This window comes from Streptomyces sp. NPDC093064, assembly GCF_044754605.1.
Lineage (GTDB): Bacteria > Actinomycetota > Actinomycetes > Streptomycetales > Streptomycetaceae > Streptomyces.
Genome location: NZ_JBIVPK010000040.1, coordinates 1 through 56,578, shown reverse-complemented (window position 1 = coordinate 56,578; position 56,578 = coordinate 1). Strand labels below are relative to the sequence as shown.

The following is a 56,578-nucleotide window of genomic DNA, read 5'->3' as shown; positions in this document are numbered from 1 at the left end:
TGCGAGAGCGGACACCGCATGGAGCACCTTCTGACCATTACCGGCGACATACAGTTGGGCGACTGCGGCGGCGTCTACTTCTTCCATTGCCGCCAGTGCCCTGGCCTCCCGTGGGACTGGCGCTTCGACTGCCACTGACAGTTGAGGTCGGTGGAGTCTCAATGGGCGAGTCAAGCTCCATCGAGCACGATCAGTAACCGAAGAAGTGGCAGGCCGGGTCTCTGACCTACGGCCGTGTAATCGATCAACGCTGCGACCTGCGACTTAGCTGTCGGTGGTTGTCAGCTTTGGTTGTCGTTGAGCACCCCCGCACGGCCCAGAGACGGCCCGGGCGGGGGTGTCGCGGTGTGCCCTTCGATGCGAACTACGGGCGCCAAGGTTGCCATCAGCGACGCCAGTCGTCCGGTAGCTTCATACGCCTGTCGACGAGCCCGTCCTGTCCCTCTGGCCACTGGGGGAAGACGAACCGTCGCCAGGCCCGGGGGGTGATGGCGAGGAGGATGCTGCCGCCCGCCACTACCAAGCCGACTGAGACGCCCATGATGCACGCGCGGCTCAGCCAGATGTGATGGTGGTCGTCGGCCCAGGCACCGAGCAGGGCTGCGCCGAAGAAGAGTGCGATGCCGGGGGCGGCAGCGAGGGCGTAGAGGAGGCGCTGGCGCATGGGTGAATCATGACACTGGTCAAGTTTTGAGCTGTGGCCTCATCCTTATCAGGTCCATCGCTCTGTCAATGTTGGTCCGCCTCGGACGGCCCAGACACGGCCCGGGGCTAGGTCAGTGTGGTGGCTCGGGCCAGCGGTGCCGCCCCTCGGGCGGGGGCACACGGCCCGGGGGGAACATCGTCCGTCGCAGCCGCCCGGGCAGTATGGCGCGCCCCAACATCACCAGGCCGATGCCAGACGCGATGCCGCCGACGATGAAGCAGCCGGAGGACAACCAGTCCACATGCTGCTCGTCGGCCCAGTTACCAACGATCGCAGCGATGTAGAACACCAGCAGGCATCCAGCGCTGATCAAGGCGTACCACCATCGGGAAAGCACACCCCACTGTCGCATGCGGTCGGTTCGCAGGAATTGGAAGACACCCGCCGAAGCCCTCAACGACCATCTACTGTCGATCAAATAAGCCGGTGTTGCATCCACTGGTTGAACCTGGTCTGGGCGCCGTGGTCGGTGTGTATGACCGCCCCGGCGAGGCTGCCGCGGCATCGCTCGGCGGCGGCCAATGCGTCGGTGACAAGCTCGGTGCGCATGTGATCCGCGATCGCCCACCCGGCCAGGCGGCGTGAGGCGAGGTCGATGACGGTGGCCAGATAGAGGAACTTCCCGCGCTCCACAGGGAGATAAGTGATGTCGCCGACGTACTTCGTGTTCGGTTCGCTCGCGGTGAAGTCGCGGCCGATCAGGTCGGGGGCTTTGGCCGCGGCCGGGTCCGTAACCGTGGTGCGGTGCCTGCGACGCAGCCGCACTCCTGCCAGATTGATGCTCCGCATCACACGCGCGATCCGCTTGTGGTTAACGCGCTCGCCCTCCTCGCGGAGCTCGGCAGTGATCCTCGGGACCCCGTAGGTGCCGTCCGATTCACGGTGCACGGCCCGTATCCGGTTGGCCAGCCTGGCGTCGGCCGCCTGCCGGGCTGCTCGGTCCGCGGCCGTCCGGCGCCAGTAGTAGAAGCTCGAGCGGGCGATTCCAAGGATGGAACACAGCCGCTTCACGCCGAAACGGCGCTGGTGATCGGCGACGAACTGGAAGCGGTTCACCAGCGCGTCTCCCCGGCGAAATACTTCGCTGCCTTCCGCAGGATCTCGCGCTCCTCCTCCAGCTCGCGGACCTTCTTGCGCAGGGCGGCGTTCTCCGCCTCCAGCGGTGTGGGCGGCTCCGCCAGCACCTCCGCCCGGCGCCCCCGGGGCCGGCTTGCTCCGGCCGCCCGGACCCAGTTCCGCAGCGTCTCCGGATTGACCCCCAGATCAGCGGCGACCGATCTGATCGTCGCTTCGGGCCGCGACTCGTACAGCGCGACCGCGTCCGCCTTGAACTCCGGCGGATAGTGCTTCATGACCACAAGATGTCCGTTCTCAGATCCTCAAGATCCACGATCTCAAGTGTCCAAGATCCGGGGTGAAGGCTCCCCTGCGACCTGCGGTTTCCCTGGCAGCTAGCGCCGCCGGGGGACGCCTGGGAGAACAGGAGTCGGTGGGCAGTCAGAGACCTTCTGATCCGGAGGATCGGGCAACCCGTTGAGCGGGGGCTCCGCCTTCTTCCGGACTGATCGCTGACGCTCGTGATCGTCGGTCTCTGTGTGCCGTCGTTGCCGTCAACGTTGCCGTCATCTCATCGGGTCCTCGTCGCCCCGCGATCGGTACGCTTCCCGCGGAGGTGAGGATGTTCGATGCGGTGATCATCAGCGTCGGTAGTGTCATCTGCATGGCGTTTGGCGTGTGGTTCGTCGGGCGGCAGCACCACCGGCGCGCGGGCACCCGTGCGGGCTGGGGCGTCATAGCGATCGGACTGGGGCAGTTGTTTCACGCAGCCAGCTCCTTGGCCGGAAGTCGCCAGCCCCTTGGCTTCATCCTGGCTGCCTGTTGTGCAGCATTCAGCATTACTGGCTTCATTCTGGTGGTGCGCGACCGCGACATCCTCCGAAACGGCCGCGGCGGCCGGAAGCGCCGGAAGCTGCCTCCACTGCACCCGTGATGGGCAGGACTGGGCCTGCGCCACGCGCATCCACACGATCAAGCGTCGTCTTAATCGAGAAGACGCCTGCCTGGCATGTACCGCGCGCTGCCCACGCTCGTCGTCCTGCGAGACATTGAGCCCTGTTCAGATTCAGGACGTCGGCATCGCCCTGTGGTGTCACTCCGCGTGCGTGCCCACGTGCCCTCCCCGGCCCGGCGTGCCGAGTTCTGAAACCGTGCTGACCGACACTATTGCCTCGGTGTAGCCGCGCCGACTACCTTCTGAACATGTTCACTGAACGCGTTCAGGCAACTCGCGCCGAACGAAAACGGCGGACCACCACCCGCATCATCGAGGCCGCCGAAAGACTCTTCCAGGAGCGTGGCTTCCAGGGCACAACGGTGCGGCAGATCGCGGCGGAGGCGGGTGTTTCCGTGGGTGCCGTCATGGCAGTGGGGGACAAGGAGTCTCTGTTGAGCCTTGTCTACGACCAGGCCATCGCCGCCCGCATCCCCGCGCCACCGGCGGCGGAGTCCGCAGCCTCCGCAGTCGACTACCTGGCCCATTACTTCGACCCGTTCCTCGATTTGTTCGCCGAGAACGACGAACTCGCGCGCGCGTACTTCCGGACCCTGACCCGAGGTCAACCCGAGAACGCGGCCCTCGGCGCGCTGCGCACGCTGACCGAAGACAACCTCACCGCCGCGATGGTGAAGGCGGGAATACCCAACCCCCGCGCCCGGCACGGTGCGCAGGTGATGTTCACCAGCTACCTGGGGGAGCTGATGCTGCTTGCCGCGGGATCCACCGACCGGCAGCAGACGGCAACCGGGATCCGGCGCACCGCCGAATTCGTCACGGTATACGAAGAGGATGACCGATGACCCTCTCTGAACTCCCGTCTCCCGTCTGGCCAATCCTGATCCTGCTCGGGATACAGGCGGGCGACGCCGCAATGATGCTCCGTCCACCGAGATTCATCGTCGACTGCCTGGACGGCGTACGGTTCCCGCGCGACTGGTGGTGGGCGCTGATCACCCTCAAGGCGGCCTCCGTAGTGGGGCTCATCGTCGGGCTCTGGGTGTCCGGCGTCGCCATGACGACCACTGCTGCGATCGTTGTCTACTTCCTGGCGGCCGCCGCATCCCACATTCGCGCGCGAGCCTTGAACTCCGCGTTCTGGGTCAACTGCCTGGGCATGCTACTGCTGTCCCTGGCTGTGCTCATAGTGAGCTTCGTGCGGCTGTAACTCACCACGGGCGCTGTCGTTGCGACAGTGTCGGGATCGCCCTCAGGCACAAAGTCACAGGGATCCTCCATCAGTGGTTTTCGCGTTTGTCGCAGGCCTGGGGTCGGTAGGACTCGGTGCCGGTCTGGAGCAGAGTGCCGCGGAAGGTGAGGCGGTCAGCGATGGCCGCGCAGAGCCGGCGGTCGCCGAACGTCTTCTCCCTGCGGGCGGCCCTCGCGGACCCAGGAGGTCGCCTTCAGGTCGGCGACGACCTCGGCCAGGACATTACCCGTCCCTCCGCGTGCCATACCGGTCCCCGACACGATCAGCGGACGTCTGGCCACCCTCGGACGGCCCGGAGCACAGCCAGCCCACTTCCAGCGGGCTGGCTGTGCTTCCACTGACCTGGCCCGGGCACCAGGCGGTGAACGTACTGCATCCTGACGGGCTCTACGTCACCATCATGGAGTGGCAGGTTCGTGGGCTCCCGCCACGGGGTCGGCCCATCTTCGGCGCGTCAGTTGACGGGCAGCGGCTGCTCGGTCCAGATGGTCTTACCGCGGTGGGTGTAGCGGCTGCCCCAGCGTTGCGACAACTGGGCGATCAGGAACAGCCCGCGGCCGCCCTCGTCGGTCAGCCGGGCCCGGCGCAGCCGTGGCTGAGTCTGGCTCGGGTCGGAGACCTCGCAGATCAGCACCTGGTCCCTGATCAGCCTCAGGCCCACGGGGCCGCCCGCGTACCGGATGGAGTTGGTCACCAGCTCACTGGCGATCAGCTCGGTGGTGAACGCCAGCTCCTCCAGGTCCCAAGCGCTCAGCTGCGCCGTCACCATCTCCCGGGCCCGGCCCGCCGCCTCCGGATCGGCCGGGAGCTCCCAGACGGCGGTGGAGTCCGGGGGCAGGACGTGCAGCCGGGCCATCAGCAGCGCGACGTCATGGTCGGGCGCCTCGGGCAGCAGATGACGGAGCACGGTGCGTCCGGTCTCCGCCGGCGTCCGGTCCTCCTGCACGGCGGCGTCCACCTGCTCGCGGAGCTGCCGCAGCCGCTGTTTGGCGCCGTCCTCACCGTGGGCCAGCAGCTTGCCGGTGCAGAAGGCGAGCAGCGCCCCCGGTTCCATCGCCAGCTCCGCCGGCTCGAAGGGCAGACCGCCCATCCCGAGCGGCGGCCCCGGCCTGACCGCCGCGAAGCCGGCCCCCGGCCGCCCGGGGACGGACAGCACCGGCGGCGGGTGGCCCGCACTGGCGATCGTGCACACCCCGGTGATCGGGTCGTACACGGCGTAGACACATGTGGAGCCCAGGACGGTGCCCTGCCCGCGATTTGGTCCCGGCGCGGCGGCCTCCGCCGCCGACAGCCGGACGACCAGGTCGTCGAGGTGGGTCAGCAGTTCCTCGGGAGGCAGGTCCATGTCGGAGAGGGTCTGCACCGCCGTCCGCAGCCGTCCCATCGCGGCGGCGGCCTCCACGCCGTGCCCCGCCACGTCGCCCACGACGAAGGCGACCCGGCAGGAGGACAGCGGGATCACGTCGAACCACGTTCCGCCGATCCCCGTCGTGATGCCGGCCGGTAGGTAGGAGCCGGCCGTGTCCGCCGCGCTCACCCGGACGACCGCCTGCGGCAGCAGGCTGCGCTGCAGGGCCTCCGCGGTGCGGTGCTCGCGGGCGTATCGCCGTGCGTTGTCCAGGCTGATCGCGGCCCGGGAGCCGATCCGCGCCCCCAGCTCCGCGTCGTCCGGGTCGAAACGGGGCCGGTCGCCGAAGCGCCACAACACCGCCGCTCCCAGCAGCAGCCCGCGGGCCTGCAACGGCATCATCAGCAGAGATGCCGCAGCGTCGGGTAGCACCTGGCGGCGCCCCTCGACGTCGCCGGCGAGCGCGATCCGCAGTTCGGACAGGTCCGGAACGGCCAGCGCGGAGCGCCGGTAGACGAACTCCTTCTCCGGATCCCGGACTCGCAGCGAGGCCCCGACCGTGAGCAGCTCGGCCGGCCAGACGCCGCTCCTGGCAGCCACCGCTACCCGCCGTAGCGGAGCCCCGAGGGAGAAGTCACCGGGCTCCTCACCCACCAGCGCCGCCTCCGCGAGATCCACCGCCGCCAGATCGGCGTACTCGGGCACCAGCACCCCGGCCAGGCCCTCAGCGGTGCGGACGATATCCAGCGAACCCAGCAGCAGCTTCTCCGCCCCGCTGACCAGAGCCAGTCCGTGCTCCGCCTGCTTCCGCTCGGTGATGTCGCTGAAGACGACCGCCACCCCGGTACATCGGCCCTCCCGGTCCTCCAGCCGGAGCGCCGACAGGGAGACGATGCGCTCCTGCTCGGGCACGTCCCGGCGGTGCACCCGGACCACCTGGTTGGTTACCGGCTTCCCGGTCTCCGCGACCCGGCGCAGCCGCTCCGCGACGGCCTGGGCGTCCGCCGCTACCAGCACCTCGTCGAGGGCCACCCCGCCCGGCCCGGCCCCGGTACCGGCCAGCAGACCGATGGCATCCGACGGCTGGTTGGTCCGCACGATCCGCAGATCGGCGTTGTGCAGCACCAGCCCGATCTCGGTCTGCCCGAACAGCGCGCGCACCAAGGCGTCGTCCTGCTCCCGGTCCGTGGCCGTCGTCACCGGCACCGCCCGCACCAGGCACTGGGCCTCGGAACCGCCGTTCAGCGGCAGCACCTCCAGCCGGACCTGCACGGTCCGGCCGCGGCGGTGGCGCAGCGTCGCCGGGCCGCCGGGCGGGAGCAGCCCCTCGCCCGGCTCGGCAAGCAGGTCGGCGAACGGCTTGCCGATCAGCTCCCCGCCCCCTATGCCGAGCAACTCCTTGACCGCGGGCGTGCACGCCAGCATGGTCCCGCGGTTGTCCAGCACCATGACCGCTCCGTCGCTCGGCAGTCGCCCGACGACGTCGGACACAGGGTCCGCACTCGTCTGTCTCACCCCCGGACGTAGTGGTGTACTGCTTTCCATTCAACTCGCCTGCACGGGTCACCGGCATCCCGGAACGGCTGCTCGGCCGCCGGCGAGCAGAGAGCGCAAGCCCGAGTGCCTGCACCGTGTGGCGGCCGTGCACTGGTGGTGGGAGCCGGACACCGACGGGCATCCCCCTTGGCGACCTGCGCGGCGGGCGAACAAGCTCAGCCCCGCAGATAGCGCGGCTCGCTGTCAAAGGCGGACAGCCCGATCGGCGAACGGCCGAACAGCCCGTCCAGAACGGTGCGGGACACCCGCACCTCCAGCACCGCGGAAACATCCACGAGGAACGCGAGCACGCCGCCGTCGCCACCGGGCGGTTCCGGGACCGTGGTGCACCCCGCGAGCTCCACCAGGTGCCCGTCCCGGTTCCGCGCCGTGCACGGCCCCGTCGTGGCACGGCCGGCGGCGATCCGCTCCAGCAGCGACCGGGCCCCGGAGCGGACCTCCGCCGGGACGAGCAGCTCCCCCGGCTGCCTCCAGACACCGCCATCTGGTTGGAAATAGTGCTGCCCTGGTGAGCGCCGGGATCAGACATACGCTCACATCGCCGAGTCGGGTGCGTGGTCGGTTTCCATATCGAGCCGAGAAGGTGGGCGGTCAGCTGCCTCAGTAGGCGCTGGCCGACGACTGCGCTGGACGGCAATCAAGGCGGCGTCGTCGGCCAGGTGACCGCCCGCATAGGCGAGCAGGTCGGTGCGCAGGTGGTGGACCAGCGCGGAGGGGCTGTGGTGGCCCCAGTGGGCAGCGCGTTCGGCCAGTGGGTAGAAGACGCCCCGGGCGTCCCGGGCTTCGATGACCCCGTCGGTGTGCAGCAGCAGCATGTCCCCGGGCTCGAGCGCGAAGGTGTCGACGTGGTAGGCGGCGGCGGTCAGCTCGCCCAGGCCCAACGGTGGGGCGGGGCAGGCGGCGAGCAATGCGGAGACCTTCGTGCCGCGCAGTAGCAACGGGGGCGGATGTCCACAGCTGACCACGTGGATGAGCGACGACACGTCGGGAATGTCGAGGAGCGCAGCCGTGATGAAGCACTCCCCGGCCTTCTCCGCCTCGGCGGGATCGGCCAGATTCCAGCACACGCTGTGGTCCAGGTAGGCCGCGAGGTCGGGCAGCGTGGCCTGGCGGTGCGCGCCTTCCCGGAAGGCGCCCAACAGCAGGGCGGCGTCACTGATCGCGGTCAGCCCCTTGCCCATCACATCGCCAATGATCAGCCGGGTACCCGTGGGAGTGCGGACGGCCGCGTACAGGTCGCCGCCGATCAAGGACTCCTCCTGCGCCGCCAGATACACCGATCCCACCCGCAGCGGACCGATCCGCCGCGGCAGCGGCCGCAGCACCACCCGCTGCGTCGCCTCCGACACCGTCCGCACCAGAGCCAGCTCGCGGGCATGCCGCTCCCGCAGATAGCGGAAGACCGTCACGATCACCGACACCACCAGCAGGGCGATGAGCTGCGAGCCGAACGACATCGTGCCGCCCAGCAGGTGGCCGCTTTGAAGACCGATGACGACCATGCCCACCACCGCCAGGGCAGCCACCGCCCCGGTCATGAGGGTGGAGGCGAAGGACGCGGTGAGCGCGGGCGCCACGATCAGCAGCGACGGGCCCAGCGGCAGACCGTCCGGGGTCAGCACGTCGACCAGCACGATCGCCACGATCAAACCCAGCGGGAGTGCCAGCAGAGCATCACCGGCCTGCCGTGAGCGAGGGCGGTGTCCAAACCGCTGTCGCAGACGCATATTCTCTACTTACACCCTCCCGATCGGTACCGCAGGCGCAGGAACACGACGAGAGCGCGGGCCAGCGAGGCCCGATGCCACCGCGAGCAGCAGCACCCTGACGGCACACACCCGGTGACCGGTCCGCAGACGGCTGCAGACTTCTGGCGCTCTCACGCACCACGCCTGACCTGGTCCGTCGGGGCTCGGAAAACCGCTGGGTATCAGAAACAGCCGCCAAGGGCCCCAGATGTCGAAGCGGTCGACGGCGGCGGCATTCTCACCAAAAGCCTCCGAAGGATGCCGCGGCCTTCAGGCGGGGGAGGAATTCGGTCGCACCGTGGAGCGGGACAGGGAAAGCCGTTTCGCCGAGAGGCGAACCGGCGTCGACTGTCGTACGACGCCGATAGGTTGGCGTGCGTGGTGACGCAGCAGGAGGAGACGGTGGACGCCGGGTGTGCCCGGTACGTCTACCGGCTGCGTGTGTCCGTCACCGCCGAGAGGTTGCTGATTGGCGAGTGGAGGCGCTGCCGCTGGATCTGGAACGAGTGCGTCGCCCGGTCCAAGAAGGCGTTCGCCGACGGCGAGACGTGCGGCCCGGCGCGGCTGGACAAGATGCTGACCGAGGCCCGCGCCGGCAACGCCTGGCTGCGGGAGGGCTCCTCGGTTCCGCAGCAGCAGATCATCCGGGACTTCGGCAGGTCCCGCGAGAAGGCGTTGAAGGACATCAAGGCGGGGCTGCCGATGCGGCAGCGCGTGGGGATGCCCGGGCGCAAGAAGCTCAAGGACTCCCGGCCGAGCCTGAACTACACGCGGCGCGGCTTCCGGCTCAAGGAGGGGCGGCTGCACCTGGCGGGCGGCATCCGCCTGACGGTGGTGTGGTCGCGGCAGCTTCCGGCCGAGGCGTCGTCGGTGCGCGTGTACCGCGACAGCGTCGGCCACTGGTACGCGAGCTTTGTCCTTCCGGCCGAGGTGCAGCCGCTGCCGCGCACCGGGGCGGTGATCGGTATCGACTGGGGTGTGAAGGAGCTCGCGACCACCACGTCCGATGCCCACGATCTTCCGCATCCGCAGCACGGGAGGAAGGCCGCGGGGAAGCTGGCCCGCTACCAGCGGATGATGTCCCGCCGGAAGCCGCACAGGGGCCAGGCCGCCTCGACGGGCTACCGCAAGGCGCAGCGGCAGGCCGCGAAGCTGCACCGGAAGATCGCCCGGCGGCGGCAGGACACCGGCCGCAAGTGGGCCAAGGCAGTGGTCCGCGACCACGATGCCATCGCGGTGGAGGATTTCCGTCCGACGTTCCTCGCCAAGTCCTCGATGGCCCGCAAGGCGGCTGACGCGGCGATCGGCGCCACGAAGAAGGCCCTGGTCGAGATGGGCCGCAAGCACGGCCGTGCCGTGCACTTGGTCAACTCCGCGCACACCACCATGGACTGCGCACGGTGCGGTGCGAGAGCCAAGCACGCACTCCTCCTTTCGGAACGTACCTACACGTGCACCGCGTGCGGAGCCGTCTCGCCGAGAGACAAGAACTCCGCATCCGTGATGCTCGTCCGGGCTGGTCTGACCCCGGCTGGTGCTGAGGGCGTAAGACCTTCTGGAGCGCTGCTCCAGGGGGCTGCCTGAGCCAGGAATCCCCCGCCTTCAGGCGAGGGAGCAGTCAAATAGCGCGCAGGCCGTGATCGGCGAAGGCGATCAGCCACTCGAAGCTCGCGTCGATGTCGGCGCTCCACTGGAAGGCGTTGTCCGCCTGCAGCGTGGCGAAGCCGTGGCAGAGGCTGCGGAGCGTGCGCAGGGCGTGGTCCACGTCGGGCTCTGCGATCTCGTAGCCGCGCAGGACCGCCGTGAACGTGCCGAGCAGCCGCTGACTCGCGGTGGCCAGCGGATCGTCCGGGCCGGACGGTTCCATGCCGATCGTTGCGGCGTACCGGCCGGGGTGCTCCAGGACGAAGGCGCGGAAGGCGCGCGCCGCGGCCGCCAGGGCGTCGCGGCCCGCGTACCCCTGGACCGCGCCGCCGACGGAGTCGGCGGCCTCGTTCAATGCCAGGACCGCGATGCGCCGGTTGAGGTCTTCCTGGCCGCCCACGTGCTTGTACAGGGACGGGGTGCGCACGCCCACCCGCTCGGCCAGCAAACCCATCGTCAGGTTGGCGAGCCCCACCTCGTCGGCGAGGGCGGCGCCGGCCGCGACCACGGCCGCCGGGTCCAGGCCGGCCCTAGGCACGGGCGGCGTCCGATCGGAGGAAGGCGAGCATGAGCGAAACCACCTGGTCGGGGAACTGGTCGTGCGGGTAGTGCCCGGCGCCCTCGATCATCTCAAGGTGGCCGAGGCCGGACGGCAGGGCATCCACGATCGCCGACCCCTCGGCGTGCGGGTCGGCCCAGTCGGGGTCGAGCGTGCCCATCACGACCAGGACCGGGCAGCGGACGTTGCCGAGCTGCGCGCCGGCGTCGGTCGGGGTGCTGCGGCCCATGCCCTGCAGGGCCTTCATCCGGCCCGGCTCGCGCAGCAGGGAGTCGATACGGCCGAGCCGCTCTGCCCAGTCGGCCGGCTTCACGCCGGGGTAGGCCACGTCGAGGTACGAGCGCCAGAGCGGCACGCTGCCGAACGCACCCGTGCCGAGCAGCCGCAGCATGCCCTGCCGGAAGCGCTTCACCCGCAGGTCGCCGAGGCGGATTGACTGCTTGCGGGTGAACGGCGCCAACTCGACAACCGCGGTGATCAGCGAGGGCTCCTGCGCCGCGGCGATGGTGGCGGCGGCGCCGGAGATCGAGTGGCCGACGAGCATGGCCGGGCCGCCCAGGTGGCGGATCACGGCGAGCAGGTCGCCGGCGATAGCGGTGCGGCTCCAGGCCGGCCAGCCGGCGCTGGACTCGCCGCAGCCGCGCAGGTCGACCGCGGCGACCCGATGACCCGCCGCCACCAGCGGCGGGATCACAGCACGGTACGCAGCGCGGCTGTCGCCCATGCCGTGTGCGAGAACGATCAGCGGGCCGGACCCCGCCACCTCGTAAGCGATCGTGCCGCCGTCGACGGCAAGGTACTCGGTCATGACATCCCTCAGATCCTGGCTAACGTTGTTAGCTAAAAGCTAACTTTATTAGCCAACCCTGTCAATGGCGAAATCCTGTGCCGCTCGAAAAGTCGTTGCCGCAGGTCACGCGGCGTATCTGTACTCGCTGATGGGGCCGCCGAGGATCTGGGTGCGCAGCAACTTGTGGGTGCCGCCGTCCATCACGGTGGGCTGTTTCTGGGCATCGGCTGGTTGCTGGTTGCGCGCCTGGTGGGGCCGATGCTCGTTGTTGCCTCTGGTAGGCCGCAAGCACCTGCCGGGCATGCGCGCGAGGCCGGCGTTGAGGCCCCCGACCGGACGAAAGGTACATCTCCTACGCAGAAGGTATCCTCGCCTGCTGCACCGTCCACTCCCGTGTCGGATGGGCAGTGACGCCGGTGATGTGCGGGCGCCGGGTGCCGTGCTCGAGGAAGGCCAGCGCATAGAGCCGCCTGCCGTTGGTGCCGTTGCCGTTGGCCTCGTAGGCGGTCTCGCATGCACCCGCGACGGAGTCGGTCGTCTTCGTGGCCATGCCACGGGGTTCGGCCGTGTGGTCGTAGGTGTAGGTGACCGTCGAGGGGACGGAGTCGGATGTCTGGGTGATCCGGTTGAGCAGGTCGTAGCGGATTTGGGTCGCTCCGCCGTCCGCGCCGAGCAAGCAGAGACTCTCAGACTCCTCACCCGCACCCCCGGCAGCGTGGGCCATAGGGGCATCAAACTCGCGGTCAGCTACGAAGCCACCGTGTTGATCGCAGCTATCAACGAGCGGCTGTAACCGGCACAGTCGTACCACTGATTACAGAATGATCCAGTAGCGGCGCTTGATGCCCGCGTTGGTTGTGCGGATGTCTTCCAGGACACCACCGTTGCCTTCGATGCTGCGTGCCGACCCGATGTTGTCGTCGTCGCAAGTGACGAGGACTCGATCCAGGCCGAGTGCACGGGCCTCGGGTAGAACCGCCCCGAGAGCCCACGTTGCCAGGCCGCGCCTCCGGAAGGAGGGGCGGATGCTGTACCCGATGTGCCCGCCGACGTCGAGCAGAAAGGCGTTCAGGTAGTGCCGCAGATCAATGGCTCCCAGGTAGTTGTCGCCCTCGACGATCCACCAATGGGTGGCGTGGACGCGCTCTTCTCCCACGGCAGCTGACCTGTCCGACTGCTGTTGCAGTCGTTCGACCCACTCCGAGAAAACCCCGGGGCTGTCGAGGTCGGCATCAGGCGCGAGACGCAGGCCTGTCCCGTCCTGGTGGGCACCTGGAGGCCACTCGTCACGCGCTGCGAGCCATGAGCATTGCAACTGGCTTGTGGGTGCGATCAGTTCAGGCATGCGGCCGACGCTAGCACTGCCGTTAGGGCCTGTTCGGGGTTCGGATCATGGGAGGGCTGGCAGGCTGCGTAACCAGAGGACGGATCCGCGCAGGTGGAGTCCTGCGGCGTAGCTCTCGGGTGTCTTGTCGTAGCGGGTGGCCAGCCCCCGCCATTCCTTGAACTTGTTGATGGCGCGCTCGACGGTGTTGCGGTCTTTGTAGAGCGTGGTGTCGTGGCTGACCGGGCGGCCGCCGGAGCGTCCCTTCTTCTTGCGGTTGGCGGCCTGGTCGGCCTTTTCCGTGATCACCGCCTTGATCTTGTGTCTGCGCAGGTGGGCGCGGTTGGCGCGGGAGGAGTACGCCTTGTCGCCGGCGACTGCGTCCGGCCGGGTCCTTGGGCGGCCGACCGGGACACGCACCTTGACCTTCTCCAGGACGGGGATGAAGCGCGGGCTGTCCGCGGCCTGCCCGGGGGTGAGGATGATGGCCAGCGGGCGGCAGCGCCGCTCGACGGCGAGGTGGACCTTGCTGGTGAGCCCGCCCCGGGAGCGGCCCAGTTCGGCGGCCCGCAGTCGGGCCTTGTGGCGTCGGCGCACGGCGCGGCGCTGTTCCCGCTCGAGGTCCCCGCTGTCCGCGGATCCGTCGCCTAGGGGGTCGTTTTGCCCCTTTGCTGCAGCCCCTTTTCCTCCGTCACAGCCTTCTCCAGGTCCTCAAGGAGCTCCGGGTCGACCACCATGCCCGCAGCGTGGTGATGCGCACGGGCAACGGTCGAGTCCACGCTGACCAGGCTGAGATCGACGTCGTCGCGGGCCGCCGCCTCGGCGATCATCCCGTCCATGAGTGCCTGGAAGACCCCGTCACGCGCCCACATCCGGAACCGGTCGTAGACCGTCGACCAGGAGCCGTAGCTTTCCGGCACATCCCGCCAGGGGCTGCCGGTACGGAACCGCCACATCACCGCGTTGAAGTAGCTGCGCAGGTCAGGGATCGGCCCGGACACCCCCAGCGGGAGGTATGGCTCGACCAACTCCCATTCACCATCGGTCAGATCACCACGAGTCATGTGACCGGTCTACCGGACTCAACCGGCCACCGGGGCCACGTTGACTCATCCGTGATCCGGACTCAGAACAGGCCCTAGGGCCTGTCGCGAAAGTGGATCAAGGTTTGTGGATGGTCACGTCCCACGCTGTATGACGGCGAGCAGCCGTGGGTCCAGACCAGCGCAAAAATCGTGATCACGGAAAGGACGACCCCGTCGCCCGCTCCCAGGAGGAGATCGCCCAGGCCCGCCGGAACTGGATGGAGGGCACCCGGTTCGGCGGGGTGAAGGGGTACGACGGCGCTCCGTCATCGGCCTCCGAGCTGCCGCCGGTTCCGCTGAAACCGCGTGGAAGGGTGCGTTGACCTGTGGAAGTCCCTTGCCCCCGACCGCCCGGGAAACGTCTACGGATGAAGGGTCCGACCACTCCATTCCGTCCCGCGAGTCAGAGCATCGGGACGCTGGACCACGGTCGGGCGGCCTCGATCGCTGCCGCCACGCGGAACACCGTGATGTCGTCGTAGGTGCGCCCGACCACCTGCACCCCCGTCGGCACTCCGGTCGAGGCGAAACCGGACGGCACGCTCAGCACCGGGCAGCGGCTGGCGATGTTGAACGCCGTGGTCATCGCGGCTTCCAGGTAGAAGTCCAGCTCGACGCCATTGATCACGACCTTGGTCGAGAGGTGGTCGTCGTCCGCCTTGAGCGCCGGGATGGCCGTGGTCGGGCACAGCAGCACGTCGTAGCGGTCCAGCAGGGTACCGAGCGTCGTCTGCACCGCGGCCTCGATCTCAAGGCCCAGCAGGAAGCTGCCGGGCTCGCGGACGGCCTCGGCGGCCCGCCTGGCGAAGTCGAGCGCGTACGTGGTGAGTTGGTCGCCGTGCTCGGCGGCCACCGATCCGATGTAGGGGCCGAAGATGGAACCAAAGTGGATCATCGCTGCCCGCATCACGTCCGCCCGCATGATGGGAACCTCGACCTCCTCGACGACGGCCCCGGCCGCGCGCAGCGCCTCCGCGACCGCGCGGGTGTTGGCCTCGACCTCGGGATCGACCGGCCAGTCCCCGAGGGTGACCGAAAGCGCCACCCGCAGGCCTTCGGCGCCCTCGAACCGCTCGGGCAGGACGAGTTTGGGCCGTAGCGAGACCGCGTCGAGCGGGTGGGGCCCCGCGATGACGTTCTCCAGCAGGGCGCAGTCGGCGACGCTGCGCGCCATCGGACCGTCGTGGCAGTACGTGTCGAGGTTGAACGGCGTCATCGCCGGCACACGCCCGTACGGCGGCTTGAAGCCGACCGTGCCCGTGTACGAGGCGGGGATGCGGATCGAGCCGCCGATGTCGGAGCCGGTCGCGAGCGTCGTCTCACCCGCCGCGAGCGCGGCGCCCGCGCCGCCCGAGGAGCCGCCCGGAGTGAATTCCAGGTTCCACGGGTTGCGGGTGACGCCCCACAGCCGTGACTGTGTGAACCCGGCGCAGCTGAACTCGGGGGTCGTGGTCCGGGCGTGCACGATGCCGCCGGCGGCCTGGATCCGCTCGATGACCGGGTGCGTCTGCTCGGCGATCTCGTGCTGGAACGCCAGGGATCCGTCCGTGCTGCGGCGGCCGGCTATGGGCTGCTCCTCCTTCGTTGCGACGGCGAGACCCTCCAGGGCGCGGGGCGTCTCGCCCTTGCCCGCGTATCGTGCCTCGGCTTCGCGGGCGGCGGCGAGCGCCTCCTCGAAGGTCCGCTCGGCGAGGGCGTTGACCTTCGGCTCGACGGCTTCGGCGCGCGCGATGACGGCGGTCATCAGCTCGACCGGTGACAGGGAGCGGTCGCGGAACCGGCGCAGGGCCTCGGTGGCCGGCAGATGGGCGAGGTCGGTGAGGTCGGTCATGTGATGGTCCTTCGGGAAGAGTCGGAAGGGTCAGGCAAGCGCGCGGCGGCCTGCGGAGATGCGGGCCGGATCCCATCCGGGCCGCGGTACGGAGTCGAGCAGGAGGCGGGTGTAGGGATGCCGTGGGCCGGTCAGGACGGAGGTCGTGGGACCGGACTCGACGATTTTTCCGTCCCTGAGCACGACCACCTCGTCGGTGATGTGCCGGACGACCGCGAGGTCGTGGCTGACGAAGAGGAAGCCGATGCCTTCGTCACGGCGGATGTCGGCGAGCAGGTCGAGGATCTGCGCCTGGATGGAGACGTCGAGTGCGGCGACCGCCTCGTCGAGGATGAGCACCTGCGGCCGGGCCGCCAGCGCCCGGGCGATGGCCACGCGCTGACGCTGCCCGCCGGACAGCCGGCGGGGCAGGGCCGTGGCCTCGCGCTCTCCCAGCCCCACCTGGTCGAGGAGTTCGGCGACCCGCTTGCGCCGCGCCGGCGCGTCCAGCGGGAAGTGCAGGCGCAGGACCTCCTCGAGGCACGCCCTCACGCTGATGCGCGGGTCGAGGGAGAGGTACGGGTCCTGGAACACCATCTGGATCTCGCGGGCGCGGGCCAGACGCTCGGCGCGGCCGCGGGCACGCGCGAAACGGTCGCGTCCGTTCAGCTGGATGTTGCCGGCATCGGGTGTCTCGAGGCCGACGAGCATGCGCGCCGTGGTGGTCTTGCCGCATCCGGACTCGCCGACGATGCCGAGTGAGCCGCCCGGTCGCAGGGTGAAGGAGACGCCGTCGACCGCAGTGTGGCCGCCGAACTCCTTCCGTAGTCCGTCCACCACGAGACCGGACGTGCCGGTCTTCTCCGTCGTGGTACTCACAGCAGGATCCCTTCTTCGGCGCGCAGGCAGGCGGCCAGGCCCTCGTCGCCGTACTGCCGCAGGACGGGTTTGTCGACCGAGCAGCGCTCCTGCACGTGCGCGCAGCGCGCGGCGAATGCGCATCCGGCCGGCGACTCGGCGAGCGAGACCGGGCGGCCGGGGATGGGCCGTGGTGGAGCGGCGTCGGGTTCGATGCGGGGTGTGCACGCGAGGAGGCCGGCCGTGTACGGGTGGCGCGGGCGCTCGAACAGGTCACCGGCGGCCTGCGTCTCGACGATGCGCCCCGCGTACATGACGTAGACGCGGTCGCAGAGGGCCGAGGCCAGTTCCAGGTCGTGGGTGACGAAGAGCAGCCCCGTGCCGCGCTCGGCCTGCAGGCGGGTGAGGATCGCGATGACCTCGGCCTGGGTCGTGACGTCCAGTGCGGTCGTCGGCTCGTCGGCGACGAGCAGTGAGGGCCGGCTTGCCAGTGCCGCCGCGATGACGACGCGCTGGAGCATGCCGCCGGAGAACTGGTGCGGGTAGCGCCGCAGCGCGCCGCGCGGGTCGCGGATGCCCACGGCAGCGAGAAGTTCCTCGGCCTGGTTCGTCGCCGCTGCCGCGGGTACGTCTGCGGCACGCATTTGCTCGGTGAGGAAGTCGCCGACGCGTCGCATCGGGTTGACCGAGGCACGTGGGTCCTGGAAGATCATCGAGACCTGACGGGTCCTCAGTTCCGTCAGTCCGTTCCGGTCCAGCGTCAGTACGTCGCGGCCCGCCACTCGGACCTCGCCGTCCGTCCGCGCGGTTTCGGGCAGCAGCCCGAGCACGCTGCGGCAGGCGACCGATTTGCCGGAACCGGATTCACCGACCAGGCCGACGGTCTCACCCGCCTTTACGTGCAGGGACACGCCGTCCAGGATCGGCCGGGCCGCGCGCCCCTCGGGCAGTCGCACGGAGAGGTTGTCGATCTCCAGAAGTGACTGATGCACAGTCATCCGCCTCACCACTCCCGCTTCGCGACCCGGTCGGCGATGCCTTCGCCGACGATGCTGAACGCCACGACGGCGAGCACGATGCACACGGACGGCGCGAGTGCGGGAAGCATCGCGCCCTGCAGCAGCGCACCTTCACCCTCGTTGATCATCGCGCCCCAGTCGGCGGTCGGGGGTTGCACCCCGAAGCCGAGGAAGGAGAGCGCCGCGAGGTCCATCAGGGCGTAGCCGAAGTTGATCGCCGACTGGGCGAGCACCGTCGGCGCGATGTTGGGCAGCAGGTGCCGGACGCAGATCGTCCAGCCCGACCAGCCCTGCACGAGATAGGACTCGATGTAGGGACGTGCCTTCTCCTGCCGGGCGATGCTGCGCACCAGGCGCCCCACGTACGGCGTGTACGCGACGGCCATGGCGACGACGGGCGCGGTCATGCCCGGGCCGGTGACCGCCACGAACATGATCGCCACAAGCAGTCCGGGGAAGGAGAACACCAGGTCCATCGAGCGTGAGAGGACCGCGTCGACCCAACCGCCGCGCCAGGCGGCCGCGACGCCCACCAGGATGCCCAGCAGGGTCGACACCCCGACGACCAGGAGCGGTCCGAGCAGCCCGGAGCGCGCGCCGTACAGCAGGCGCGACAGCACGTCGCGGCCCGACTGGTCGGCGCCCAGGAGGTGGTCGACGCTGCTCCCGGCCAGGGTGGCCGGCAGGTCGAGGGCGTCGGGGTCGTACGGCGCGAGCAACGGTGCGAACACGGCGACGGCCACCAGCACACCCAGCAGCAGGACGGCCGCGGTGAACAGCGGTCCCTGCCCGAGCACCCGCAGGCGGCGCAGACCGGGCCGCCTGCGCAGTTCGGTGACGGGGACAGCGGTGGTCATGAGGCACCTCGCCGGGTCAGTGTCAGCCGGGGGTCGATGAGCGGCGCGAGGAGGTCCACGACCAGGTTCACCAGGACGAACGCCGCCACGGTGATCAGCGTGATCGCCTGTACGACGGGGAAGTCCTTGACCGTCACCGACTGCACGAGCAGTGAGCCGATGCCGGACACGTTGAAGGCGGTCTCCACGATCGAGGTGCTCACCAGGAGTCCGGCGAGCGTCGTGCCGCCGACGGTGACGATCGGGCCCAGCGCGTTGCGCAGCACGTGTCGCCGCACCACGGTGCCCTCGGCGACGCCGCGGGAGCGCGCCACCTCCACGTGCTCGCGCCTCAGCTCGTCGAGCATCGAAGAGCGGGTCACCCGGGCCAGCAGCCCGGCGAGGGTGACCGCGAGGGCGAAGGCGGGCAGGGTCAGGTGGTAGAGCCGGTCCGCGAAACCGGTGCCGGCGGCGCCGGGCCCGGGGAACCAGCCCAGCTGCACCGAGAACAGCGAGACCAGCACGATGGCGCTGACGAACGGCGGGGTCGCCGTGGCCACGCCGGTGCACACGAGCACCACGCGGTCGACCACGCCGGGGCGCAGCGCGGCGAGGATGCCTGCGAGCACGCCGCCGAGGCAGGCCAGCACGGCCGAGTACCCGATGAGGAGGGCCGTGCTCGGCAGGCGCGAGCCGATCAGGGATCCGACGTCGTGCCGGAACTGGACGGAGCGCCCGAAGTCGCCGTGCAGCACATTGCCGACCCACTTCAGGTACTGGGTGAAGAACGGGTCGTCGAGGTGGTACTGGGCGCGGATCGCGGCCTTGGTCTCCGGCGAGACGGGGTGGCCCTTGAGGAGGAAGGACACCGGGTCCCCCGGGGCCAGGTGCACCGCGCTGAAGACCAGGAAGGAGGTGATCAGCAGCACGGTCACCAGCCCCAGGAGCCGGCCGAGGAGGTAACGGGCCATCAGTTGGCCGAGCCGATCTTCGCGGCCCACGGGTAGTACAGCTGGGCGATGCCGGCCGGGGCACCGGTGATCCGGCTGCCCAGGAACACCGAGTGGGGAGCTTCGTACAGCGGGATGGCGGGCAGATCGCGCAGCGCGATCTTCTGCAGCTCGGCCGTCAGGTCGGCACGTGCGGCCGGGTCGGCGACCGCCGTCGCCCGGTCGTAGAGCGCATCGAACTCGGGGTTCGAGTACTTGCCGTAGTTGCCGAAGTCACCGGTGCGGAACGACTGGTAGAACTCGAGCGGGTCGGGTGAGTTGATGTAACCGTTGGTGAACACCAGGTCGATGCCGGCACTGGCGTGCGGGTCGGTGAAGAGCGCGGTGTACGCGTCGGGCGCGATCGGCTTGATCTGCACGTCGAGACCGATCTGCTTGCCGGCCGCCTGTACGGCGTTGGCGACGACGGTTATCTCCGGAGTGAGCGTGCTGCTCGCGATGACGACCTTTTTGCCGGTCGCACCGGCCTCCTCGATCAGCTTCTTGGCGCCGTCGATGTCGTACACCAGGTCGGGAAGGGCGGAGAAGTAGCCGGCCGTCCGGTCCGGGGCGGTGAGCCAGGCGCCCCGCGCGGCCGGGGCCTTGGCCGGTACGGCCACTCCGGCGACGGCGGCCTTGATGATGCTCTGCCGGTCCAGCGCCAGGGACAGGGCCTTACGCACCTTCAGATCGCCGAGCGTGCCCTTGAGGTTGAACACGGCGAGGTCGGAGGCGGCGGTGTTCGGGCCGAAGTACAGCTTGCCCCGCGAGGTCGACTTGAGCTGCCCGATCGAGGTGGCCGGCACCAGGTACCCGCCGTCGACCGATCCGGAGAGCCAGGCGTTGGTGCGCGCGGCCGGGTCCTGGATGAAGACGAACTTGACGCTTTGCGCCTTGGGAGTCAGCGTGCGATCCCAGTACGCGGGGTTCTTCTTCAGGGTGATGCTGTCGCCCTGGGCCCAGGTGTCGAGCGCGTAGGGGCCCGTGCAGTCGACGCCGGCCTTCGGGTTGCCGTAGTCCCGGCCGGCCCTGGCCAGGAACGCGGCGCTCTCGATGGTGCCGGGGGAGGCCGCCATCAGTTCGTTGAGCAGGACGTCGGGCTTGTTGAGCTTGATCGTCACTTCGAGCGGGCCGGTCTTGGTGATCGAGGCGACGTTCTTGAACGCGCTGCCCCACGCCGAGCCCACGGCCGGGTCGAGATGGCGCTTGAGGGAGGCGACGACGTCGTCCGCGGTCATGGTCGAACCGGAGTGGAACTTCACGCCGCTGCGGAGGGTGTACACCCAGGTCAGCGGGTTGGGATGGGCTGACTTCAGGGCCAGGCCCGGCGCGACCTTCATGTCGGGTGTGATGCGGAACAGTTGCTCGCAGACGTTCGCCAGGACGGTGTTGGGCGGGTAGTCCCAGGCCTGCGTGTAGTCGAGGGAGTAGGGCTCGGCGTAGAGCGACCAGGAGAACGACGGGATCGAGCCCTTGGCCGCGGGTGTGTCCGCGGAGACCTGGTAGGTGGTGCTGCCCTGGGCGGATCTGGCGCCGGTGGACGAGGCGCCGGAGCAGCCGGAGACGGTCGCAGCCAGGGCGACCGCTCCGGCGAGCAGGGCGGTGGGTCTGGAGGCACGCAAGGAACCCACCCCTTTCGAGGGTAGTGGGGGTGCTGTGGATGGCAGCGAGTATTGATGCGGGAACGTTCCTTCACAAGGGTTTGCGGGAACGGTTTTTTTGAGGTCAGAGGCGGGTGACGACGGCACGCGGGGCTGGCACCATTCAGGGCATGACCGAAACTCCGCGCCGCAGCGGACACGGCGTCCCGGCCGCCGTGCCCCGGGTCCGCCTCGTCGACGTCGCCCGCGAGGCGGGCCTGTCCAAGACCACCGTCTCCGCCGCGCTCAACGGCACCGGACGCCTTTCGCCGGCCGTACGCGAACGCGCCCGCGAGACCGCACGGCGCCTCGGCTACCGGCCCAACGCGACCGCGCGGCTGCTGCGCGCCGGGCACGCCAGGCTGATCGGCTACGCCGTCGGGGAGTACCCGACAACCCCCGGGTCCTACATGGACTCCCCCTACTTCGCCCAGTTGACCAGCGCCATCGCGACCGCAGCCCTGCACCACGGCTACGCCCTGGTGCTGCTGCCCACCAGTTCTTCGCCCAGCGAGTGGGCCGATCTGCCGCTGGACGCCGCGATCGTCGCGGACCCGCTCGAGGACGATCCTCTGATCGAGGACTTCGTCGCCGCCCGAATCCCGCTGTCCACCGACCGCTCGGTCGAGGGTCGTCCCGGCACGCACTGGGTGGACATCGACATCGACGCCGCCATGCGCGAGGTGCTGGACCACCTGCACGCCCAGGGCGCGCAGCGCATCGCGGTCGTCGCGCCCGACACCCCGACCCGCTTCAACGCGGAGGCCCTGGACCTCTACCGGCGCTGGTGCGCCAGGCAGGGTGCCACACCTCGGATCACGCTTTCGGAGCGGCCGGGCAACGGCCCTGCCGTTGAAGCCGTCGAGCGGGCCCTCAGCGCTCCCGATCGGCCCGACGCCCTGTTCGTGCTGACCGAGGCCAATCCGCCGCTGGTGCTCGACGCCGCGCGCCGCCTGGGCCTGTCGGTGCCCGGCGACCTGCTGCTGGTGTGCGCGAGCGAGGACTCCTCGGCCGCGCATGCCGACCCACCCGTCACAACCCTGAGCCTCCAGCCGGAATGCGTCGCCGCAGCGGGCATCGAGCAACTCGTCGCGGCGCTGGAGAGCGGGAGCCAGGAGCCGACAGGCACCTTGGTACAGGCGAAGCTGGAGATCAGGGCGTCATCGGAGCGCGGCGGCGATTCCAGGGCCGCGGCCCCGCTCCGACGGCGCGGCCGTCACGAGGTGGAGTGCACCAGCACTCCACTCACGTAGGTCCGCAGAACCCGGGCCGTGTGGATCTCCTCGGCCGGGGCGGTGAAGATGTCCCGGTCGAGGACCACCAGGTCGGCGAGGTGGCCCGGCCGCAGGGTGCCGGTGTCGTCCAGGCCGTTGACATGGGCCGACCCCGCCGTGTAGGCCGCGACCGCGGTGGCGAGGTCGAGGCGCTGTTCGGGCAGGAAGACCCGGCCGTCGGTTGCCCCGGGCTCCATCCGGTTGACCGCGACATGGATCCCGGCGAGCGGGTCGGGGCTGCTCACGGACCAGTCGCTGCCCGCCGCCAGGGTCGCGCCGGCCCGCAGCAGGGAACCGAAGGGGTACTGCCAGGCGGCGCGTTCGGGCCCCAGGAAGGGAATGGTCAGCTCGTCCATCTGCGGCTCGTGGGCGGCCCAGAGCGGCTGGATGTTGGCGATCGCGCCGAGTTGCGCGAAGCGCGGGATGTCGTTTGGGTGGACGACCTGCAGGTGGGCGAGGTGGTGCCGGGTGGCACGGCGGCCGTTGGCCGTGCGGGACGCCTCGATCGCGTCCAGCGCCTCGCGCACCGCGCGGTCGCCGAGGGTGTGGAAGTGCACCTGGAAGTCGAGCGCGTCGAGTTCGGTGACGTACGAGCGCAGCGCGAGCGGGTCGACGAAGCTCAGGCCGCTGTTGGCGGTGGCGCAGCCGCAGGTGTCCAGGTAGGGGCTGGTCATCGCGGCGGTGAAGTTCTCCGCGATGCCGTCTTGCATGATCTTCACCGAGTCGGCCCGGAACCTGCCGTGGTTCAGTTCCGCGCGGCGGGAGACCAGTTCCGGGATCTGGTCCGGGCCTCGGCCGCGGTCCCACCAGAGCGCGCCGTTGACCCGGGCGGTGAGGGTTCCCTCGCGGGCGGCGGCGAGGTAGGCGTCCGAGGGGTCGGGCTGGCCGTTGAACTCGCCGAGCAGGGCGTCCTGCCAGCCGGTGATACCGAGCGAGTGCAGCAGCCGCTGGGCGCGCAGCAGGCCGTCGAGTCGGTCGGCGGCGGTCTTCGCGGGCACCAGTCGGGCCACCAGGCCGGTGGCGCCTTCCTGCAGGACGCCGCTCGGTGTGCCGTCGGCCTCCCGTTCGATCCGGCCGTCGGTGGGGTCCGGGGTGTCCCGGGTGACGCTCGCGAGTTCCAGCGCACGGGTGTTGGCCCAGGCGCCGTGGTGGTCGCGGTTGACCAGGTACACCGGCCGGTCCGGCACCACGGCGTCGAGCAGCTGCCGGTTCGGAAGGCCGCCCTCGAAGCTCTCCATGGACCAGCCGCCGCCGGTGATCCAGGCGCTGTCGGGGTGGTCGTCGGCGAACTCGCGGATGCGGCGCAGGTATTCGTCGACGCCCACGGTGCCGCTGAGGTCGCACTCGGCGAGCTCCATGCCACCGTAGACGGCGTGGATGTGGGCGTCCTGGAAGCCGGGAAGCAGCAACTTGCCGCTGAGGTCGACCACCTCGGTCCGCGGGCCGATCAACTCCCGTACCTCGTCGTGGCCGACGGCCGTGATCCGCTCCCCGGTGACGGCGAGACTGCTCGCCCGGGTGCGAGCGGGGTCCCCGGTGTGCACGGGGCCTTGGGTGAAGACCAGATCGGCCTTGGTCATGGGAGGTTCTCCTGGTGGTCGGCGGCCCGCTCGTGGGCCGTGGGAGGGAAATGAGGTGTCGCGGTCCGCGTCGTGTGTCCGCGGGGTGCTGGTCAGCCGGTGCTGATCGGGTCGTTGCCGGAGGCGGCATCGCGGGAACGGGAGAAGTAGGTCGACCTGCGGTGCCAGCGGGCCCATGCGGCGGCCAGCAGGCCGGAGCCGATCATCAGCACCGGGACGAGCAACGCGAACCAGCCGTTGTCGGCTGAGAGTTCGAAGTGATCGGTGGAGCGGTAGAAGGTCCAGGCGAGGTAGCCGCCGATGGCGAGCAGCGCGAGCGCGCCCAGCACCGGTCCGACGACCGCACGCAGAGCCTCCGTCGGCGAGGTGCGCAGCAGGTGGCGGAAGTGCACGGCGGCGGCCGCGGCGGTGAGTGCGTAGTAGAGGGCGACGACGATGCCGATCGCGTTGACCGCGGCGAAGATCAAGTCGTTCACAGTGGGGATGACCAGCGCAAGTACGGCGAGGGCAAGGGCGATCGCGGTGATCAGCAGGGTGCCGGCGGCGGGGGTCCCGTGCCTGGGGTGCAGGCGCGTCCAGACGGAGCCGAGCACGCCGTCGCGGCCCATCGCGTACATCCCGCGGGCGGTGGGGATGACGGAGGCCTGGAGCGACGCCACCGCGGAGAACATGAGGGCGATGAGCGGCAGTGCGGCCAGCGGCTGGTTGGCGAGCTTCGTGCCGAAGTAGGCGAGCCCTTGCGCGCCGTTGTCGGACAGTTCGCCCAGCGGCAGGACCCGCTGGAAGGCGGTGCCGGCGAGCAGGAACAGGAGCAGCATGACGGTCAGCGCAACGAACCCGCCGCGGGAGGCGTCCCGCGGGTCACCGACCTCCTCACCGACGCTGAAGACCGACTCGAAGCCCCAGTAGCAGAAGACGGCGAGCACCATGCCCTGGGCGAGGGCTTCGGCCGAGGGGATGTCGAAGGGGTTGTACCACTGGAGCGAGAAGGGCTGGTCCCCGACGAACAGGCCGTAGCCGCAGAAGGCGAGCAGCACGCCGTATTCGAAGATCAGCAGGTATTTCTGGAGACGCGCCGCGAGGTCGAGCCCGCGGACTGCGACCAGCGCCGCGACGACCAGGACGGCCATGCCGAGGAGGGTGGACTGGAGGGTGGAGTCCGGATCGAGGGAGAGGCCGACGACGCTGTGGACGGTGGCCTGTCCGAGGAGCTGGATGATCGCCGAGCCGGTCACCGTGGTGGTGTACGCCATGAACACGATCGTGCCGACGACGTTGACCCATCCGGTCAGAAAGCCCAGCCAGGGGCTGAGGATGCGGCCGACCCACCGGTAGCTGCTGCCGGCGTTGGGTTCGGCGCGGTTGAGCCGTCCGTATCCGCCGGCGATGCCGAGTACGGGGAGGAAGGCCAGCAGCATGATCGCCGGCAGGTGCAGGCCGACGATGCTCGCCATCAGACCGAGTCCGATACCGATGCTGCTGGTGGCCGCGGTGCTCGACGCGGCGAGGACGATGCCGTCGACGACGCCTATGGACTTCCGCATCGCGGTCTTGGGGACTTGGGAGCTGTGTCCCGGCGTGCTGCCCGCGTCCTTCGCTGGTACTGCCAATGATCTTCGCCTTGCTGGTAGGGGAACGTGGCCGAACGGGCCTGATGGCAGGCCATGGAAGTCCTTGGCCTCTTCACATGTCAATGGCGTTGTCATAAGCTCCGGCCATGACTGAGCGTGTGGTTCCGGAGCCGCTTCGACGGCGTAGAAAGCCGACGAAACAGGGCACGGTGCTGTCCGAGCGGGTCATCGTGGAGACGGCCCTTCGGCTGGTCGGCCAGCACGGCGCGGAGGCGCTGACGGTCCGGCGGCTGGGAGCCGCACTGGGCGCCGATCCGAGCGCGCTCTACCGGTACTTCCGCAACACCGACGACTTGCTGCTGGCCATCGCCGACGAGCTCATCGGCCGTGCCCAGCACGGCTGGCAGCCCACTGGCGACTGGCGTGCCGACCTGTGCGAGCTGGGCTTGCGCGTCCATGCCTCGTACCAGGCGCACCCGCAGGCCGCCTTGCTCGCGGCACACCGCACGACGGGGAGGGACAACGAGATGCGCGCCGTGGAGATGATGCTCGGCGTGCTGCGGTCGGCGGGCTTCCGCGACCCGGAAGCGGTCCGGATCTACCACGCCTTCGTGGACCAGGCGCTCGCTTTCGCGGCCCTGGACGCGGCCGCGCTGGCCATGCCGGCTCCCGCGCAGGCGACCGACCTCAAGGTGTGGCAGGTCCGCTACGGCGGCCTGGACGCGGGCACCCACCCCAACATCGCCGCCACCGTGCGCCTGTTGGCCGCCGAGATGCCGCTCAGCGGCTATCCCTTCGCGCTGGAGCTGCTGCTCGACGCTGTTGCGGCCAGGCTTCCGGGCGCGGGTGCGGAGGCCGGCTGAGGCCCGGATCGCACGCCCTCGCCAGGCGCCCCGTAAGGGCCCGGGCTGGGCGGATCGCTGCCGGGATACCGGGGGTGTCGACCTGGGTCCGGGAGTGAGCAGGCTTATGTCAACATCGTTGACACTTTCCTGGGGCGGGAGGTCTGATGAACGGACCCCGGAGGCCAACCCCTCCCTGCACCCAAGGAGTCCTCCATGGATCCCGTCCGCGCGCTCAAGGACGCCGGCCCCACCCCGTTCTGGCTGGACGACCCCGGCCGCCCGCAGGCCACGTCGGCCCTGGTCGCCGACACAAGCTGCGATCTGCTCGTAGTGGGCGGCGGCTACAACGGCCTGTGGACCGCCCTGATCGCCAAGGAGCGCGACCCCTCCCGCGACGTGGTCCTGATCGAAGGCGAGGAGATCGGCTGGGCTGCCTCCGGTCGCAACGGCGGTTTCTGCGAGTCCAGCCTCACTCACGGTCTGAGCAACGGCATGGATCGCTGGCCCGGCGAGCTCGCCGAGCTGGAGCGGCTCGGCATGCGGAACCTTCAGGCGATCGAGGACACGATCAAGAAGTACGGCATCGACTGCGACTGGCGGCGCACCGGCTCTCTCAACGTGGCGACGGAGCCGTACCAGATCGACGACATGCACGAGTTCGCCGCGCTCGCCGCCCGCTACGGCTGCGAGCAGACCGTACTGGACGCAGACCAGGTTCGCGCCGAGATCAACTCACCGACCTTCCTGGGCGCGCTCTGGGACAAGGACGGCACTGCGATGCTCAACCCCGCGCACCTCGCGTGGGGCCTCAAGCAGGCTTGTCTGGACCTCGGCGTACGCATCCACGAGCACACCTCGGCCACAGCCGTCGCGGAGGCCGGCCCGGGGATCGCGGTGCGAACCCCCTACGGCCGCGTCCTCGCGAACCGGGTCGCCCTTGCGACCAACGCCTTCCCTTCCCTGCTCAAGCGGCACCGCCTCTACACCGTCCCCGTGTACGACTACGCGCTGATGACCGAGCCATTGACGGACGAACAACTCGCCACCGTCGGCTGGCACAACCGACAGGGATTCTCCGACGCCGCCAACCGGTTCCACTACGTGCGGCTCTCCGCCGACAACCGCATCCTGTGGGGCGGCTACGACGCCGTCTACCACTACCGGGGCCGAGTGCGCGCCGAGCACGACCAGCGGCCCGAAACCTTCGCCACCCTGGCTCGACATTTCTTCCGGACCTTCCCCCAACTGGAGGGACTGAGCTTCACCCACGCCTGGGGCGGCGCGATCGACACCTGCACCCGCTTCTGCGCGTTCTTTGACACCACTCACCGGGGCCGGGTCGCCCATACGGCCGGATTCACCGGCCTGGGCGTGGGCGCGACCCGCTTCGCAGCCGAGGTGATGCTCGACCTGCTGGCCGGCGAGCGAACGGAGCGGACCGAACTGGAGATGGTGCGGCGCAAGCCCCTTCCGTTCCCGCCGGAACCGATCCGCTGGGCGGGAATCCAGGCCACCAGTCGGTCCCTCGCCCGCGCGGACGAGAACTCCGGACGGCGCAACCTCTGGCTCAAGACCCTCGACCGGCTCGGCCTCGGCTTCGACAGCTGACCGGATCTCTTGAGTGCAAGCCCCGTTCTTCAGGACGGGGTTAGCTCTTCCTTGGCGCGGAGTCGCGCAGCGGCGGAGTTCTCTGCGTTGTCAGTGGCGCGCACTAGGTTGATCGCACCAGCTTAAGGGGGGTGTTGTCATGCTGTCCGGTCGCCGCTACCTGCTCGACCTCTCGCCCGAACAAGAGGAGATGTGAGGAGTTCGGCGCTATCTGCCGGTCGGTGTGGAACACGGCCCTGGAGCAGCGTCGGGAATACCGGCGGCGCGGGGCGTGGATGAACTACGTGCCGCAGTGTGCCGAGTTGGCCGATGCCAAGCGTGAGCATCCGTGGTTGAAGGCGGCGCCGTCGCACGCGTTGCAGCAGACGCTCAAGGATCTGGACCGGGCCTGCCGGGTTCACGGCACGTTCACGGTGCGGTGGCGGTCGAAGGCACGTTGGTCGCCGTCGTTCCGGTTCCCCGACGCCCAGCAGATCAGCGTGGAGCGGCTGGGGCGCAAGTGGGGCCGGGTCAGGCTGCCGAAGCTGGGCTGGGTCCGCTTCCGCTGGTCCCGCCCCCTGGGTGGTGAGATCCGTTCCGCGACCGTGTCCCGCAAGGGCGGCCGGTGGTTTGTGTCGTTCCTCGTGGACGACCACGCGGCCACTCCCGAGCAGCACGCCATGCCCGGTACCGCCGTGGGCATCGACCGGGGGGTCAAGACCGCCGTCGTCACCTCCGACGGCGACTTCCACGGCCGGCCGTTCATCACGGCCGGCGAGAGCGTCCGGTACCGGCGTCTGCAACAGCGCCTCGCCCGGTCCAAGCGCGGCAGCGCGAACCGGCACAAGACGATCACGGCCATGGGCCGCATCATGTCCCGGGTGTCGGACCGGCGCGGGAACTTCTGCGCGCAGAGGGCCGCCCGGATCGTCGCGAAGAACGCCCTGGTGGTCCTCGAAGACCTGCGGATCAAGAACATGTCCGCCGGCGCGTGTGGCACCGTGGCCGAGCCCGGCCACAACGTCCGCCAGAAGGCCGGGCTCAACCGGGCCATCCTGGACAAGGGGTGGCACCGCCTCGAACTCGCCCTTACCAACGCCGCCCGGTACACGGGCACGCGCGTGGTGAAAGTCAACCCCGCGTACACGTCGCAGCGGTGCTCCGCCTGCGGCTTCGTCACGGAGGGAAACCGCGAGAGCCAAGCGGTCTTCCGGTGCAAAGCCCCAGGCTGCGGACACCGCGACCATGCCGACGTGAACGCAGCGAAGAACATCAAGGCCGCAGGACATGCGGTCTCAGCCTGTGGAGACCTCGGCACCAGCCGGTCCGTGAAGCAGGAACCCGTAAGCCGGGCGACCGGCCGAACCCCCTCATAGGGGAATCCCCGAGCTTCAGCCCGGGGAGGAAGTCAAGAACCACTGCAGTTGGGTCGTGGTCGCGCCGAGGTCGACGGCCATGGTGCGCAGCGCCGTGGAGACGACCAGGTTGTCGAGCGCCACCATGAACATAGGCAGGCCGGAGGCGAGGATGACGACCGGCAGCGGATATCGGCGGCGCCCAGCCGGGTCACCGATCAGCGCGTTGAGCGCGTTCATGACAAGACCTCCAGCGTGCGGGACGCCGAGACCGGATGACGAGAACGGGACCGACGCGCGGGCGGCGACGGCGCACCTTGGCGCGGCGCCCCAAGAACGGTCAGGCCGCGCGACCCTCGGCGTCCAGGCGCGCCTTCTCGGCCAGCCGGCGCTTGGCCTCGTCCCAGCCGATGGGCAGATCGGCGGAGCCGGTCTCCCAGAAGACGAAGGTCGACTCCCGGCAGCGCGGCCGCATCGCCCGCATGACCTCGCCGTGCGGGTCGGATTTGGCGTAGGTGTACAGGGCGTTACGGTCTTCCCAGGCGGAGAGCGTGTAGAAGACGCGGCGCAGCGGCTGGGCGACGAGCGATGCCCCGTATGCGCCGGGCGCGGTCTTCACCTGCTTCCAGGAGACCAATGACTTGACGAGGAACCGCGGCACGTCCGAGAGCGACTTCAGGTCGAAGCGGGATGCCATGACGATGACGCGGGAGTGCGGGGGAGCAGGATGGGGAGAGATCCAGCCGAGAGCAGGCACAACGGCACCCACCTTCCAGAAGAAGACCTTCGGCAACCATAATAGATAGTAGCGCGATCCGTTATCCGTTATTTGTAAGTGAGTGGCTCGATGAAGATCTCGGAACTCAGCCGACGCAGTGGGGTGCCCATCCCCACGATCAAGTACTACCTGCGGGACGGGCTGCTGCCCCAGGGGCACGCGACGGCCGCCAACCAGGCCGTCTACGACGAGGACCACCTGCGCCGGCTCCGCCTGATCCGCACCCTGATCAGCGTGCGGCAGTTGTCGGTCAGCGCGACGAAGGAGATCCTGTCCGCGGTCACGCAAGAGGGCGACCCGCATCAGATCCTGGGCATCGTGATCAACGCCCGCCCCGCCGACCTCAAGGCCAAGGAGAAGCAGTCGCAGCAGGCCGTACCGCCCGGCGCGGCCGACGCGCTCCGGCTGGCGGCGGAGATGGGGTGGGACGTGGACGAGGACACGTCCGCGATCGGGGAGTTGGGCGGCGTCCTGGATGCCCTCGCCGACCTGGGCGCGGGCATCGACTGGCGGACGCTGCTGCCCTACGCCGAACTCGTCGACAGGATGTCGAAGTTGGACCTGGACCAGCTCAACGGCAGGTCCGGCCCGCTGGAGCAGGCCGAGCGCGCCGTGCTGGTGTCCGTCCTGCTGGAGCCCGCACTGCTCGCCATGCGCCGCCTCGCCCAGGAGGACAAGTCCGGGCGCCTGTTCCGGGCGGCCGCGGCTGGCCAGGAGGAGCACTCGGGGCCGGAACAGGGCGATCGGAAGAAGACGGCTCCGGAGGAGAAGAAGGGCGGCGCGGAGTCCGACTGACGAGCGTCGGCCGAGTCCGCTCAGGAGTTGGACTCTGCCCGGCCTGCGGAGGAGGCGACCCTTGCCGATGGGACGGCGAAGAAGACCAGCGCCGCGAGGACCGCCACGATCGCCGCGAGCGCCACAGCGCCGGGGAGGGACCAGTGCGCGGCCGGTCCGGCAACCGCCGCCCCCACGGCGAATCCGGTGATCTTGAGGCTGGCGCCGGTGGTGAAGATCTGGCCGCGTAGATGCTCTGGGGCCTCCCGGTGGCGGATCGCGAACAAGGCGGCCAGTTGGGGTCCTTCACCAGCCCCGAGGATGAGGACGGCCACGATGAGCACGGCCGGTCGACCCGACGTGCACAGGGCCAACGCGGCGGCCTGGACAAGGGCACTGGCCCAGATGACGGTGCCGGGGGCGACCGAGCGCGGAAACCGGGCGAGGACCGCGTTGGCCACCAGGGCGGAGATCGCAGCGCAGGAGAGCAGCACCGCGCCCCGGCCGGCCCCGCCCAGGGCACGTTCGCCCAGGAGCGGGACGCAGGCCGTCAGCACCCCCTGGGCGACGCAGGTGACGATCGAGGTGAGGGTCGCTCGGGCCAGCGGCGGCCTTCCGGCGATGACCCGCGTTCCGGCGGCGAGGTCGCCGATCACCGAGGTGGCCCGAGCGTCCCGCACCCGACCGGGGCGGGCGGACAGCAGCCACGCTGCGGGCAGTGCCGAGACGATGAGCGCTGCGGAGACCACCACCGCCGACGGGGCTCCCAGCGCCTCCGCCACGACGCCGGCGAGTGCCGGACCTGCCAGGCTCGCCGCGCTGAACGTCATGGCGTCGAGCGCGTTCGCCCGGGGCAGGCGGCCGCCCGGCACCACCCGAGGAAGTTGGGCCGTCCAACCGCCCGACAGGGCCGGCCCGAGCAGCCCCGTCACCACGGCGATCAGGACGGTGACGGCGAACGGCAACCGGCCGAGCCCCACGAGGGTCCCGACGAGCTCAGCGGCCGGCGCGCCCTGGTCACCGGAGGCACCCGCGGGTTCGGCGAGGCGATCGTCGACCGGCTCACTCGCGCCGGAGCGACGGTGGCCTACAGCGCCCGCACCGCCCCACCGCCCGGGCCCGTCCAGGCGCTCGCCGACCGCGCGGGCACCGGCTACGACGAGGCACGCACACAGGTGATGGCGGACGTCGGGATCCCGCTGGGCCGACCGGTCCGTCCGGAGGAGGTCGCCGAGGTGGTCGCCTTCCTGGTGTCCGACCGCGCTTCGGCGATCGTGGGCGCCGAGCACGTCGTCGACGGCGGCAGCAAGCCCACCGTCTGACCCATCGAGACCAACAGCAACACGAGCAGGAGAACAGATATGACAACCGCCGCGACCGCTCACCCGATCATCCAGCACTACTTCGAGCTCGCCCCCTCGCGGGACGCCGAGGAGTACTTCGCCCTGTTCGCTGACGACGCCCTCGTCGAGGACGAAGGCAAGGAGTACAGGGGCATCGAGTCCATTCGAGCGTGGCGCTCCGAGGTCCCCCTCGTCGAGTACACGATCACCGGCATCGAACCAGTCGGCGAAAAGGTGGTCGCGACCTGCACGGTCACCGGGGATTTCCCGGGCAGCCCCTTCGCCGGCCTGAAGTTCCACTTCGAACAGTTCGATGCGGACCAGGTGAAGGTTCTGCGGATCCGGACCTGACATGACAGACCACGGTGACGACACCCACCCGGCCCGCTGCACGCCGTGGTGGAGCGCACGGTCGGCGTCATAGGGAGGACAGTCCTGTCGTGGCAGGTCCAGGGCGGGGAAGACGTATGGCATGGGCAAGGGCGAGGACGACAAAGCGCGGCTGGGCCGTCTGACGTTGCTGGCGGACGCCGAGGCGGCGCTGGCCAGCACGCTGAACCTGCTGGACGGACTGCGGCGAGCATGCCGCGTGCTGACCGGGCGGCTGGGCGACTGGTGCGTGGTCGACCTGCTCGACGAATGCGGCCGGCTGGAGCGGGCCGTCGTCGTCCACCGCACGCCCGAGGCCCTGATTCCGGGTGGCTTCGAAGGACTGCTTCCGCCGGTGCCCGAGGATGCGGACGGGCCGCTGCCGCGGGTGCTGCGCGGGGCGGGTCCGCTGCTGATCGCCGACATGTGCCCGCCGAGCCGGGCGGTGAACCCGCTGCACGCGCGGCAGCTGGAACTGTTCGAGCAGCTGGGCGCGCACAGCGCCGTCATCACCCCGCTACGGGCGCGGCGGGAGGTCCTCGGCGCCCTGACCGTGTCGCGCACCGACCCCGACCACCCGTTCACCGAGGACGATCTCCCCCTCATCGAGGACCTGGTCCGCGGCCTGGCGGTGCAAGTCGACAACGCGCGGCTGTACCAGCAGACCCAGCGCATCGCCGAGCGGTTCCAGCGCGCCCTGCTGCCCGAGCTGCCGCAGGTCCGCAACCTCCAGATCGCCGCCCGCTACGCCTCCGCGCAGGCCGTCGCACAGGTCGGCGGTGACTGGTACGACGCCTTCGTCCTGCCGCAGGGAAGCACCGCCCTGGTCATCGGCGACGTCACCGGCCACGACCTGCAGGCGGCCATCGACATGAGCGCCCTGCGCAACATGCTGCGCGGCATCGCCGTGGACCGCCAAGAGCCCCCCGGCGAGGTCCTGCGCCGCCTGGACATCGCCAGCCACACACTGCAGCACGAGGCGACCGCCACGTGCATCTACGCCCTCGTCAAGGACCCCCCTGAGAAGAGCGGCCCCTGGCGCCTGCATCACTCCTGCGCCGGGCACCTGCCACCGCTGCTGACCACCGCCGAGGGCGACACCCGCTATCTGGAGACGGGCGCGGGACTGCTGATCGGCCTCGACCCCGGGCACCAGCGCCCGACCGCCGTCGACGAGCTGCCGCCGTACTCGACCGTGCTGCTCTACACCGACGGGCTGATCGAGCGCCGCGCCGAATCCCTCGACCGCGGGTTCGCCCGGCTGCGCCAGCACACCGCCGCACTGGCCCGCGAACCCCTGGACGTCTTCTGCGACGAGCTGCTCGGCGGACTGGCCGCCGACAGCACCGACGACGCCGCCCTGCTCGCCCTGCGCCCCGCCCCGGCCCACACCTGACCGAGACGACCCGCCGGCCCGGACTCGACCGGCATCCCGGGCGTGCCACACCCAGCGCGCGCACGCCTCGCCGCGACGGCCGACGCCCGGCCGCAGGCCATCAGTTCAGTCGGCAGAGGCCTGTACGGGGCGCACGGCCGGGACGTCGCGGACGCCGAGACGCAGGTTGTCGTACAGGGCGTCACCGACGTCCGCGCCGGCCTGCTCCCGCAGGACAAGGTGGGCACGGTACGAGAGATGGAACAGGCCGGCCGGAAGGTGCTGGTGGTCGGCGACGGCGTCAACGACGCGCGACCTGAGTCGAGCACTCCACGAGACAGCGACCGCGCGTGGCGGTGCGTCAGGCGGTCTCGTCGCCCCTGGCCCTTTCGCGCCCCCATTTCCAGGCGACTCGCTGCCGCATGGGTGAGCGGGCGTCAGAGATCACCTTGAAGGCCTAGTCGATCACCGACCCGCCGAGCGTCCAACGAAGATTGACGTGCCGTCAGCAGCCGGAAAGCCGGGCCTGTGGGCGCCCCGGGTCCCCCATTCGGCTCCACAGCACCACCCCCTCCCAATGGCCCGAAATGACAGCCTGTGAGGCTTTTATTACGTTCATTCACATGCCGACTGCCAAAGCCGGCCACTTTGAGACAGGAGCAGAAGCGACATGATCAAGACCCGTTCCAGCGCCGTCACCGCGGCTGTCGCCGCCGCAGCAGCGCTCGTCGCGACCGGCATCACCTACGCCACGGCTGCCCCCGCACCCGAGGCGGCCCCGGCCGTCGTCCAGCAGGCGCCCGCCCCGGCCCAGGCGCCGATGGGCGGCGAGGGTGGACAGGGCGGACAGGGCGGACAGGGCGGACAGGGCAAGGGCAACGAGGGCGGCGGCCGCGGCGGCGAGCAGGGCGAGCAGGGCGAGCGCGGCGAGCAGGGCAAGCGCCGCCACCACGAGATCGGCCGGATCTTCATCAACGAGCGGTCGTTCTCCGCCCACCCCGACGGCTGCATCACCGTGGTGAGCGGTCTGGGCTCCAAGAGCTTCAACATCCGCAACGACAGCAAGCGGACGGTCGAGTTCTTCCGCGGGGCGACCTGCGACAACGGCGCCCCCGTCGCCACCGTCGGCCCTCACAGCGAAGCCAACGGCGTCAAGGTGCACCACACCAAGGGCGTCCACGTCAAGGACGGAGTGGTGGGCAGCTTCCGGGTGGTCAAGCGCCACCACGGTGAAGACTTCGACTTCTAAACCCAACCGCACCATGCGAACCCCGTAGAACCCCGGCCCGCCGTAATCGGGCCGGGGTTCCGGTCTCAGTCCACCACGAAATCCGGGGATTCCCGCTGGAACATCCCTGTTGGCGCTGCTCGCCGGCACGCAAGCCAGACCCCGCGTCTGCGGCATGATCCGCCGGGCAGGCCTGGTCTCATCCGTGCCGAAGCTCCGCCAGCAACCGGCGCGTCGCTGAGGAAGGGCTCGCGCTGACCTCCTCCAGCGCGAGTCCGCATCGCCGGTAGTGGGTGATGACCTCGTCGTACTGCCCGAGCGCCCCCGCGATCCGCATGAGCAGCCGCCACATCGACTCCCGGTAGGGATCGCCTTCCAGGGCCTGCTCGGCCAGGGCGAGCGCTGTCTGTGGTGTGTCGAGCCGCCAGGCGAGTTCCGCCGCGTCGGTGGTGACGTCGAGGACGAGCCTGGCCAGTTCCGCCCGCCGTTTCTCCGCCCACGCCGACGTGGCACGCGGCAGGTACGGTCCGTGCGCGGCCACGGCCAGCGCGGACGTGAGACGGGTCAGGCGCTGCTCGCCCCCGGTCTCGGCCGCGGTGGCGACCCAGCCGGTGAACTCGTCGGTGTACGTGGTGACCTGGGCCGCACCGGCCAGCGAGATCGTGCCGTCCTCCAGCCGCAGCGCGTCCTCGTCGGGCAGGACGAGACGCAGATGGTGGACGGCCTGGCGGAGGTAGGCGCGCGCGGAGTTGTCGGACCGGCTGTCGAAGAGTGCGTCGAGCGCGGCCGTCCGGGTCACTGTGCGCTCGGGCGCGGCAAGCAGCAGGCCCATCAGCTCGTACGACTTGGCGATACGGGGTCGGCGCAGCTCGCCGTCGACGAGGAGGCGGGTGGGTCCGAGGTCGTGGAACTCCACCACGGCGGACGTCCGCTCGGTGGCCGGCAGCGGCTCCCGTACCTCCGCGAGTTGGAGCCGGGCGGACGTGGACAGGAGGGGGCGGCCGAGGCTGTGCCAGGAGGAGTCGGTGTCGGTGAGCCCGTCCAGGCGGCGGGAGAGCACGCCGGGGAACGCGCGAAGCGCGCCGAGCAGGGCGTGCCGGGTGCCCAGCCGGTAGGCCGTGGCGAGCGCCAGGTCGGCGGCGCGGTCGGCCGCGTCGGGGTCGCCCGCCCGCCACTCGGCCTCCGCCAGGTACACCGCGGCGGCGCACAGCTCCAGGATCCGGTCGGCCTCGTGCATCGAGACGACCGCCCGGCGCAGCCGGCGGAGGGCCTCCGCGTCGTCGGCGGGTGTGCCGCAGCCGAGCAGGGCGAAACCGTAGAGTGCGTCGAGTTGTTCACCGGTGGACTGGTAGCTGCGCGCGTAGGGAAGGGCCTCCAGTTCGTCCAGGACCCGGCGGGCCCGGTGTGGGTTGCGGCACAGCCGCAGTTCGAGCTTCGCCTCGGCGAGCATCGAGAACATGTCCCATACCAGGCTGCCGTTGCGCCGGGCGATTTCGCGGCCCGCGGTGAGGAAGGCGCGGGCCCGTTCCTCCTGGCCCAGTTCGGCGGACAGCTCCACGCCGACGACCGCGCTCAGCCCGGCCGTCACCACACCGCGTTCGACGGCGGCGCGCAGCAGCCGGTCGGCCTCGTCGAGACGGCCCAGCGCCCGTAGTGCGGCGATCCGCCAGGGGCCGGACACCACGCCCGCCCAGCGGCTGTCGGTGCTGGCGAGGACGTCGTTCAGGCGGCCGCGCCAGTAGTGGGCGCGGGCGATCAGGCCCTCGGCGGGCACACCGACCGCGCTCGGCGGGGTCCGGCCGCGGTCCCGGGAGTCCACCAGGCTCGCGAGGTAGTGCACGGCTTCGATGTCGTCGCCGGGCGGGGCGAGCCGCAGCAGCCGTTCCAGGTCGTCGACGCGGCATGCGTGGTAGTACGACCACGCCATCATCGCGGCGGCCCGGGTGGACCGGGAGGCGATCGCGTCGCGCTCGCCGAGCTGGTGCAGCTGGTCGGCGATGCGCACCCCGCGTCGGTAGTCCTCGCGGCCCACGGCCAGCATCAGTTCGGCTGTGGTCAGCGGGGAGCTGCTTGCGGAGTCCGCGTAGGCGAGCTGATCCAGCCAGCGCTCGGCGACCTCGTGGTCGCCGCGCTCGATGACGTCCTCGATCGCCTCGACGGCGTGCGGCAGCGCCGCCGCGGTGTCGCCGAGGCTGATGAAGGCCTCGGCGGCCTCCTCGTGCCGGCCTTCCGCGCCGAGGAGTTCGGCCGCGGTGAGCCGGGCGGTACGGGCGCGGACGGCGCCGTACTCGTCGAGCTGCTGCACCAGGCAGTCGCGGAAGCACAGGTGCAGCCGCATCGCGGGCGGGCGGGCCTCCCAGACGGCGGGCAGTTGGTGGGCGCGCAGGGCGGTGAGGGTGCGGGCCGCGTCGGGGAAGCCGAGGGCCTCGGCGCGCGGCACGGTCACCACGTCCAGCACCGATGTGCCGATGAGGAAATCCCGCTGATCCTCCGTCAACCCGTCCAGGAGCTGCTGCGATATGTACGCGGACAGCGGCTCCGTGTCGTGTGATGGCCAGGCGTCGTCGTCCGCGGCCGGCGCCTCGGCGAGGAAGCACACGCCCGTCACCCAGCCTCGGGTCACCCGCAGCAGCTGCTCCACATCGCGGGACGGGCCCGGCAGCCCTGCGATGACCTGGTCAGCCTCGGCGCGGGTGAGGGCGAGGTCGGCCTCGCCGATCACGGCGGGCGGCCCGCCCGGCCCCGTACGCGGTACCGGTGCCTGACCGAGGCGCACAGCGCGCCGGCTGACCAGGAGGAACCGCAGACTCTCGGGTGCGTACCGGAGCAGGCCGTCGAGGACGGCGAGGGCGGCGGGCGAGCCGCCGAGCCGCTCCACCTCGTCGAGGACGAGCACCAGTTCGACATCGGCGTCATCGTCGGCGCCGTGCGCAACGGAGTCGGTGGCGCCGTTTTTGGTGCCGTTCTGCCAGGAGTCCGGGGTTCCCTTCGCCAAGGCCGCCTGGTCCGTCGCCTCGGCCAGCAGCCCCGCGGTCTCCGCGTGCGGAATGCCCGCCGCCAGGGCCGAGGCGACCGTCCCCGCGACCTCCGGAACGGCCGAGGCCAGCGCCGCCTCCAGATACGTCAGCAGGCGGCCGGACGCGCAATCGGTGTCGTCGAGGGACAGCCAGGCGACGCGTCGGCCGGTCGCCGCGAGGTACTGGCGCACAGCCGTCGTCTTTCCGGAACCCGCCGTTCCGAGGATCTGCACCGTCTGGTGCCGGTGCAGCGCGTCGTCGAGCAGGGCGGTGAGACGGGGGCGGGCGACGGCACGGTCGGGAAGGGGAGGCAACTGGATCTTGCGCCGGATGAGATGGACGTTCTCCCGGGTCATCCGTACCGCCTTCGCCTTGTCGTGCCGTCCGCCCCGACGGCTCAGTGAGGTGCGGCGTGGCGGAAATACAGGTGCTTAAAGACGGAATCTACGTGGTCAGTGGCCGAAATGGCATCCCCCTCCGCGGACGGGCGCCTGTCCCGGGCGCGGGGAAACGGGGTCCCCCGTGCTGGTTTCGCCGCCGTTAACGGGCTGCGCGGCAGCCTGTGGGGCGTGACGAGAGCGATGACGCAAGCCGGTCTCCAAGGCCGTGCGGACAGCAGGCGGCTGCCGGTACGTGAAGTACGGCGGCTGGCCACGCTGTTGACGCGGGCCATGGAGTCGGGTGAGCCGATGGCCCCGCTCCACCTCGCCTTCCCGGAGGTGGACGGCGCCGAGGCCGAACGCATCCGTGCGGCCCTGCTGGACCGCACCGCCGACGACGGCCCGTGCTGGGCCGTCATCGCCGACCCCGCACCCGGCGGTGAGCGCTCGCTCGCCTATGTCACGGCGGGCATGGTGCACCCAGGTGGCCGTGTCCTCGTCGAGCGACCGGACGCCGTGGTGCTGCGGGCGCGGCTGCTGCTGCGCGTCGCACCCGGTTCCCCCGGCCTGCTGCCGCCGCTCGCCCTGTGCTGGGAGCTGCGCCGCCAGGTCTACGGGAAAGGTGCCGGCCCCGCCGACCTGGTCGCCGTCAACGCCGGCGTGCTGCTGGTCGTCCCCGGCGACATGCCCGCCGAGGCGGCACGGGGCCGGGAGCCCGGCACGGTGTCGTGGAGCGTGAGCGCGGCCGGCGATCCCGCCGCGAGCGGTGTCATCACCGCCGACGACGTCCGCGACGACCTCGCGTGGGCGGCGGGACTCGCCGATGACCCCTTCGGGTACGTGCTGTCCCGGCCGCTCGGCCCGCCGCTCGGCCCGGACGTCACCTCGGCGACGCTGACAGCCGACGCGGCCGGGCTCACCCGCTCGGTGACCGTGGCGCTGGAGGCGCCGCCCGTCACCGGGTCCCGGACGGACCAGGGCCCGACCGGTCCGAGTCCGTCCGGGACCGTCCACGGGCCGCGGTCCGAAGCCACTGACGCCGGACCGCGCCCAGGCCGATGACGCCCGCGGGCCCGCGATGCCCGTTCTCGCCCAAGTGCCCCGCACGGCCCTCCGTGCCTCACCCCGCACGGCTTCTCGCGCCGTGCTCGTACGGCCTGCCGACCCGTACGGCCCCTTCGACCCTCCGCCCCAGTGCCCTCCTCGCCCCTGCGACAGGCCTTCATCCGCCCGAGGTGGTAGCGATGCAAACCGACACCCCGAAGACCCCGTCCCCGCACGCGGAAGCGACCCCCAGCTCCAAGGAAGCCCAGCCCCGGGCCGGTTCGACGGCGGCCGTCGCCCCGCCGGGCCGCACGAAGAGCACTGAGGACCGGCGCGCGTCCGGCGGCGCCGTGGATCTCTTCCAGCGGTACGCGGTCCTGCTGGTCCTCGTGGCCCTGGTGGCCGTCTACTCGGTGCTCGCCCCCGACACGTTCCCCACCATGGACACGTTCCGCGTGATCACCTCCACGCAGGCGGTGCTGATCGTGGCCGTGCTGGGTCTCACCCTGCCCTTCGCCGCCGGCGAGTTCGACCTGTCCTTCGGCGCCGTCATCGTCTGGGCGTCGACGCTCACCGCCGTCCTGACGAAGCAGCAGGAGTGGCCGCTCGCGGCCGCCGTACCGGTCGTGCTGGTCAGCTGTCTGCTGTGGGGAGCGCTCAACGCGCTGTTCGTGGTCGGCTTCGGCATCAGCTCGATGGTGACCACGCTCGGCTCCAGCACCGTGATCATCGGTCTGACGCTCGCAGTCAGCCAGTCCCAGGTCATCGCGGGCCCGCCCGAACTGCTGACCAACCTGACCACCGGGAAACTCCTCGGTCTGCCCTACCCGGTGTGGTTCAGCTTCGCCGTCGCCGTCGTGGTCTGGCTGGTCCTCGAGCACACCCCGCTCGGCCGCTACCTGTACTTCACCGGTGAGGGCCGCGAGGTGGCCCGGCTCAGCGGCCTTCCCGTGGACCGGCTGCGCACCGGCGCGCTCATCGCCAGCGCCCTGTTCTGCGGTGTCGCCGGGATGATCAGCTTCGGCCGGCTGGGCAGCGCCGACCCGAACCTCGGCTCGTCGTTCCTGCTGCCGGGTGCCGCCGCCGTGTTCCTCGGCGCCACTGTCGTCCGCCCCGGCCGGTTCAACGCCTGGGGCACCGTCATCGCCGTGTACCTGCTGGTCACCGGCGTTACCGGACTCCAGCTCCTCGGCGGGGCGGGCTGGCTGGAGAACGTCTTCAACGGCGGGGCGCTCGTACTCGCCGTCACCTTCGCCCACGTCGTCGCCCGCCGCCGCACCCGCGTCTGAGGCAGCGCGCACGCCGTCCCCGGTACGTCCCTCACCGGATGGAACGCCACGTACGCCCCCCGGCACCGCCTGGCACTCCCCCCGGCCGGAACGGCCCCGCACCGCCCGTGCGCAGGCGAAGCGCACACCCACGACTCCACCCGAACGCCGAAAGGAACCCCCGTGCGAATCCACAGCCTCCCCCGGAGCAGAGCCGCCGGTGCCGCACTCCTCTCCGCCGCGCTGATCGTGCCGCTCTCCGCGTGCAGCACCGCCCAGGGCACCACCGAGAAGGCCGCTGACAGCAAGACCGTCGCCGCCGCCCGGAAAAGCGCGCAGGCCCTGGTCGACAAGGCCTCCGGCCCCACCGTGTTCAGCAAGCCCGGCGACGCCTTCGACATCACCGCGGCCCGCGGCAAGACGATCTGGGTGGTCACCCTCGACAACAGCATCCCGTACGTCCGCGCCGTCCTGAACGGGATGACGGAGGCCGGCCGCCAGGCCGGAGTGAAGGTCCGCGTCTTCGACTCCAAGGGCTCCACCAGCACCGCGGGCAAGGGTGTCGAGCAGGCGCTCGCGACCGACCCCGCCGCCGTGGTCGCCTTCGGCATCAACCTCAGCGAGGTCAGCGGCGCCGTCCGCGCCGCGCAGCAGGCCAAGGTGCCCGTGATCTCCGCGTTCAACGTGGACGCCAACGCGCCGCTGGAGGAGGGCGCCGCCGGTGCCGTGAGCGTCGACTTCTACGACTCCGGCCGGATCCTCGCCGCCCACGCGGTCACCGCGACCGACGGCCCGGTGCACGCCTCGTACCAGCACCTGCCCTCGGTCGCGACGTTCACGGCGCTGAAGAAGGGCCTCCAGGACGGGTTCAAGGAGTTCTGCCGCAGTGGCTGCAGCCTCTCCGTCGACGATCTCAACCAGGCCGACTTCAAGCAGGGCGCCGAACGGGTCACCTCCTCGACGCTGATGCGCAACCGCAAGCTGAACTGGGTGTTCCCGGCGATCGACGGCATCGCCCAGTTCACGGTGCCCGCGATCGAGGCCGCGAACCGGCCCGAGGTGCATGCCTCCAGCATCAACGCGGTCACCGCCAACCTGGAGTTCGTCCGCAATGGGCGCGTCCAGAGCGCCGACGTCGGCAACAACAACTCCTGGCTGGGCTGGGCGATGATGGACCGCAGCCTGCGCGCGATCGCCGGGCAGAAGGCGGCCACGACCGTCGTCCCGCTGAAGCTGTTCGTCAAGGACAACCTGAAGGGCAAGGACCTCACCGACGAGGACGCCCTGTTCGACGGCGCCGACTACCGCGGCGGCTTCACCGCCCTGTGGAAGACGCGATGACCGCGCCCGGCACCCTCACGGAACAGAGCGACGGGCGGCCCGAGGACGTCGGGTCAGGTGCGCAGCACCGGGGCATCCGGCTGGAGAGCATCAGCAAGACCTTCGGCCCATCCCGCGTCCTGCACTCCGTCTCCCTCGACTTCCCGGCCGGTCGCACCACCGCGGTCCTCGGCGAGAACGGGGCCGGCAAGTCCACCCTGTTCAAGATCCTCTCGGGCTTCCACGTCCCCGACGCCGGTGGCCGTCTCATCGTCGACGGCACCGAGCACCGGCTGCCGCTCACCCCGACCTCCTCCGCCGACCTGGGCTTCGCCTTCGTCCACCAGGACCTGGCCCTCGCCCAGACCCTCAGCGTCGCCGAGAACGTGTGCGTCGGCGCCCTCGTCACCTCCCGCGCCGGACTCGTGCGCTGGCGGGAACAGGCGAGACAGGTCAAGGAGTTGCTGGACGGCCTCGGCATGGATATCGACCCCGCGGCCCCCGTGCACCGACTGCCGCAGGGCGAGCGGGCGGTCCTCGCCATCGCCCGTGCCCTGTACGCGCGCGGCCGGCGCCACTCCAAGCTGCTGGTCCTCGACGAGCCGACGGCCAACCTCACCGAACGCGAGCGCACCAGCCTGTTCGACGCGATCCGCCGGGTCACCGCCCGCGGCACCGCCGTGGCCTTCTGCACCCACCGCCTCGAAGAGGTCGGCATGATCGCGGACCGCGTGGTCGTGCTGCGCGACGGGCACCTGGTGTCCGAACACGAGGCGGGTGACATCGCAGGACCCGGTGAACTCGCCGCCGCCATCATCGGATCCGCGCCCCAGGCGGCAGCCGCCCGGACCGCGCGCACCGAACCCGGCGCGCCCATCCTGCGCGCCGAGGGACTTCGCGGCCGCACCGGCAGCCCCATCGACCTGACCGTGCACGCGGGCGAGATCGTCGGGGTCACCGGGCGCGCGGGCGCCGGGCACGACTCCCTGCCCACACTGCTCCTCGGCTCCGACCGCACCGCGGGCACCCTCACCGTCGGCGAGCGCACCCTGCGGACCTGGCGCCCCTCGGCCGCGCTCGCCGCGGGACTCGCCGTCCTGCCCGCCGACCGCAAACAGCACAGCGGCGTGCAGAGCTTCGGCATCCGCGAGAACCTCACCCTGGTCAGCCTGCGCCGCCACACCCGCCGCGGCTTCGTCGACCGGACCGCCGAGCGCCACACCGTCCAGGACGCGATGGAGCGCTACGACGTACGGCCCCGCACCGAACCCGACCGGCCGCTCGGCACCCTGAGCGGCGGCAACCAGCAGAAGGTGCTCCTCGCGAAGTGGCTCCAGCGGCCCGGGCTGCGCTGCCTGGTGCTGCACGAGCCGACGCAGGGCGTCGACGTGGGCGCCCGCCGTGCCCTGCTCGACACCGTCACCGCGCTCACCGAGGAGGGCCTCGGCGTCCTCGTCGTCGGCTCCGACCACGAGGAACTGGCCCAGATCTGCGACCGCGTCCTCGTGATGTCCCGCGGCGCCGTCGTCGGCGAACTCGACCGCCCGGCCGCGGACGACATCTCGGCGGCGTGCCTGGGCGCGACGACGCCCGCAGCGGCATCGGCGGCGACGGGAGCGGCACCGTGACGGCGTGCGAGGGTTCCGGGAGCGCGGGTCCGGTCGCCGTGACGGCCGGCGCGCGCCCCGGCGTCACGGCGACGACGGCCCCTGCCCACGGCACCCGGCGCTCCGTCCTGGTCCTCAACTCCAACAGCTCCGCCGTGGCCACTGGCCGTATCCGCTCCGGCGCCGAGCTCTGGGCAGGTCCGGGCATCGACGTCGACGTGCGGTCGCTGCCGGGCGGTCCGGCGGGGGTCGACACCGGCGAGGACATCGCACTCGCCGCCGCGCTGACCCTCCGGGAGGCACCTCGGCTCGCGGCCGGGCGGGACGCGGTGGTCATCGCCTGCGGCCACGACCCCGGCCTCGCCGAGGTCCGCGGCCTGCTGCCGGTGCCCGTCGTCGGCATCGCCGAGGCCGCCATGCTCCAGGCCTGCCTGTACGGCGGCCGGTTCGCCGTACCGGTGTTCTCACCGCACTCCGTGCCGCTGGTGCGGGGCCTCGTGCACCGGTACGGGCTCGACGCGCGGCTCGCATCGATCGTGCCGATGGCGACGGACACCGCCGCCGCCGTACGCGACCCGGAGGCGCTGCTCGACCAGTACGTGCGGGCCGGGCGCACCGCACGGCACCGGGACGCCGCCGACAGCCTCGTCCTGATCGGCTCCGTCGTCGGCGCCCTCGCGCCGGCCCTCGAAGCCGAACTCGGCGTCCCGGTGGTCGCCGGACTGCCCGCCGCGCTCGCCCTTACCGGCGCTCTGCTCACCCACCGCACACCCCAGGAGTCGATCCGATGAGCACCACCACCCTCGTCCATGGCGGTCCCGTCCTCGATGTGCGCCGCGGCACCTGGCGCGAGGGTGCCGCCGTCGTCGTCGAGGACGGGCGCGTCACCGAGGTCGTCGGCCGTGACGCCGTACCGCACGAGACGGGCGCCGAGATCGTGGACACCGACGGAGGGCACATCCTGCCCGGCCTCATCGACGCGCACGCCCACCTGATGAGCCGGTCCGGCGTCGAGGCGGACGCCGACCTCATCACGCGCAGCGTCGTCGACGGCGTCATCACCGCCCGCCGGTTCATCGAGTCCGGCATCACCACCGTCCGCGACCCCGGCTGCAAGCACCGCGGCATCCACGCGCTGCGCGCCGAGCTCGCCGCGGGTCGGGTGCTGGGCCCCCGTGCCTTCACGGCCGGCCCGAACGTCGTCGGCAGCGGCGCTCCCGTCGACTGGCGCAACGTCTTCGCCGACGGTCCGGACGCCGTACGCCGCGCTGTCCGGCTGGAGCGGCTGGCGGGCGCCGACTTCATCAAGCTCGTCCTCAGCCACACCACCGCCGACTCCGACTGGACGCTGTGCCTGCGGTACCTCAACGACGAGGAGATCGCGACGGCCGTCAGCGAGGCCCATCTCCTCGGGGCCCGTGTCGGCTGTCACTGCGAGGGCATCGACGCAGCCCGCGGCGCCGTCGCCGCCGGTGTCGACGTCATCGACCACGGCCTGACGATCGACGCGCCCCTCGCCACCCGGATGGCCGCGCAGGGCACCGTCTACGTCCCCACCCTGTGGGCCTTCCGCACCAAGACGCACCTCAACGTCGGCAAGACGATCACCGAGGACCAGGCGGCCGTGTACGAGGAGCGGATCGGCGCCGTCCACGAGCAGTCGGTCCGCTACGCCGTCGAGGCCGGCGTCACGATCGCCGCGGGCAGCGACCCGATCCACTGGATCCCCGCCCGCGACGTCCTGATCTGCGAGCTGGAGGCACTGACGGAGGCCGGACTGAGCGCCGCGGACGCACTGCGCGCCGCGACCCTCGGCAGCGCCACCGCGCTCGGCGAGCAGGACAACCTCGGCAGCCTGGAGCCCGGCTACCGCGCCGACGTCCTCGTCGTCGACGGCGACCCGCTCACTGATCTGCGCGCCCTCGGCCGGCCCCGGCTCGTGATGAGGGACGGCCGCGTCCTCGTCGACCTGCGCGACGACAAGACGGCGGCCGAGGCCCTGTGGGCCGACATCGCCACCGGAGAGCCCGCGTCCGAGCGCCAGCCGGAGATCTGGCTGCGCCGCGACTGAGCCGGCCCAGCCCGGCCCGGAACCGAGCCGGGCCTTCCGCACCACCCCACGACCCCGAAGACCCTTCGCAAGAGGAGCACCCCATGACCATCACCGCCCAGGAATGGCACCAGCGGGCCGAGCAACTGCGCTGGGAAAAGCGCGCGTTCATCGACGGCGCCCACACCGACGCGGCTTCCGGCGAACGCCTCGACACCGTCTCGCCCGTCAACGGCCGCACCGTCGCCTCCAGCCCCGCCATGGGCCCGGCGGACGTCGACCGGGCCGTCGCCGCCGCTCGCCGCGCCTTCGAGTCCGGCGTCTGGTCGCGGATGGCGCCGATCGCCCGCCGCGCGGTGCTGCTGCGGTTCGCCGAGCTGATCCGCCGCGACCGCGAGCACCTCGCGCTGGTCATGACCCTCGACAGCGGCAAGCCGATCGGCTCCACGCTCGGCGAGGCCGACCATGCGGCCGACGTGCTGCGCTGGTTCGCCGAGGCCATCGACAAGGTCTACGGCGATGTCGCGCCGACCGCGGACAGCGCGCTCGCCCTCGTCACCCGCGAACCCCTCGGCGTCGTCGCCGCCGTCGTGCCGTGGAACTTCCCGATCGGCATGCCGATGTGGAAGATCGCCCCCGCCCTCGCCACCGGCAACTCCCTCGTCGTGAAGCCCGCCGAGCAGGCCCCGCACGTCGTCCTCGCGCTCGCCGCGCTGGCGGCGGAGGCGGGCGTCCCCGAGGGCGTGTTCAACGTCGTCACCGGTCTCGGCGAGTCCGTCGGCCGCGCCCTCGGCCTGCACCCGGACGTCGACAAGGTCGCCTTCACCGGCTCCACCCAGGTCGGCAAGTTCTTCCTGGAGTACGCGGCCCGGTCGAACATGAAGAGCGTGTCGCTGGAGTGCGGCGGCAAGTCCCCCAACATCGTCCTGGAGGACGCGCCCGACCTCACCGCCGCGGCCGAGGGTGCCGCGCTCGGCGCGTTCGTCAACCAGGGCGAGATGTGCAGCGCCGGCTCCCGCGTCATCGTGCAGGAGTCCGTGCGCGAGGAGTTCACCGAGCGGCTCGTCGAGGCCGCGGGCGCCTGGCGGCCCGGCGACCCCCTCGACCCGGCGGTGAGAATGGGCGCACTCGTCGACGAGACCCAGCTCTCCCGTGTCCTCGGCTACGTCGGCATCGGCCGTGAGGAAGGCGCACGCGTCGCCACCGGCGGCGAGCGCGGACGCCGGGACTCCGGCGGCTGCTACATGGAGCCCACCGTCCTCGCCGACGTCACCAACGACATGCGCGTCGCCCAGGAGGAGATCTTCGGCCCCGTGCTGTCCCTGATCACCGCGAAGGACGCCGACGACGCCGTACGGATCGCCAACGATTCCCAGTACGGGCTCGCCGCCGCCGTCTGGACCCGTGACGTCACCACCGCGCACCGGGTCTCCCGCGCACTGCGCGCCGGCACGGTGTGGGTGAACTGCTACAACCACTCCGACGTGACCGTCCCCTTCGGCGGCTTCCGGCAGTCCGGCACCGGCCGTGACAAGTCCCTGCACGCGATGGAGCAGTACACGCTGCCGAAGACGGTCTGGGTGAACCTCGGTGCCTGAGTCCACCCAGGGGACGGCACCGCACTACGCCGCGTCCGGTGCGCCGACGCCCCCGGCCGCCGGCCGGGTGCTGGTCACCGGCGGCACCGTCATCGGCCCCGACACCACCGAACCGGCGGACGTCCTCGTCGAGAACGGGGTCATCACGGCAGTCGCGAGCCCGGGAGTGCTGCATCACGCCGATGCGGACGAGACGATCGACGCGGGCGGCTGCTGGGTGCTCCCCGGCGGCATCGACCCGCACACCCACCTGGACACCCTGATCCGCGGTCACCGCACCTGCGACGACTTCCACCAAGGAACCGTCGCCGCGCTCGCCGGGGGCACCACGTCGGTCGTCGACTTCTGCTACCCGGAGCCCGGCGAGTCACCGCTAGCCGCGCTGCACGCCTGGCGGGCCCGGATGCTCGCCCAGCGGCCCGCGGCGGACGTCGGCGTCCACATGGTGCTCGTCCAGCCCGGCGAGGACGAACTGGCCGAGCTGCCCCGCATGGTCGCCGAGGGCGTCACCAGCATCAAGGTGTACATGGCCTACCGGGGCCGCCGGATGACGGACGACCGCGGGCTGCTGCGGATCCTGCAGTGCGCGGCCCCGCTCGGCGTCACCGTGCTGGTGCATGCGGAGAACGGCGACGCGATCGACCTGCTCACCGCGCAGGCGATCGACCGCGGCGAGACCGCGCCGCACCACCACTCGCACACCCGCCCCGACCTGCTGGAGGCCGAGGCCGTCAACCGGATCGCGCACCTGGCCCGGGTCGCAGGCGCCCGCGTCTACATCGTCCACGTATCCGGCGCCACCGCACTCGACCCGATCCGCAGGGCCCGCGCGGCGGGCTGGGACGTGCACGGCGAGACCTGCCCGCACTACCTGGTCCTCGACGAGCATGCCCTGGAGGGCGACCTCACCACCGCGGCACAGGCCGTGTGCTCACCGCCGCTGCGCCGGGCCGCCGACCGGGATGCCCTGTGGCAGGCACTCGCCGACGGCAGTCTCGCCACGGTCTCCAGCGACCACTGCGCGTTCCGGATCGCCGACCAGAAGATCATGGAGCCGCGGTTCGACTGCATCCTCAACGGCCTGCCCGGCATCGAGCAGCGCATCATTCTGCTCCACCACTTCGGGGTCCGCACCGGTCGCATCACCCTGCGCCGCTGGGCCGACGCCGTGTCCACGGCCCCGGCCCGCATGTTCGGGCTGCTGCCTCGCAAGGGCCTGATCGCCCCCGGCGCCGACGCCGATCTGCTCGTCTTCGACCCGGAGCGCCGCCGCACCCTCACGGTCGCCGACCACCACTCGGCCGTCGACCACCTGCCGTACGAGGGCATCGAGGTCATCGGCGCGCCCCGCGCTGTCCTCGCCGGCGGACGGATCGCCGTACGCGACGGCCGCCCCGTACCGGGCCTCGCGGGCGGCGGCCGCTTCCTCGCCCGCACGCCCGGCGTCCCGCACGCAAAGGAGCCGCGGCCCGCGGCCCCGGTCCTCCAGACCACCTGACCGCACACACCTCAGCCCACGACAGCCAGGAGAGAGCACATGACCACCACCCCCGACCGTCCCTACGCCCCGCCGACCACGGTCTCCGTCTCCCGTGGGCGCCGCACCGACGCGTACCACCTGCTCACCCCTGCCAACCAGTTCCCGAGCCGGCTGCCCGGCTTCGACGGAGTGATCGTGAAGAAGCTGGCCACGCCGCGGCTGCACCGCGCCCGGTTCGGCTGGTACCTGCTGGAGATCGAGCCCGGCGGCGGCACCTCGGCCGTCACCGGCGCCGAGCACGAGCACTTCCTGCTCGGCCTCGACGGCACGCCGCACGTCCTGGCCGGCGGCGCCAAGCACGACCTCGCCGACCAGGGGTTCGCATTCCTGCCCACCGGCACCGGCTTCCAGCTGCGCAACGACACCGCGAGCCCGGCCCGGCTGCTGTGGATCAAGCAGGAGCACCAGCCCTGGCCCGGTGTACCCGCCCCGCAGCCGGTCAGCGGACGGATCGGCGACGCCGAGTACCGGCCCGGCTCGGTCGCCGGGATCAGCCGCGCCGAACTGCTGCCCGTCGACGCGCCCTACGACTTCTCGATGAGCGTGCTGTCCTTCGAGCCGGGCGCCGTCTTCCCGAAGGTCGAGGTCCACGACGAGGAGCACGGCCTGTGGATGCTGAAGGGCTCCGGGCTGTACCACCTCGACGGCGACATCATGGAGGTGGAGACCGAGGACTTCATCTACATGGCCCCGTACTGCCCCCAGTACTTCTACCCGACGGGCCCCGGCACCGCCGCCTACCTGCTCTACAAGGACATCAACCGTGACGGCTTCTGAGCACACCACCGACGCGACAGGCCCGGTACCGACGGGGACCGCGCTGCGCGACGCGCTGTGGGCGAGGATCGACGAACGCGCCGACGAATTCCTGTCCTGGCTCGTCGAACTCGCCGCACAGCCCAGCGTCAGCGTCACCGGTGAGGGCGTACGCGAATGCGCGGCGCTCCTCACCGACATCCTCAAGCGGATCGGCGTCGACTCCGAGACCCTGGAGACCGGCGGCAGCCCCATCGTCTGGGCGACCCTCGGCGAGCACGCCGCCGAGGACACCCCACACCTGCTGATCTACGGCCACTACGACGTCGTGCCCGCCGGCGACCCCGCCGACTGGCCGTTCCCGCCGTTCGAGCCCACCGTCCACGACGGGGCCCTGTGGGGCAGGGGGGTGGGCGACAGCAAGGGCCAGCTCCTCGCCCATCTGTGCGCCCTCGCCGTCTGGACCGACGTCACCGGCGCCCCGCCGCCGCTGCGGCTCGACCTGATGCTCGACGGCGAGGACGAGACGGGCTCCCTGAACACCCGTCGCTTCATCGCCGAGCACCCGGAACGGTTCACCGCCGACGCCCTCTACACCTCCGACGCCTCCACGCTGGGCCTGTGGCAGCCGGCGCTCTTCCTCGGCGTACGGGGCGCGCTCTACCTGGAGTTCACCTGCGAGGGCAGCCCCCAGGAGTGGCACTCGGCGAGCTACGGAGGCATCCTGCCGAACCCGGCGGACCGCCTCACCCGGGCGCTCGCGTCCCTGACCGACACGGACGGACGCATCCTCGTCGACGGCTTCCACGACGGCATCGAACCGGTCCCGGAGTCGGTCCGGACCGCGGCGGCAGCCCTCCCCGGCACCTTCCTCCCCCCGGCCCGGGACCTGGGCGTCCGCGCCTACACCACGTCCGACCCGGTGGACGCGATGTTCTTCTCGCCGCGCATCTGCGTCTGCGGCATCGAGGCCGGGTACACCGGCGAGGGCCTGAAGATGGCGGTGCCGACCCGGGCGACCGCCAAGGTCGACATCGCCCTCATGCCCGGCCAGAGCCCGGCGCGCATTGCCCAACTGATCCGCCGTCACCTGGACGACCGCGGCTGGGACGACATCACCTTCACCGTCCTCGCCGACTGCCCGCCCTCCTCCATCCCCGACACCCACCCGCTCGTCACCACGGCCCGCGCCGCGCTGGGCGCCGTGTGGGGCCAGGAAGCGGCGGTGATCCCGTCGATCGGCGGAGGAGGCGTCTTCGGCGCGTTCGTCGAGCACGCCGGACTGCCCTGCCTCCTCGTCCCGTACGGCCAGCCCGACCTCCAGGAGCACTCCTCGCAGGAGCACTTCTCCCTGGAGTGGTTCAGGAACGGCATCAAGACCAGCGCGGAGGTGTTGCGCCGCCTGGCCGAGGGTGAGGCCGCGGGGTGGACGCGCCGCGTCCCGTCGAAGGGCGCCAGATGACCGTCGTCGACGTCCACGCACACATGCTGCCCTCGCAGGTGCTGGCCGGCGACTGGCCACCGGCGCTCGCGGCGGGCCTGCGCACCACCGAGGACGGCCGCCTGCTCTCCCCCACCGGCGAACGCCTGCCCGCCCACTACCCGGAACTGACCGACCCGGCCGCGGCCCTCGCCCGTATGGACCGCCAGGGCGTAGACCGCGCCGTGGTCTCCCTGACCCCCCACGCGTACGCCCTCGGTACCGGACCGGAGGCGACGGGGTACGCCCGCGCGGCGAACGACGCGCTCGCCGCGTACGTGGGCAGCGCGGCGGCGGCCGGCCGGCTGACCGGCCTCGCGACCCTGCCCGTGGGCCGCCCCGAGGACGCGGCGGCCGAACTGGAGCGGGCGGTCACCCGCCTCGGTCTCGCGGGCGCGCAGATCACCACGGGCCCGGTCGCGGGCCGCCCCCTCGACCGCGCGGGCCTCGACGCGCTGTTCACGGTGTGCGAGACCCTGGACGTCCCGCTGTCCCTGCACCCGTCCTACTGCGGTCCCCTGCACGACCCGGACCTGTTCCTGCACAACTCGGTCGGAGCCCCCCTGGACACGGCCCTCGCCTACGCTCGTCTTGCCGCCTCCGGCACCCTGGACCGCCATCCACGCCTGCGCCTGGTACTGGCCCACGGCGGAGGTGTCCTCGCCCAGCTCCTGCCGCGCCTGGACAACAACTGGCACTACCGCGCCGACCTCCGCACCCGCGCCCACCACCCCCCGAGCGCCTATCTGGACCGAGTCTGGTGCGACACGGTGGTCCACACCGCCCCCGCCCTGCGCTACCTCGCAGAAACCTTCGGCGAACCCCACCTCCTCCTGGGCACGGACGCCCCGTACGGCACGGGAGTGGCAGACCCGGTCCCAGCCCTGAAACAGGCAGGCCTGAACCCCCACACTCTGGGCGAGAACGCCGAACGCCTTTTCCGCACGGTCCAGTCCGGGCCGACCGCGACGGACGAAGCATCGGCCATGGTGGATCTCCGCGAGGAGATCATCCGCCTCGAGTCTTCGCTCCTCAGTGCCGAGGCGCGCAATGACGTCGGCCGGCTCGAAAAGCTGATCCATCATGACTTCTACGAGATCGGGCGCACCGGGAGGTATTGGGAGCGCGAGGAGGTGATCCGTGTCCTCAACACCATCCCGGACCAGGTGCAGGGCGTGACCTTCGACCGGGTCGTGGAGCTCGCCCCGGGCGTCGTGCACATTCGGTTCCGCACCGAGGACGCCGTCGGCGTGGTTCACCGCAGCTCCATCTGGATGCGCGAGGACGGTCGCTGGCGGCAGCGATACCACCAAGGCACGCCAGACACCCAGGCCGGCTGACCGACGCAGCAGCGCGGCCGGCAGCCGGTGACGCCTGCGTGACGGGAACGACGCACGGGTCACGCAGCTCATCCCCCCTGGTCCAGGCCCTCCCGCCCGTACGCGGCCGGCGAGGGCGGCCCCGGCAGCGACCCTGCTGAAGGCACCGGAGAGGGTGCGACCTGATCAGCCGCGGACGCAAACCGAAGCTGTGCGGCTACCGGCGGGCCATGAAGGCACCCCAGCTCGTCGCGCTCGTCCATGCCGGCACCCGCGTCGATGAAGGAGTCCTGGTGCAGCGACCCTGGCAGCACGAATCGGGGGTAGACGCTCAGATCGCTTGCCACGCGGATCCGCGTTCTTGACTACTCCTTCCGCTTCTGCGACGTAGGGTCCAGGGGTGGAGACAACGGCCCCGACACCCCGCGTCCTCGTAATCGGGCTGGATCCGTATCGGATTCCCGGGCCTTGGGACCCCAAGCCGGTAGCCGACGCGATCGAGGTGGGGATCGCTCGATTCGCCGAGCACGGCGTCGGCGTTGAGACGTGTCTGTTCGGCCTCGACAGCAGCGACAACGTGGAGGTGGTCGTCGGCGCCGCCTTGGCTGCCCGGCCTTGGGAGTGCGTAGTCGTCGGCGGCGGTGTGCGGAAGCTCGAAGACCAACGCGAGCTGTTCGAGCAGGTAATCAATCTGATTCGACGACACGCTCCCGACGCGGCGATCGCGTTCAACAGCACCCCGGCGGACACCTTCGACGCGGCCGCCCGCTGGATTGACATCCCCGGAAGACCGACCAGCACCGATTACTGACACCGGTAAGGCATCCGTCGATGAGGTCGGGCTGGTACTGGACTTGGCGCAGTCCCCGCCGGAGGGCGCACATCAGGTGGGCGGGGTCGGTGAAGGCGGTGTCGGCCTGGCAGCGCCTGCGGAGGAGGGACCAGATGCCCTCGACCCGATTGAGCTGCGGCGCATACGGAGACAGGTAGTGGACAGTGGCCCGGTCCGGGGCGTCGATGAACAGATGGCGCGGCCGGGGTGCCGGTGTGCACCCCGGCGTCCCGGCCGCGCGCAAGTGCGTGCGGACCGTCAGAGCAGCGAGTACAGCAGCTTGTTCGGCGATCCGGTGCGCGGGTTCTGTACCTTTCCGCTGGTCGCCCCGTTCACCAGGGCGTCCCGCACCTGCTGCGGTGTCGCGGTCGGGTGGGTCGCCAGATACAGGGCCGTGACCCCCACGGTGTGCGGGGTCGCCATCGACGTACCGCTGATGGTGTTGGTCGCGGTGTCGCTCGTGCTCCACGACGAGGTGATGTTCACGCCTGGGGCGAAGAGGTCCAGGCAGGTGCCGTAGTTGGACCAGGAAGCCCGGGTGTCGGTGCTGTCGGTTGCGCCGACCGTGATGGCCTCGGGGACCCGGGCCGGCGAGGTGGTGCAGGCGTCCTGCGGCATGCCGAGGATGTTGCCGTTGCCCGCGGCGATGGAGTAGGTCACGCCCGAGGCGATGGACCTCTTCACCGCGTTGTCGAGCGTGGTGTCCGCGCCACCGCCCAGGCTCATGTTGGCCACGGCGGGCTTGACGGCGTGCGCCGTGACCCAGTCGACGCCCGCTACGACACCGGCGGTCGTGCCGGAGCCTTTGCAGTCGAGCACTCGCACGGCGACCAGTGAGATGCCCTTGGCGACGCCGTAGGTCTTGCCGCCGACTGTGCCCGCGACATGGGTGCCGTGGCCGTTGCAGTCCTGCCCGTTCTGGCCGCCGCCGACGGTGTCCGTCCCCACACTGGCGCGCCCGCCGAACTCGCTGTGCGAGGTGCGGATGCCGGTGTCGATGATGTACGCGGTGACGTTCGACGCGGTCGTGTTGTACGTGTACGTCGTGTTCAGCGGCAGGTCGCGCTGGTCGGTCCGGTCGAGACCCCAGGTCGCGTTCTGCTGGGTGTCGGTGATCCGGAGTGTCTGGTTCTGCTGGACGTACGCGACCTTCGGATCCCGGGCGAGCGAGGCGGCCTCGGAGCGCGACAGCTTCGCGGAGAAGCCCTTCAGGGCGCTGCGGTAGACGTGCCCGAGAGTCCCGTGGTGCTCCCGTGTGAGGGAACGGGCCGTGTCGGCGGGCTGGTTGGTGGTGCCGTCCTTCAGGACGACGATCCAGCTGTCGGAGATCGCGGTGGACTGCGGGGCGAGTCGCAGATCGGGTTGGGGGGAGCTGTGGGCCGGGGTACCGCCCAGTTGGAACCCGACCACGAGCAATGCGGCGGGTAGGAGGGCGCCTAGACGGCGGACGGTGGCGCGCATATGTGGTGCACCTGACCTTTCACTGTCCGGATCGCGGGCAATTGCGGGTTGTGCGGTGCGCGTGGGCACTCATGCGATGCCCGTCCTATTCATGGCATGTTCAAGTCAATGTCAAACATGTGTGAAGGAAGGTGCCGTCTCAGGAGAGTTGAAGCCGGTCGGCTCGCCCAGGCCGCGCCCCTTTTCGCGAGATGCCAGAGCGTCGAGGCGGTGCAGATGCGCGCTCCGGGCGGCGGCGACGGTGAGCGGGCCGATGCAGAATCCTTAGCCGACCGATTGCGGGCGGAGCACGCCGCGTGGGGAACGCAAGCGCGCTTGTCCGGCTGGCCGCCGAGCGGGAGGCAGCTGGCCACCGAGAAGAAGCCGAACAACTCGCTCGGCGAGCCGCGCGCGCTGGCCAGTCCTTCGCCCTGGTCCGGCTCGCCGAGATGCGTGAGGCAGCCGGCGAGCACGAGGAAGCCGAGAAACTCGCGCAACAGGCCATCGAGGCCGGTCACCGCTTCGCCTTGATCCGCATCGCCGTCATCCGCGAAGTGGCCGGGGACCTACAAGGAGCCGAACGCCTGTACCAGCAGGCGGCGGCAGCGGGCAATCCCAGCGCCGTAGCCCGACTCGCCGAAATGAAAGTGGCCGCCGGAGAGCCGGAGGGAGCAGAGAAGCTCGCCCGGCAGGCCGCCGAGGCCGGTAACCCGAGCGCCGCGGCCCGCCTGGCCGACCTGAGGGAAGCAGCAGGAGACCAAGAGGGAGCAGAGAATCTGGCGCGGCTGGCGGCTGACGCCGGCGACACCAGTGCCCTCGCCCGGCTCGCTGAAATGCGCGAACTCGCAGGAAATCCGGAAGGAGCAGTGCGCCTTGCTCAGCAGGCTGGCCAAAGAGGAAGCACCACTGCTCTAGTGCGACTGGCCGACATGCGGGAAGCTGCGGGAGACCAGGAAGGGGCCGAGGAACTTGCCCGGCTTGCGGCTGATGCGGGCGATACGCATGCCATGGCACGGGTCGCGATTATGCGTGAAATGGCTGGAGACAGACGGCAAGCCGACCAACTCGCCCGGATCGCTGCTGACGCAGGCAACCCCAGTGCCCTCGCCCGCCTGGCCGAACTGAGAGAAGGCCTGACCGCCGACTAGAGCGAGACGGAACTGCCCCTCAGACCCACTCCACCTCGGAGACGATCTGTGAGACGCCTCTGGGGCCTGGCAGCGGCGTCCGAAAGGCGGTGGCAGGCGCTGGCGGGCGAGGACGTGCGCCGCCAACCGCAGCCAGCGCAGTGGCCACCTCGTCCTCGCTCGCCCCTGCCAGGGCCTCAATCACCCGATCGAGTGCCTCGCTCACATCAGTGCGCGTGACCACTCGACGCGGGAGCTGACGCGGCGTTCTTGACCGTCAGAGGCAGCAACTTCTTGCCAGTCGGGCCGATTTGTATGGCCGTATCCATCTGCGGCCAGAACCCGCAGTCGAAGCATGGCCAAGAAGGGGACGCGCAGCCCCTACATAGCTCGGGCGGAAGTGGGGTCGTAGATGCGCTCTCTATCTCGTGGGGGAAGATCGGGACGCCACCAGGGCCCCGGCGTTTGCCTCGGATGTCTGGTTGATCATGTGATGCCGTAGAGGGCGAGGACGCGGTGGCGTTCGGTGTGGGCTCGGCGTCCGG

49 protein-coding genes and 6 pseudogenes (1 of these 55 cut by a window edge) are annotated in these 56,578 nt (G+C 70.8%); 29 read left to right on the top strand and 26 right to left on the bottom strand.

What is annotated here, in order from left to right; all coding sequences use genetic code 11:
• Positions 1-138, top strand: the 3' end of a protein-coding gene (locus ACIQFZ_RS32800) for a DUF1963 domain-containing protein (RefSeq protein WP_402692928.1). 672 nt of this gene lie to the left of the window's left edge; 138 of the gene's 810 nt are visible here — the last part of the coding sequence; the start codon falls outside the window, past its left edge; its stop codon occupies positions 136-138.
• 247 nt (positions 139-385) lie between these two features.
• Here ACIQFZ_RS32800 and ACIQFZ_RS32795 read toward each other — a convergent pair whose 3' ends face one another.
• The 3 genes and pseudogenes from ACIQFZ_RS32795 to ACIQFZ_RS32785 all read right to left on the bottom strand — a co-directional run.
• On the bottom strand, positions 386-664 hold the full coding sequence (locus ACIQFZ_RS32795; RefSeq protein WP_365435572.1) for a hypothetical protein: 279 nt from the start codon (positions 662-664) through the stop codon (positions 386-388).
• Between the two features lie 112 nt (positions 665-776).
• The gene (locus tag ACIQFZ_RS32790; protein ID WP_402692927.1) at positions 777-995 is read right to left on the bottom strand and encodes a hypothetical protein; all 219 of its coding nucleotides are present in this window, start codon (positions 993-995) and stop codon (positions 777-779) included.
• A 164-nt stretch (positions 996-1,159) separates the two neighbouring features.
• Positions 1,160-2,064: pseudogene (locus tag ACIQFZ_RS32785) on the bottom strand (IS3 family transposase); the annotation flags it as partial.
• 320 nt (positions 2,065-2,384) lie between these two features.
• On the opposite strand from ACIQFZ_RS32785, the gene ACIQFZ_RS32780 reads away from it, so the two are divergent.
• The 3 genes from ACIQFZ_RS32780 (at position 2,385) to ACIQFZ_RS32770 (ending at position 3,927) form a co-directional block, all read left to right on the top strand.
• Entirely contained in the window at positions 2,385-2,696 is a 312-nt protein-coding gene (locus tag ACIQFZ_RS32780) for a hypothetical protein (RefSeq protein ID WP_365438339.1), read from the top strand.
• Between the two features lie 269 nt (positions 2,697-2,965).
• On the top strand, positions 2,966-3,562 hold the full coding sequence (locus tag ACIQFZ_RS32775; RefSeq protein ID WP_402692926.1) for a TetR/AcrR family transcriptional regulator: 597 nt from the start codon (positions 2,966-2,968) through the stop codon (positions 3,560-3,562).
• Positions 3,559-3,927, top strand: coding sequence for a DoxX family protein (locus tag ACIQFZ_RS32770; RefSeq protein WP_402692925.1), 369 nt, complete (start codon positions 3,559-3,561; stop codon positions 3,925-3,927). Before ACIQFZ_RS32775 ends, ACIQFZ_RS32770 begins: the two co-directional genes overlap by 4 nt.
• 70 nt (positions 3,928-3,997) lie before the next feature.
• Here the strand turns inward: ACIQFZ_RS32770 and ACIQFZ_RS32765 are convergent.
• The 4 genes and pseudogenes from ACIQFZ_RS32765 to ACIQFZ_RS32750 all read right to left on the bottom strand — a co-directional run.
• A pseudogene (locus tag ACIQFZ_RS32765) lies at positions 3,998-4,123 on the bottom strand (AAA family ATPase); the annotation flags it as partial.
• A 300-nt stretch (positions 4,124-4,423) separates the two neighbouring features.
• Positions 4,424-6,766: a SpoIIE family protein phosphatase gene (locus ACIQFZ_RS32760; RefSeq protein WP_402692924.1), complete on the bottom strand. Its 2,343-nt coding sequence runs from the start codon at positions 6,764-6,766 to the stop codon at positions 4,424-4,426.
• Between the two features lie 263 nt (positions 6,767-7,029).
• On the bottom strand, positions 7,030-7,218 hold the full coding sequence (locus ACIQFZ_RS32755; RefSeq protein WP_402692923.1) for a hypothetical protein: 189 nt from the start codon (positions 7,216-7,218) through the stop codon (positions 7,030-7,032).
• Positions 7,219-7,407: 189 nt separating this feature from the next.
• Positions 7,408-8,517 (bottom strand): PP2C family protein-serine/threonine phosphatase, encoded by a 1,110-nt coding sequence (locus ACIQFZ_RS32750; RefSeq protein ID WP_402692922.1) that lies wholly within the window; start codon positions 8,515-8,517, stop codon positions 7,408-7,410.
• Positions 8,518-9,003: 486 nt separating this feature from the next.
• On the opposite strand from ACIQFZ_RS32750, the gene ACIQFZ_RS32745 reads away from it, so the two are divergent.
• Positions 9,004-10,206, top strand: coding sequence for an RNA-guided endonuclease InsQ/TnpB family protein (locus ACIQFZ_RS32745; protein ID WP_402692936.1), 1,203 nt, complete (start codon positions 9,004-9,006; stop codon positions 10,204-10,206).
• 34 nt (positions 10,207-10,240) lie between these two features.
• On the opposite strand, the gene ACIQFZ_RS32740 is transcribed toward ACIQFZ_RS32745, so the two are convergent.
• The 6 genes and pseudogenes from ACIQFZ_RS32740 to ACIQFZ_RS32715 form a co-directional block, all read right to left on the bottom strand.
• Complete coding sequence (locus ACIQFZ_RS32740) at positions 10,241-10,774, bottom strand: TetR/AcrR family transcriptional regulator (protein WP_402692935.1); 534 nt, start codon at positions 10,772-10,774, stop codon at positions 10,241-10,243.
• A gap of 22 nt (positions 10,775-10,796) precedes the next feature.
• On the bottom strand, positions 10,797-11,633 hold the full coding sequence (locus ACIQFZ_RS32735; protein WP_402692921.1) for an alpha/beta fold hydrolase: 837 nt from the start codon (positions 11,631-11,633) through the stop codon (positions 10,797-10,799).
• A 105-nt stretch (positions 11,634-11,738) separates the two neighbouring features.
• A complete protein-coding gene (locus ACIQFZ_RS32730; RefSeq protein WP_402692920.1) occupies positions 11,739-11,903 on the bottom strand; it encodes a hypothetical protein in 165 nt (54 codons plus the stop codon).
• Between the two features lie 64 nt (positions 11,904-11,967).
• On the bottom strand, positions 11,968-12,291 hold the full coding sequence (locus ACIQFZ_RS32725; RefSeq protein WP_402692919.1) for a hypothetical protein: 324 nt from the start codon (positions 12,289-12,291) through the stop codon (positions 11,968-11,970).
• 138 nt (positions 12,292-12,429) lie between these two features.
• The gene (locus ACIQFZ_RS32720; protein WP_402692918.1) at positions 12,430-12,960 is read right to left on the bottom strand and encodes a GNAT family N-acetyltransferase; all 531 of its coding nucleotides are present in this window, start codon (positions 12,958-12,960) and stop codon (positions 12,430-12,432) included.
• A gap of 45 nt (positions 12,961-13,005) precedes the next feature.
• Positions 13,006-14,003 (bottom strand): annotated as a pseudogene (locus ACIQFZ_RS32715) (IS5 family transposase).
• A gap of 194 nt (positions 14,004-14,197) precedes the next feature.
• Between ACIQFZ_RS32715 and ACIQFZ_RS32710 the strand changes: the two are divergent.
• A pseudogene (locus ACIQFZ_RS32710) lies at positions 14,198-14,347 on the top strand (pirin family protein); the annotation flags it as partial.
• 80 nt (positions 14,348-14,427) lie between these two features.
• Here the strand turns inward: ACIQFZ_RS32710 and ACIQFZ_RS32705 are convergent.
• From ACIQFZ_RS32705 to ACIQFZ_RS32680, 6 genes are read right to left on the bottom strand one after another with little or no spacing between them, the layout of a single operon-like run.
• Positions 14,428-15,855 carry an amidase gene (locus tag ACIQFZ_RS32705; protein ID WP_402692917.1) on the bottom strand — a complete coding sequence of 476 codons (1,428 nt, stop codon included), beginning with the start codon at positions 15,853-15,855 and terminating at the stop codon, positions 14,428-14,430.
• Between the two features lie 30 nt (positions 15,856-15,885).
• Positions 15,886-16,713, bottom strand: a complete 828-nt coding sequence (locus ACIQFZ_RS32700; RefSeq protein WP_402692916.1) for an ABC transporter ATP-binding protein — start codon at positions 16,711-16,713, stop codon at positions 15,886-15,888.
• Positions 16,710-17,690, bottom strand: coding sequence for an ABC transporter ATP-binding protein (locus ACIQFZ_RS32695; protein WP_402692915.1), 981 nt, complete (start codon positions 17,688-17,690; stop codon positions 16,710-16,712). Before ACIQFZ_RS32695 ends, ACIQFZ_RS32700 begins: the two co-directional genes overlap by 4 nt.
• 5 nt (positions 17,691-17,695) lie before the next feature.
• Positions 17,696-18,568: an ABC transporter permease gene (locus ACIQFZ_RS32690; protein WP_383061775.1), complete on the bottom strand. Its 873-nt coding sequence runs from the start codon at positions 18,566-18,568 to the stop codon at positions 17,696-17,698.
• Complete coding sequence (locus tag ACIQFZ_RS32685; protein WP_365777988.1) at positions 18,565-19,518, bottom strand: ABC transporter permease; 954 nt, start codon at positions 19,516-19,518, stop codon at positions 18,565-18,567. The genes ACIQFZ_RS32690 and ACIQFZ_RS32685 overlap by 4 nt, the downstream gene beginning before the upstream one ends.
• Positions 19,518-21,158 carry an ABC transporter substrate-binding protein gene (locus ACIQFZ_RS32680; RefSeq protein ID WP_402692914.1) on the bottom strand — a complete coding sequence of 547 codons (1,641 nt, stop codon included), beginning with the start codon at positions 21,156-21,158 and terminating at the stop codon, positions 19,518-19,520. The genes ACIQFZ_RS32685 and ACIQFZ_RS32680 overlap by 1 nt, the downstream gene beginning before the upstream one ends.
• Before the next feature lie 149 nt (positions 21,159-21,307).
• On the opposite strand from ACIQFZ_RS32680, the gene ACIQFZ_RS32675 reads away from it, so the two are divergent.
• Entirely contained in the window at positions 21,308-22,429 is a 1,122-nt protein-coding gene (locus tag ACIQFZ_RS32675) for a LacI family DNA-binding transcriptional regulator (RefSeq protein WP_402692913.1), read from the top strand.
• On the opposite strand, the gene ACIQFZ_RS32670 is transcribed toward ACIQFZ_RS32675, so the two are convergent.
• Together ACIQFZ_RS32670 and ACIQFZ_RS32665 are read right to left on the bottom strand one after the other, a co-directional pair.
• Entirely contained in the window at positions 22,393-24,030 is a 1,638-nt protein-coding gene (locus tag ACIQFZ_RS32670) for an amidohydrolase (RefSeq protein WP_402692912.1), read from the bottom strand. The two genes, ACIQFZ_RS32675 and ACIQFZ_RS32670, sit on opposite strands and share 37 nt — an antisense overlap.
• A 92-nt stretch (positions 24,031-24,122) precedes the next feature.
• Complete coding sequence (locus tag ACIQFZ_RS32665) at positions 24,123-25,574, bottom strand: APC family permease (RefSeq protein WP_402692934.1); 1,452 nt, start codon at positions 25,572-25,574, stop codon at positions 24,123-24,125.
• A 173-nt stretch (positions 25,575-25,747) separates the two neighbouring features.
• On the opposite strand from ACIQFZ_RS32665, the gene ACIQFZ_RS32660 reads away from it, so the two are divergent.
• The 3 genes from ACIQFZ_RS32660 to ACIQFZ_RS32650 all read left to right on the top strand — a co-directional run bounded on the left by ACIQFZ_RS32660 (position 25,748) and on the right by ACIQFZ_RS32650 (position 29,409).
• On the top strand, positions 25,748-26,464 hold the full coding sequence (locus tag ACIQFZ_RS32660; protein WP_402692911.1) for a TetR/AcrR family transcriptional regulator: 717 nt from the start codon (positions 25,748-25,750) through the stop codon (positions 26,462-26,464).
• Positions 26,465-26,659: 195 nt separating this feature from the next.
• Positions 26,660-28,054 (top strand): NAD(P)/FAD-dependent oxidoreductase, encoded by a 1,395-nt coding sequence (locus tag ACIQFZ_RS32655; protein ID WP_402692910.1) that lies wholly within the window; start codon positions 26,660-26,662, stop codon positions 28,052-28,054.
• A gap of 131 nt (positions 28,055-28,185) precedes the next feature.
• Complete coding sequence (locus ACIQFZ_RS32650; protein WP_402692909.1) at positions 28,186-29,409, top strand: RNA-guided endonuclease InsQ/TnpB family protein; 1,224 nt, start codon at positions 28,186-28,188, stop codon at positions 29,407-29,409.
• 15 nt (positions 29,410-29,424) lie between these two features.
• On the opposite strand, the gene ACIQFZ_RS32645 is transcribed toward ACIQFZ_RS32650, so the two are convergent.
• A complete protein-coding gene (locus tag ACIQFZ_RS32645; protein WP_402692908.1) occupies positions 29,425-29,628 on the bottom strand; it encodes a hypothetical protein in 204 nt (67 codons plus the stop codon).
• A gap of 100 nt (positions 29,629-29,728) precedes the next feature.
• A complete protein-coding gene (locus tag ACIQFZ_RS32640) occupies positions 29,729-30,085 on the bottom strand; it encodes a DUF3291 domain-containing protein (RefSeq protein WP_402692907.1) in 357 nt (118 codons plus the stop codon).
• A gap of 150 nt (positions 30,086-30,235) precedes the next feature.
• Between ACIQFZ_RS32640 and ACIQFZ_RS32635 the strand changes: the two genes are divergently transcribed.
• Positions 30,236-30,961: a MerR family transcriptional regulator gene (locus tag ACIQFZ_RS32635; protein WP_402692906.1), complete on the top strand. Its 726-nt coding sequence runs from the start codon at positions 30,236-30,238 to the stop codon at positions 30,959-30,961.
• A 20-nt stretch (positions 30,962-30,981) separates the two neighbouring features.
• Here ACIQFZ_RS32635 and ACIQFZ_RS32630 read toward each other — a convergent pair whose 3' ends face one another.
• Positions 30,982-31,872: an MFS transporter gene (locus ACIQFZ_RS32630; protein WP_402692933.1), complete on the bottom strand. Its 891-nt coding sequence runs from the start codon at positions 31,870-31,872 to the stop codon at positions 30,982-30,984.
• 231 nt (positions 31,873-32,103) lie between these two features.
• Between ACIQFZ_RS32630 and ACIQFZ_RS32625 the strand changes: the two are divergent.
• The 4 genes and pseudogenes from ACIQFZ_RS32625 to ACIQFZ_RS32610 all read left to right on the top strand — a co-directional run.
• A pseudogene (locus ACIQFZ_RS32625) lies at positions 32,104-32,262 on the top strand (SDR family oxidoreductase); the annotation flags it as partial.
• Positions 32,263-32,301: 39 nt separating this feature from the next.
• Positions 32,302-32,634 carry a nuclear transport factor 2 family protein gene (locus ACIQFZ_RS32620; protein ID WP_383061362.1) on the top strand — a complete coding sequence of 111 codons (333 nt, stop codon included), beginning with the start codon at positions 32,302-32,304 and terminating at the stop codon, positions 32,632-32,634.
• A 121-nt stretch (positions 32,635-32,755) separates the two neighbouring features.
• Positions 32,756-34,048 carry a PP2C family protein-serine/threonine phosphatase gene (locus ACIQFZ_RS32615; protein WP_383061360.1) on the top strand — a complete coding sequence of 431 codons (1,293 nt, stop codon included), beginning with the start codon at positions 32,756-32,758 and terminating at the stop codon, positions 34,046-34,048.
• Positions 34,049-34,697: 649 nt separating this feature from the next.
• Positions 34,698-35,276, top strand: a complete 579-nt coding sequence (locus ACIQFZ_RS32610) for a hypothetical protein (protein WP_383061358.1) — start codon at positions 34,698-34,700, stop codon at positions 35,274-35,276.
• A gap of 178 nt (positions 35,277-35,454) precedes the next feature.
• Here the strand turns inward: ACIQFZ_RS32610 and ACIQFZ_RS32605 are convergent, their stop codons facing one another.
• Positions 35,455-38,628 (bottom strand): BTAD domain-containing putative transcriptional regulator, encoded by a 3,174-nt coding sequence (locus ACIQFZ_RS32605; RefSeq protein WP_402692905.1) that lies wholly within the window; start codon positions 38,626-38,628, stop codon positions 35,455-35,457.
• A 213-nt stretch (positions 38,629-38,841) separates the two neighbouring features.
• Between ACIQFZ_RS32605 and ACIQFZ_RS32600 the strand changes: the two genes are divergently transcribed.
• From ACIQFZ_RS32600 to ACIQFZ_RS32540, 13 genes and pseudogenes are all read left to right on the top strand, one after another.
• Positions 38,842-39,714, top strand: a complete 873-nt coding sequence (locus ACIQFZ_RS32600; protein ID WP_402692904.1) for a hypothetical protein — start codon at positions 38,842-38,844, stop codon at positions 39,712-39,714.
• 182 nt (positions 39,715-39,896) lie between these two features.
• Complete coding sequence (locus ACIQFZ_RS32595) at positions 39,897-40,985, top strand: ABC transporter permease (protein WP_365430996.1); 1,089 nt, start codon at positions 39,897-39,899, stop codon at positions 40,983-40,985.
• A 162-nt stretch (positions 40,986-41,147) separates the two neighbouring features.
• Positions 41,148-42,305, top strand: a complete 1,158-nt coding sequence (locus ACIQFZ_RS32590; RefSeq protein ID WP_402692903.1) for a sugar ABC transporter substrate-binding protein — start codon at positions 41,148-41,150, stop codon at positions 42,303-42,305.
• On the top strand, positions 42,302-43,912 hold the full coding sequence (locus ACIQFZ_RS32585; protein WP_402692902.1) for a sugar ABC transporter ATP-binding protein: 1,611 nt from the start codon (positions 42,302-42,304) through the stop codon (positions 43,910-43,912). Before ACIQFZ_RS32590 ends, ACIQFZ_RS32585 begins: the two co-directional genes overlap by 4 nt.
• Entirely contained in the window at positions 43,909-44,682 is a 774-nt protein-coding gene (locus ACIQFZ_RS32580; protein ID WP_402692901.1) for an aspartate/glutamate racemase family protein, read from the top strand. The genes ACIQFZ_RS32585 and ACIQFZ_RS32580 overlap by 4 nt, the downstream gene beginning before the upstream one ends.
• A complete protein-coding gene (locus ACIQFZ_RS32575) occupies positions 44,679-45,962 on the top strand; it encodes an amidohydrolase family protein (protein WP_402692900.1) in 1,284 nt (427 codons plus the stop codon). Before ACIQFZ_RS32580 ends, ACIQFZ_RS32575 begins: the two co-directional genes overlap by 4 nt.
• Before the next feature lie 83 nt (positions 45,963-46,045).
• Positions 46,046-47,539, top strand: a complete 1,494-nt coding sequence (locus ACIQFZ_RS32570) for an aldehyde dehydrogenase (protein ID WP_402692899.1) — start codon at positions 46,046-46,048, stop codon at positions 47,537-47,539.
• Entirely contained in the window at positions 47,532-49,037 is a 1,506-nt protein-coding gene (hydA, locus tag ACIQFZ_RS32565; RefSeq protein WP_402692898.1) for a dihydropyrimidinase, read from the top strand. The genes ACIQFZ_RS32570 and hydA overlap by 8 nt, the downstream gene beginning before the upstream one ends.
• A gap of 39 nt (positions 49,038-49,076) precedes the next feature.
• Complete coding sequence (gene allE, locus ACIQFZ_RS32560) at positions 49,077-49,856, top strand: (S)-ureidoglycine aminohydrolase (RefSeq protein WP_402692897.1); 780 nt, start codon at positions 49,077-49,079, stop codon at positions 49,854-49,856.
• Positions 49,843-51,297, top strand: coding sequence for a M20/M25/M40 family metallo-hydrolase (locus tag ACIQFZ_RS32555; protein ID WP_402692896.1), 1,455 nt, complete (start codon positions 49,843-49,845; stop codon positions 51,295-51,297). The genes allE and ACIQFZ_RS32555 overlap by 14 nt, the downstream gene beginning before the upstream one ends.
• Entirely contained in the window at positions 51,294-52,655 is a 1,362-nt protein-coding gene (locus ACIQFZ_RS32550; RefSeq protein ID WP_402692895.1) for an amidohydrolase family protein, read from the top strand. The genes ACIQFZ_RS32555 and ACIQFZ_RS32550 overlap by 4 nt, the downstream gene beginning before the upstream one ends.
• A 43-nt stretch (positions 52,656-52,698) precedes the next feature.
• Positions 52,699-52,789 (top strand): annotated as a pseudogene (locus tag ACIQFZ_RS32545) (IS5/IS1182 family transposase); the annotation flags it as partial.
• Between the two features lie 245 nt (positions 52,790-53,034).
• Positions 53,035-53,445, top strand: coding sequence for a hypothetical protein (locus tag ACIQFZ_RS32540; RefSeq protein WP_402692894.1), 411 nt, complete (start codon positions 53,035-53,037; stop codon positions 53,443-53,445).
• Positions 53,446-53,724: 279 nt separating this feature from the next.
• Here the strand turns inward: ACIQFZ_RS32540 and ACIQFZ_RS32535 are convergent, their stop codons facing one another.
• Positions 53,725-54,927, bottom strand: a complete 1,203-nt coding sequence (locus ACIQFZ_RS32535; protein ID WP_402692893.1) for a S8 family peptidase — start codon at positions 54,925-54,927, stop codon at positions 53,725-53,727.
• 296 nt (positions 54,928-55,223) lie between these two features.
• Here ACIQFZ_RS32535 and ACIQFZ_RS32530 point away from each other — a divergent pair, with 296 nt between their 5' ends.
• Positions 55,224-56,054, top strand: coding sequence for a hypothetical protein (locus ACIQFZ_RS32530; RefSeq protein ID WP_402692892.1), 831 nt, complete (start codon positions 55,224-55,226; stop codon positions 56,052-56,054).
• The last annotated feature ends 524 nt before the right edge of the window (positions 56,055-56,578 follow it).

What these genes read in the sequence shown, in the direction of transcription:
- ACIQFZ_RS32615 (WP_383061360.1), top strand. Translation starts at nt 32,756, where the DNA reads ATGGGCAAGGGCGAGGACGACAAAGCGCGGCTGGGCCGTCTGACGTTG.
- ACIQFZ_RS32795 (WP_365435572.1), bottom strand. Translation starts at nt 664, where the DNA reads ATGCGCCAGCGCCTCCTCTACGCCCTCGCTGCCGCCCCCGGCATCGCA.
- ACIQFZ_RS32535 (WP_402692893.1), bottom strand. Translation starts at nt 54,927, where the DNA reads ATGCGCGCCACCGTCCGCCGTCTAGGCGCCCTCCTACCCGCCGCATTG.
- ACIQFZ_RS32695 (WP_402692915.1), bottom strand. Translation starts at nt 17,690, where the DNA reads ATGACTGTGCATCAGTCACTTCTGGAGATCGACAACCTCTCCGTGCGA.
- ACIQFZ_RS32660 (WP_402692911.1), top strand. Translation starts at nt 25,748, where the DNA reads ATGACTGAGCGTGTGGTTCCGGAGCCGCTTCGACGGCGTAGAAAGCCG.
- ACIQFZ_RS32775 (WP_402692926.1), top strand. Translation starts at nt 2,966, where the DNA reads ATGTTCACTGAACGCGTTCAGGCAACTCGCGCCGAACGAAAACGGCGG.
- ACIQFZ_RS32575 (WP_402692900.1), top strand. Translation starts at nt 44,679, where the DNA reads ATGAGCACCACCACCCTCGTCCATGGCGGTCCCGTCCTCGATGTGCGC.
- ACIQFZ_RS32665 (WP_402692934.1), bottom strand. Translation starts at nt 25,574, where the DNA reads ATGCGGAAGTCCATAGGCGTCGTCGACGGCATCGTCCTCGCCGCGTCG.
- ACIQFZ_RS32605 (WP_402692905.1), bottom strand. Translation starts at nt 38,628, where the DNA reads ATGACCCGGGAGAACGTCCATCTCATCCGGCGCAAGATCCAGTTGCCT.
- ACIQFZ_RS32705 (WP_402692917.1), bottom strand. Translation starts at nt 15,855, where the DNA reads ATGACCGACCTCACCGACCTCGCCCATCTGCCGGCCACCGAGGCCCTG.
- ACIQFZ_RS32735 (WP_402692921.1), bottom strand. Translation starts at nt 11,633, where the DNA reads ATGACCGAGTACCTTGCCGTCGACGGCGGCACGATCGCTTACGAGGTG.
- ACIQFZ_RS32585 (WP_402692902.1), top strand. Translation starts at nt 42,302, where the DNA reads ATGACCGCGCCCGGCACCCTCACGGAACAGAGCGACGGGCGGCCCGAG.
- ACIQFZ_RS32635 (WP_402692906.1), top strand. Translation starts at nt 30,236, where the DNA reads ATGAAGATCTCGGAACTCAGCCGACGCAGTGGGGTGCCCATCCCCACG.
- ACIQFZ_RS32670 (WP_402692912.1), bottom strand. Translation starts at nt 24,030, where the DNA reads ATGACCAAGGCCGATCTGGTCTTCACCCAAGGCCCCGTGCACACCGGG.
- ACIQFZ_RS32645 (WP_402692908.1), bottom strand. Translation starts at nt 29,628, where the DNA reads ATGAACGCGCTCAACGCGCTGATCGGTGACCCGGCTGGGCGCCGCCGA.
- allE (WP_402692897.1), top strand. Translation starts at nt 49,077, where the DNA reads ATGACCACCACCCCCGACCGTCCCTACGCCCCGCCGACCACGGTCTCC.
- ACIQFZ_RS32595 (WP_365430996.1), top strand. Translation starts at nt 39,897, where the DNA reads ATGCAAACCGACACCCCGAAGACCCCGTCCCCGCACGCGGAAGCGACC.
- ACIQFZ_RS32675 (WP_402692913.1), top strand. Translation starts at nt 21,308, where the DNA reads ATGACCGAAACTCCGCGCCGCAGCGGACACGGCGTCCCGGCCGCCGTG.
- ACIQFZ_RS32720 (WP_402692918.1), bottom strand. Translation starts at nt 12,960, where the DNA reads ATGCCTGAACTGATCGCACCCACAAGCCAGTTGCAATGCTCATGGCTC.
- ACIQFZ_RS32640 (WP_402692907.1), bottom strand. Translation starts at nt 30,085, where the DNA reads ATGGCATCCCGCTTCGACCTGAAGTCGCTCTCGGACGTGCCGCGGTTC.
- ACIQFZ_RS32760 (WP_402692924.1), bottom strand. Translation starts at nt 6,766, where the DNA reads ATGGTGCTGGACAACCGCGGGACCATGCTGGCGTGCACGCCCGCGGTC.
- ACIQFZ_RS32620 (WP_383061362.1), top strand. Translation starts at nt 32,302, where the DNA reads ATGACAACCGCCGCGACCGCTCACCCGATCATCCAGCACTACTTCGAG.
- ACIQFZ_RS32690 (WP_383061775.1), bottom strand. Translation starts at nt 18,568, where the DNA reads ATGACCACCGCTGTCCCCGTCACCGAACTGCGCAGGCGGCCCGGTCTG.
- ACIQFZ_RS32685 (WP_365777988.1), bottom strand. Translation starts at nt 19,518, where the DNA reads ATGGCCCGTTACCTCCTCGGCCGGCTCCTGGGGCTGGTGACCGTGCTG.
- ACIQFZ_RS32570 (WP_402692899.1), top strand. Translation starts at nt 46,046, where the DNA reads ATGACCATCACCGCCCAGGAATGGCACCAGCGGGCCGAGCAACTGCGC.
- ACIQFZ_RS32550 (WP_402692895.1), top strand. Translation starts at nt 51,294, where the DNA reads ATGACCGTCGTCGACGTCCACGCACACATGCTGCCCTCGCAGGTGCTG.
- ACIQFZ_RS32655 (WP_402692910.1), top strand. Translation starts at nt 26,660, where the DNA reads ATGGATCCCGTCCGCGCGCTCAAGGACGCCGGCCCCACCCCGTTCTGG.
- ACIQFZ_RS32610 (WP_383061358.1), top strand. Translation starts at nt 34,698, where the DNA reads ATGATCAAGACCCGTTCCAGCGCCGTCACCGCGGCTGTCGCCGCCGCA.
- ACIQFZ_RS32780 (WP_365438339.1), top strand. Translation starts at nt 2,385, where the DNA reads ATGTTCGATGCGGTGATCATCAGCGTCGGTAGTGTCATCTGCATGGCG.
- ACIQFZ_RS32770 (WP_402692925.1), top strand. Translation starts at nt 3,559, where the DNA reads ATGACCCTCTCTGAACTCCCGTCTCCCGTCTGGCCAATCCTGATCCTG.